The 57671-nt window shown below is 41.4% G+C and carries 48 protein-coding genes (1 of these 48 running past the window's edge); 18 read left to right on the forward strand and 30 right to left on the reverse strand.

Annotation, left to right across the window (positions count from 1 at the left end; translation table 11 throughout):
- Window positions 1–572: 572 nt before the first annotated feature.
- The 6 genes from FY557_RS14055 to FY557_RS14080 all read right to left on the reverse strand — a co-directional run bounded on the left by FY557_RS14055 (window position 573) and on the right by FY557_RS14080 (window position 8160).
- On the reverse strand, window positions 573–1115 hold the full coding sequence (locus FY557_RS14055; protein ID WP_149247873.1) for a hypothetical protein: 543 nt from the start codon (window positions 1113–1115) through the stop codon (window positions 573–575).
- Window positions 1116–1133: 18 nt separating this feature from the next.
- Window positions 1134–3650, reverse strand: a complete 2517-nt coding sequence (locus FY557_RS14060; protein WP_149247874.1) for a beta strand repeat-containing protein — start codon at window positions 3648–3650, stop codon at window positions 1134–1136.
- 342 nt (window positions 3651–3992) lie between these two features.
- Window positions 3993–5300, reverse strand: a complete 1308-nt coding sequence (gene sufD, locus FY557_RS14065) for a Fe-S cluster assembly protein SufD (protein ID WP_149247875.1) — start codon at window positions 5298–5300, stop codon at window positions 3993–3995.
- Window positions 5301–5403: 103 nt separating this feature from the next.
- Window positions 5404–6147 (reverse strand): Fe-S cluster assembly ATPase SufC, encoded by a 744-nt coding sequence (gene sufC, locus FY557_RS14070; protein WP_149247876.1) that lies wholly within the window; start codon window positions 6145–6147, stop codon window positions 5404–5406.
- A 165-nt stretch (window positions 6148–6312) separates the two neighbouring features.
- Window positions 6313–7761 (reverse strand): Fe-S cluster assembly protein SufB, encoded by a 1449-nt coding sequence (gene sufB, locus FY557_RS14075; protein ID WP_149247877.1) that lies wholly within the window; start codon window positions 7759–7761, stop codon window positions 6313–6315.
- Window positions 7762–7830: 69 nt separating this feature from the next.
- Window positions 7831–8160, reverse strand: a complete 330-nt coding sequence (locus FY557_RS14080) for a HesB/IscA family protein (protein ID WP_149247878.1) — start codon at window positions 8158–8160, stop codon at window positions 7831–7833.
- Between the two features lie 144 nt (window positions 8161–8304).
- Between FY557_RS14080 and FY557_RS14085 the strand changes: the two genes are divergently transcribed.
- On the forward strand, window positions 8305–9138 hold the full coding sequence (locus FY557_RS14085) for a GLPGLI family protein (RefSeq protein WP_149247879.1): 834 nt from the start codon (window positions 8305–8307) through the stop codon (window positions 9136–9138).
- Between the two features lie 53 nt (window positions 9139–9191).
- Here the strand turns inward: FY557_RS14085 and FY557_RS14090 are convergent, their stop codons facing one another.
- A complete protein-coding gene (locus tag FY557_RS14090; protein WP_149247880.1) occupies window positions 9192–10037 on the reverse strand; it encodes a neutral zinc metallopeptidase in 846 nt (281 codons plus the stop codon).
- Window positions 10038–10140: 103 nt separating this feature from the next.
- Here FY557_RS14090 and FY557_RS14095 point away from each other — a divergent pair, with 103 nt between their 5' ends.
- From FY557_RS14095 to FY557_RS14105, 3 genes are read left to right on the forward strand one after another with little or no spacing between them, the layout of a single operon-like run.
- The gene (locus FY557_RS14095) at window positions 10141–10440 is read left to right on the forward strand and encodes a hypothetical protein (RefSeq protein WP_149247881.1); all 300 of its coding nucleotides are present in this window, start codon (window positions 10141–10143) and stop codon (window positions 10438–10440) included.
- Window positions 10440–10772, forward strand: coding sequence for a hypothetical protein (locus tag FY557_RS14100; RefSeq protein ID WP_149247882.1), 333 nt, complete (start codon window positions 10440–10442; stop codon window positions 10770–10772). Before FY557_RS14095 ends, FY557_RS14100 begins: the two co-directional genes overlap by 1 nt.
- 2 nt (window positions 10773–10774) lie before the next feature.
- Complete coding sequence (locus FY557_RS14105; RefSeq protein ID WP_149247883.1) at window positions 10775–11905, forward strand: glutathionylspermidine synthase family protein; 1131 nt, start codon at window positions 10775–10777, stop codon at window positions 11903–11905.
- Here FY557_RS14105 and FY557_RS14110 read toward each other — a convergent pair.
- The 15 genes from FY557_RS14110 to FY557_RS14180 all read right to left on the reverse strand — a co-directional run bounded on the left by FY557_RS14110 (window position 11895) and on the right by FY557_RS14180 (window position 30179).
- Window positions 11895–13979, reverse strand: coding sequence for an LTA synthase family protein (locus tag FY557_RS14110; protein ID WP_149247884.1), 2085 nt, complete (start codon window positions 13977–13979; stop codon window positions 11895–11897). The two genes, FY557_RS14105 and FY557_RS14110, sit on opposite strands and share 11 nt — an antisense overlap.
- A gap of 222 nt (window positions 13980–14201) precedes the next feature.
- Window positions 14202–14720 (reverse strand): 6,7-dimethyl-8-ribityllumazine synthase, encoded by a 519-nt coding sequence (gene ribH, locus FY557_RS14115; RefSeq protein ID WP_149247885.1) that lies wholly within the window; start codon window positions 14718–14720, stop codon window positions 14202–14204.
- 3 nt (window positions 14721–14723) lie between these two features.
- Window positions 14724–15419: a tetratricopeptide repeat protein gene (locus FY557_RS14120; protein WP_149247886.1), complete on the reverse strand. Its 696-nt coding sequence runs from the start codon at window positions 15417–15419 to the stop codon at window positions 14724–14726.
- A 181-nt stretch (window positions 15420–15600) separates the two neighbouring features.
- Window positions 15601–16137 carry an adenine phosphoribosyltransferase gene (locus FY557_RS14125; RefSeq protein ID WP_149247887.1) on the reverse strand — a complete coding sequence of 179 codons (537 nt, stop codon included), beginning with the start codon at window positions 16135–16137 and terminating at the stop codon, window positions 15601–15603.
- A gap of 7 nt (window positions 16138–16144) precedes the next feature.
- A complete protein-coding gene (locus FY557_RS14130; protein WP_149247888.1) occupies window positions 16145–17350 on the reverse strand; it encodes a hypothetical protein in 1206 nt (401 codons plus the stop codon).
- A 62-nt stretch (window positions 17351–17412) separates the two neighbouring features.
- On the reverse strand, window positions 17413–18270 hold the full coding sequence (locus tag FY557_RS14135; RefSeq protein ID WP_185151736.1) for a GLPGLI family protein: 858 nt from the start codon (window positions 18268–18270) through the stop codon (window positions 17413–17415).
- Between the two features lie 25 nt (window positions 18271–18295).
- Window positions 18296–19117, reverse strand: a complete 822-nt coding sequence (locus FY557_RS14140) for a hypothetical protein (RefSeq protein ID WP_149247890.1) — start codon at window positions 19115–19117, stop codon at window positions 18296–18298.
- A gap of 219 nt (window positions 19118–19336) precedes the next feature.
- Window positions 19337–20347: a hypothetical protein gene (locus tag FY557_RS14145; protein WP_149247891.1), complete on the reverse strand. Its 1011-nt coding sequence runs from the start codon at window positions 20345–20347 to the stop codon at window positions 19337–19339.
- Window positions 20348–20562: 215 nt separating this feature from the next.
- Window positions 20563–21564, reverse strand: a complete 1002-nt coding sequence (locus tag FY557_RS14150; RefSeq protein WP_149247892.1) for a hypothetical protein — start codon at window positions 21562–21564, stop codon at window positions 20563–20565.
- Window positions 21565–21721: 157 nt separating this feature from the next.
- On the reverse strand, window positions 21722–23053 hold the full coding sequence (locus tag FY557_RS14155; protein ID WP_149247893.1) for a quinol:cytochrome C oxidoreductase: 1332 nt from the start codon (window positions 23051–23053) through the stop codon (window positions 21722–21724).
- A gap of 8 nt (window positions 23054–23061) precedes the next feature.
- Entirely contained in the window at window positions 23062–23802 is a 741-nt protein-coding gene (locus FY557_RS14160) for a c-type cytochrome (RefSeq protein ID WP_149247894.1), read from the reverse strand.
- On the reverse strand, window positions 23795–24316 hold the full coding sequence (locus FY557_RS14165) for a DUF3341 domain-containing protein (protein WP_034691794.1): 522 nt from the start codon (window positions 24314–24316) through the stop codon (window positions 23795–23797). The genes FY557_RS14160 and FY557_RS14165 overlap by 8 nt, the downstream gene beginning before the upstream one ends.
- Window positions 24303–25700: an NrfD/PsrC family molybdoenzyme membrane anchor subunit gene (gene nrfD, locus FY557_RS14170; protein ID WP_149247895.1), complete on the reverse strand. Its 1398-nt coding sequence runs from the start codon at window positions 25698–25700 to the stop codon at window positions 24303–24305. Before nrfD ends, FY557_RS14165 begins: the two co-directional genes overlap by 14 nt.
- A 25-nt stretch (window positions 25701–25725) precedes the next feature.
- Window positions 25726–28788: a TAT-variant-translocated molybdopterin oxidoreductase gene (locus tag FY557_RS14175; protein ID WP_149247896.1), complete on the reverse strand. Its 3063-nt coding sequence runs from the start codon at window positions 28786–28788 to the stop codon at window positions 25726–25728.
- Between the two features lie 23 nt (window positions 28789–28811).
- A complete protein-coding gene (locus FY557_RS14180) occupies window positions 28812–30179 on the reverse strand; it encodes a c-type cytochrome (RefSeq protein ID WP_149247897.1) in 1368 nt (455 codons plus the stop codon).
- Between the two features lie 184 nt (window positions 30180–30363).
- Between FY557_RS14180 and FY557_RS14185 the strand changes: the two genes are divergently transcribed.
- Window positions 30364–30903 carry an SPOR domain-containing protein gene (locus FY557_RS14185; RefSeq protein ID WP_149247898.1) on the forward strand — a complete coding sequence of 180 codons (540 nt, stop codon included), beginning with the start codon at window positions 30364–30366 and terminating at the stop codon, window positions 30901–30903.
- Between the two features lie 83 nt (window positions 30904–30986).
- On the opposite strand, the gene FY557_RS14190 is transcribed toward FY557_RS14185, so the two are convergent.
- From FY557_RS14190 to FY557_RS14215, 6 genes are all read right to left on the reverse strand, one after another.
- Complete coding sequence (locus tag FY557_RS14190; RefSeq protein WP_228451794.1) at window positions 30987–32261, reverse strand: DUF6080 domain-containing protein; 1275 nt, start codon at window positions 32259–32261, stop codon at window positions 30987–30989.
- A 133-nt stretch (window positions 32262–32394) separates the two neighbouring features.
- A complete protein-coding gene (locus FY557_RS14195; protein WP_149247899.1) occupies window positions 32395–33456 on the reverse strand; it encodes a hypothetical protein in 1062 nt (353 codons plus the stop codon).
- A 394-nt stretch (window positions 33457–33850) separates the two neighbouring features.
- Window positions 33851–35392 carry a protein adenylyltransferase SelO gene (locus FY557_RS14200; protein ID WP_149247900.1) on the reverse strand — a complete coding sequence of 514 codons (1542 nt, stop codon included), beginning with the start codon at window positions 35390–35392 and terminating at the stop codon, window positions 33851–33853.
- Between the two features lie 74 nt (window positions 35393–35466).
- Window positions 35467–37845 (reverse strand): penicillin-binding protein 1A, encoded by a 2379-nt coding sequence (locus FY557_RS14205; RefSeq protein ID WP_149247901.1) that lies wholly within the window; start codon window positions 37843–37845, stop codon window positions 35467–35469.
- A gap of 6 nt (window positions 37846–37851) precedes the next feature.
- On the reverse strand, window positions 37852–38316 hold the full coding sequence (locus tag FY557_RS14210) for a gliding motility lipoprotein GldH (RefSeq protein WP_149247902.1): 465 nt from the start codon (window positions 38314–38316) through the stop codon (window positions 37852–37854).
- Window positions 38309–39754, reverse strand: coding sequence for a stage 0 sporulation family protein (locus tag FY557_RS14215; protein ID WP_149247903.1), 1446 nt, complete (start codon window positions 39752–39754; stop codon window positions 38309–38311). Before FY557_RS14215 ends, FY557_RS14210 begins: the two co-directional genes overlap by 8 nt.
- Before the next feature lie 271 nt (window positions 39755–40025).
- On the opposite strand from FY557_RS14215, the gene FY557_RS14220 reads away from it, so the two are divergent.
- The 8 genes from FY557_RS14220 (at window position 40026) to FY557_RS14255 (ending at window position 48614) form a co-directional block, all read left to right on the forward strand.
- Complete coding sequence (locus FY557_RS14220) at window positions 40026–41258, forward strand: OmpP1/FadL family transporter (protein ID WP_149247904.1); 1233 nt, start codon at window positions 40026–40028, stop codon at window positions 41256–41258.
- Window positions 41259–41267: 9 nt separating this feature from the next.
- On the forward strand, window positions 41268–42830 hold the full coding sequence (locus FY557_RS14225) for a G-D-S-L family lipolytic protein (RefSeq protein WP_149247905.1): 1563 nt from the start codon (window positions 41268–41270) through the stop codon (window positions 42828–42830).
- Between the two features lie 84 nt (window positions 42831–42914).
- Window positions 42915–43853 (forward strand): ribose-phosphate pyrophosphokinase, encoded by a 939-nt coding sequence (locus FY557_RS14230; protein WP_149247906.1) that lies wholly within the window; start codon window positions 42915–42917, stop codon window positions 43851–43853.
- A 57-nt stretch (window positions 43854–43910) separates the two neighbouring features.
- Window positions 43911–44558 carry a 50S ribosomal protein L25/general stress protein Ctc gene (locus FY557_RS14235; RefSeq protein WP_149247907.1) on the forward strand — a complete coding sequence of 216 codons (648 nt, stop codon included), beginning with the start codon at window positions 43911–43913 and terminating at the stop codon, window positions 44556–44558.
- 395 nt (window positions 44559–44953) lie between these two features.
- Window positions 44954–46174 carry a cysteine desulfurase gene (locus tag FY557_RS14240; RefSeq protein ID WP_149247908.1) on the forward strand — a complete coding sequence of 407 codons (1221 nt, stop codon included), beginning with the start codon at window positions 44954–44956 and terminating at the stop codon, window positions 46172–46174.
- Between the two features lie 192 nt (window positions 46175–46366).
- Window positions 46367–46927: an RNA polymerase sigma factor gene (locus FY557_RS14245; protein ID WP_149247909.1), complete on the forward strand. Its 561-nt coding sequence runs from the start codon at window positions 46367–46369 to the stop codon at window positions 46925–46927.
- Window positions 46914–47543, forward strand: a complete 630-nt coding sequence (locus FY557_RS14250; protein ID WP_149247910.1) for a hypothetical protein — start codon at window positions 46914–46916, stop codon at window positions 47541–47543. Before FY557_RS14245 ends, FY557_RS14250 begins: the two co-directional genes overlap by 14 nt.
- Window positions 47544–47576: 33 nt before the next feature.
- On the forward strand, window positions 47577–48614 hold the full coding sequence (locus tag FY557_RS14255) for an outer membrane beta-barrel protein (RefSeq protein ID WP_149247911.1): 1038 nt from the start codon (window positions 47577–47579) through the stop codon (window positions 48612–48614).
- A 90-nt stretch (window positions 48615–48704) separates the two neighbouring features.
- Here the strand turns inward: FY557_RS14255 and fumC are convergent, their stop codons facing one another.
- On the reverse strand, window positions 48705–50099 hold the full coding sequence (fumC, locus tag FY557_RS14260; protein ID WP_149247912.1) for a class II fumarate hydratase: 1395 nt from the start codon (window positions 50097–50099) through the stop codon (window positions 48705–48707).
- Window positions 50100–50308: 209 nt separating this feature from the next.
- On the opposite strand from fumC, the gene FY557_RS14265 reads away from it, so the two are divergent.
- Together FY557_RS14265 and FY557_RS14270 are read left to right on the forward strand one after the other, a co-directional pair.
- On the forward strand, window positions 50309–51916 hold the full coding sequence (locus FY557_RS14265) for a fumarate hydratase (RefSeq protein ID WP_149247913.1): 1608 nt from the start codon (window positions 50309–50311) through the stop codon (window positions 51914–51916).
- A gap of 94 nt (window positions 51917–52010) precedes the next feature.
- Window positions 52011–52313, forward strand: coding sequence for a hypothetical protein (locus FY557_RS14270; protein ID WP_185151737.1), 303 nt, complete (start codon window positions 52011–52013; stop codon window positions 52311–52313).
- 92 nt (window positions 52314–52405) lie between these two features.
- Here FY557_RS14270 and FY557_RS14275 read toward each other — a convergent pair whose 3' ends face one another.
- The gene (locus FY557_RS14275; RefSeq protein WP_149247914.1) at window positions 52406–53284 is read right to left on the reverse strand and encodes a helix-turn-helix transcriptional regulator; all 879 of its coding nucleotides are present in this window, start codon (window positions 53282–53284) and stop codon (window positions 52406–52408) included.
- A 141-nt stretch (window positions 53285–53425) separates the two neighbouring features.
- Here FY557_RS14275 and FY557_RS14280 point away from each other — a divergent pair, with 141 nt between their 5' ends.
- From FY557_RS14280 to FY557_RS14290, 3 genes are all read left to right on the forward strand, one after another.
- Window positions 53426–54457: a T9SS type A sorting domain-containing protein gene (locus tag FY557_RS14280; protein ID WP_149247915.1), complete on the forward strand. Its 1032-nt coding sequence runs from the start codon at window positions 53426–53428 to the stop codon at window positions 54455–54457.
- Between the two features lie 10 nt (window positions 54458–54467).
- Window positions 54468–56540, forward strand: coding sequence for a T9SS type A sorting domain-containing protein (locus FY557_RS14285; protein ID WP_149247916.1), 2073 nt, complete (start codon window positions 54468–54470; stop codon window positions 56538–56540).
- Between the two features lie 280 nt (window positions 56541–56820).
- Window positions 56821–57671 carry the start of an alpha-amylase family glycosyl hydrolase gene (locus FY557_RS14290; RefSeq protein WP_149247917.1) on the forward strand. The gene runs 1987 nt beyond the window's last position, so only the first 851 of its 2838 coding nucleotides appear in the window; its start codon is at window positions 56821–56823; its stop codon lies off the right edge, out of view.

The raw sequence follows: 57671 nt of genomic DNA on the forward strand, positions 1-57671 counted from the left end.
AGATAAAATTTTTAATTATTTTATTGATGAATGAATAATTTTTAAAACATAGAATTTAAAAGAAAGTAATGATTTTCTAAAATTAAATTTTATTGATTCTTTTCAATTCAGTATATTATATAAAATTAAGATGTTTCTCTTTATCATATTTTTCATCATAAGTTGTAGTTGAAAAACGTTTACATAAAATTATTTTCCGCTAATAAGAATTACGTGTACAGACTTTACTATTTTCTGCCTACTTCTCCAGAAATTAAGGCTGTAAATAAATAATAATTAAAGGTCGTTTTGCTATTAGTATAGACGACTTTTTCTTGATGGCAACAGCGACAATTAAATGTTTTTGTCGGAATTATAAATTTAATTTATAAAAGATGGCAAAAAAAATGGATTACTTGGTAGCCTCAGAAACTAGGATTTAAAATATTAAACCGTCTTATCTTAGGATGGCTTTTTGAATTAATCACTATGAAAATTATTATTTCATGCCGGTATTGCTTCTTAATTTACAGAAACAAAAAAGACTGCTTCAATAATGGAAACAGTCTTTGGCTTTATTTTATAATAAACTTTTACTGCGGTGCCCAGAACGACCACCTTTCGCCATTATAAACGGCCAGCCGCTTGGCTCCGGTTTTATTGACGTAGACCATCATTCCGGGAGAGGGGCTCGGGATATTGTTGACATCGGTAACGATGGGCAGTACCATGGCTCGGTTTGCCGATTCCAGCACTACGGCCCCGTTGGCGGAGGAGGCAGTTGCTCCGATGATTACTTTTTCATTAACCGATTCTGCAGCAGAAGGCTGCGTGGCCATAATAGAAGCAATATTTCCGTTTTGTCCGCTCATATCGATCCATGAGCTGCCGTTGTAATACCTCATCCGGGCCTGGGTGGCATTCACGGCGTCCAGCAATATTGTTCCCTGGGTAGGAGAGGCTGGAAGTGTTCTTACATAAGGCACAATAATTCCTTTATTATTGGTGTTTGCGAATTCCAAAAGCACGCTGCTTTTGTTGGTGGCTGTACCGGTGGCATCTCCCATAATGACCTGTGAAAATGCAGATGCTGAAAATCCGGTGAAAGCGATTATAAAAATTTTTACTGTTTTCATTGTTCTGGAATTTTTAGATTAAGGGCATGATGGAACGGAGAAACATCTCCAGGCGCCATCCGAATAGATTTTTAAACATTTTACCGTGGTATCGAAGACCATCATTCCTTCCTGTGGAGTGGTGATGTTTGATAAAGCTGCCGTTTCCATTCGGGTAACCACAAGCCCCTGGCTGTTGGATTCTATAGCCACATGGGCCGACTTGCGGGTAAATGGCCAGTTGCCGTTTCCGACATTAGGATTTTTTTGTAACGTTATTCCGACGCGGGTATCTATTCCCGCCGCAGTGTTGGTAACAGGGTTATAACACACAGACTGTACGTTGGTATCAGTTGCCGTATTGTTAGCCGTATTCGGATCTGTGCTGTTGGCAGGAGAAGTAACATTCACCGTAGTGGTTAAATTTCCTGTATAGGCCACCGGAATATTTACAGTAATGGTGTAAGTAACGGTGCCGTTTAAAGGTAAATTCACAACGTCATTCACCGCCCCGGTTTGTGTTCCGGTTACTGAGCTGGTAGCACCGCCTGCGCCCACAGCTGTATAGGTAATATTCGCTGCAGGAATTCCTGTTGGAAGCGGTACGGTAACCGTTGCTCCCTGTACTCCGAAAGGCCCGTTGTTTCCGACAACCACGGTATAAGTTACCGGGCTTCCGGGCGAATAAGTGGTAGCGCCGTCCGTAACGGTTGCATAAAGATCCGCGCTGAAGGCAATCGGAGCCGTTACACAGTGCGCCCCGTCGTTGGAGTTGCTGGCAGGTGATGATGAGATCAGTGTTCTCTGTCCGTTGGTAAGGTTGAACTGGTAAAAGCCTCCGGTATTAAGAGAGCCATAAACTTCGCCGGTCGAAGAAGCGAACATTGCCCCGAAAGGTATTAACGAGCTATTTGCTCCGATGAAAGTAACGGTTGCCGGAGAAGTGGAAAGGTTGATTGACAGAAGCCTTCCATCGGTATCCGAAGAGACGGAATAAAGCCTTCCGTCAGCCGTTCTGTAAGCAAAATCCGAAATATTTATAGCTTGGGAAAGCGTGAGTGCCGTAGCGCTCATAGTTGCGATATTCACACGGTACAATGTTGCATTCGAACCTGACTGTTTTACATAATAATTTCCGGTAGCATCAAATTCCCCGGCGTTGAAAGTAACACCGGTCGGTAGACCTGATACAGCTCCCATCAGGGTAAAAGTTCCGGAAGCATTGATTCTGACAATCGTGTTGCTGTTATCCACAGTACCATACATCAGTCCGTCCACCGGATTAATCCCGATTGAATTGATATTTCCGGTATAAGACCCTACCGCTGGAAAAGTGAAAGGATTGGAAGTGGTATTCACATTATAAACCGTAGTGTTCTGTGAAATATACATACTGGAGTTACATCCGAATGAAGCTTCGGCCGTTGCAGTTACTGAGCATACCGTTGAGGAATTTCCCAGCCTGATGGTTGCTGTTTTCTGTCCTGCGGCGCCGGTACCGTTATAGGTAACGGGTATATCAATAAAGGTACTTCCCGCTGCAATGGTAACATTCTGGGAAGTAGTAGCGAAATCAGTACCGGATACATTAATGGTGTAAGTGCCTGGCCCATATACATTGGAAATCGGAATTCTTACCGTTCTGGTAGAGGGATAGCCTGTGGAAAAAGTTGAGTTTCCCTGGAAGGCGGCACCATTACAGGTAAAAGTGAAAGGTACGTAATAAGGCACCGACGCCAGGTCAAGATTTCCAAAATTGCTTCCGATGTTAATGGTAGCAACTGCTGTTGAAACACCTGTAGAAATATTAATGCTATTGATCTGAATGGTATTTGCCGTCCCGCCCTGGGTTCCGGTAAGGGTCGCGGTATACACAAGGCCGTTCAGGTAAGCCATTCCCCGTATGCCGGCCACTGTTGCAACAGGCCCTGTAAGCTGTACTGCTTTGGTAGCAACTCCTGTGGCAATGGCTATTTTGTATAAATATCTTGCTGTATTGGCAGAATTATTCAGAAACGTATAAATATTGTTTTCATAATCGAAGAAGGTATCGGTTCCGAATGTCGTGCCGGCATTCCAGTCGGTGTCACCGGCAGCGGCGGTAATCGGAAGGGTCGCTCCTGAGGGATAAATGGGATAAAGGATTTTGGTATTGGACTGGAAGCCATACACCCGTCCGAAATAAGTTCCAGGGACGTTATTAGTTCCAATTCCTCCGATCTGTGCATTTGGTCCCGTAACAGGAGGGTTCATCTGTACGCCGTTTTTGTAAATAGGAGCATTGGCTGTAATATCAGAATTGATAAACACTATGGAATTGGGATTTCCTCCTGGATTATCATAGCCTACAGCAAGATTACTGGCTTCAGCGGCAGTAGTAGGTACTGGTGAAGCCAATGGAGTAGGCAATGAAACCGTTCCGCTGATTCCGGTGATATCATAAACTCTTCCCGTAGCGGCAAAAGATAAATACAGGCGGTCGGATTGTTGCCCATAAAATGAATGAGGCTTATAAAAAAGCGCAATAAGCAGCAGTAGAACATTGAATTTTTTCATATAAAAGATTTGGATGTACAAATATATGTAAATTCATAATAGAACATATTGATTATTTGTTAATTTATATCATGTAAATGTGCTTAAAATTAAGATTAATACAAAAGTATAGCTGTTTTATTATTTTTAATTTAAACAAACTGAGTATGGTGCTTAAGATGGGAATAGCTGATTTGCCTATTTTATATAGCTTTTCCCAGGAAGACAGATAGCAGGATAGGATCTTTATTTATGAACAGGCTAAAGAAGGGATAGAAAATAACTGTAAAAGCATGCTTTGCAAAAGCATAAAAAAGACCGTTTCATAAGAAACGGCCGTGTGTATTTATCAACTATATAGGATTAAAATTCTATATCAACTTCTAATTTCTCTGCCAGAAGCTTAGAAATCTTTTCTTTTAAAGGCTCAATATCGATATTCTGCATCGCGTCATTGGCAAAAGCATACAACAACAGGGCCTGTGCTTCTTTCTTAGAGATCCCTCTCGCCCGAAGGTAGAACAGGGCATCTTCATTCAGCTGGCCTACGGTACAGCCGTGAGAGCATTTTACATCATCTGCAAAAATCTCAAGCTGAGGTTTTGTATCGATTGCCGCACCTTCGCTCAGCAATACATTGTTGTTTTGCTGATAGGCATTTGTTTTCTGGGCAATTTTATCTACAAATACTTTACCGTTGAATACCCCGTGGGATTTCCCGTTGAAAATCCCTTTGTAGTTCTGGTAACTTTCACAGTTCGGAAAATTATGGTGAACTGCCGTGTGATGGTCAACCAGCTGGTCTTTTCCGATAATCGTAATGCCGTTCATGAATGAATTGATGTTTGATCCATTCTGAATGAAGTCCAGGTTGTTTCTTACCAATTTCCCTCCAAAAGAGAACGTATTCACCGTTGTTAAGCTGTCCTTTTCCTGTCTGGCAAAAGTATTGTCGATCAGATAAGAGGTATCGTTATCATTCTGCAGCTTATGCCAGTCGGCTTTAGCATTCGGGTAAGTAAAAATTTCCGTTACCGAATTGGTCAGTACATATGTACTGTCAAAATTGTGGTGGCTTTCAATAATTTCCACTTTGGCGCCTTCGTCTACAATTAATAGATTTCTTGTATTATAGAAGGTATTCTCTTCCTGATTCTGAGAAATGTAAAAAATATGGATCGGCTTTTCGATCACTACATTTTTAGGAACTTTCAGGAAAAAGCCATATTTGCAGTATGCCTGATTCAGATTGGTAAAGGCGGATTTGTCAGAAGCAATCGTATTGAAATACCGGTCGAAAACATCCCTGTGCTTCTCATCATTCAGAGCATAGTTAAAGGAAAGGAATTCAACGTTTTCAATAGAAACTTTTGATAATTCCTTACGAAGCTTACCGTTTACGAAAGTAATCCAGTCGAAATTTTCTTCACCCAGGTGCAGCTGATCCAGTTGCTCTTTGGTGATATTGTGGTTTTCTTTCGGGAAAAAGTTATAAGCTTTCTCCGTAATCTCCTTTAAGTTGGTATATTTATATTCTTCGTCTTTCTTTGTTGGAAAACCAATGCTTTCAAATCTTTGCAGAGCTGCTTTTCGGTCTTCATCCAAAAATCTATGACGAAGACTTTCAAGAAACTCGTGATGGTTTTCTGTAATCTGTTCTTTTAATGCCATTACTGGTATATCTGTGGTTTGCACCATTTTTTCTTGTTTGTTTTGGCTGAATTGTTAAACCGGGAGATCAAATATTAAATCTCCGAATTTTTTAATCTTTTAATTAATTTAAAAGCCAGTCGTATCCTTTTTCTTCAAGCTCCAAAGCAAGGGATTTGTCACCGGTCTTGATGATTTTTCCATTAGCTAAAACGTGAACGAAATCAGGTTGGATATAATTAAGCAATCTCTGATAGTGGGTAATCAGAAGGACTGCATTTCCTTCGTTTTTGAAAGCGTTGACTCCGTCTGCAACGATTCTCAAGGCATCGATATCCAATCCGGAATCGGTTTCGTCAAGAATGGCCAGTTTCGGGTTGAGCATCATCATCTGGAAGATTTCATTTCTCTTCTTTTCACCTCCTGAAAATCCTTCGTTCAGTGATCTTGAAAGGAAATCCTTTTTGATTCCAAGCTTTTCGGATTTCTCACGGATTAAAGCAAGCATTTCTTTGGCAGGCATTTCTTCGAATCCGTTGGCTTTTCTGTTTTCATTCATCGCGGCTTTGATGAAGTTGGTTACAGAAACCCCCGGAATTTCTACCGGATACTGGAAAGAGAGGAAAATCCCTTTATGCGCTCTTTCCTCAGGAGCATCTTCAATAATGTTTTCGCCGCTGAAAATAATTTCGCCATCCGTTACTTCATAATCTTCCTTTCCTGCGATAACAGAGGAAAGTGTAGATTTACCGGCTCCGTTCGGTCCCATAATGGCGTGAACTTCACCCGGCTTTATTTCAAGATTAATTCCCTTTAAAATTTCTGCGCCGTCTTCAATTCTGGCGTGCAAGTTTTTTATCTCTAACATATATTCAAATTTATCGCAAGGTTAGACTTTGAGTATATCCTCTGTAACACTAAACCACCTTTACAAAGGCATTAACGCAAGCGAATGAAATACTATTTTTATTTTATTTTTAAACATTAAGAATTTTAAAGAATAAAACTTCATTTCTTAATGTTCGAAAGAAACTTATCCTACAGATCCTTCCAGAGATATCTCCAGCAGTTTCTGGGCTTCGATGGCAAATTCCATCGGCAGTTTATTCAGAACTTCTTTGCTGAAACCGTTCACGATCAGGGCGATTGCTCTTTCTGTATCAATTCCCCTTTGGTTACAGTAGAAAATCTGGTCTTCCCCGATTTTTGAAGTGGTTGCCTCATGCTCCAGCTGGGCAGAAGGGTCCTTGATTTCTATATAAGGAAAGGTATGGGCGCCACATTCGTTGCCCATCAACAGGGAATCACACTGGGAGAAGTTTCTTGCCCCTTTTGCAGAAGGCATCACTTTTACCAATCCTCTGTAGGAATTCTGAGATTTCCCGGCAGAAATCCCTTTTGAAATAATCGTTGACTTTGTATTTTTTCCGATATGGATCATCTTCGTTCCGGTATCTGCATACTGGTGATTGTTGGTTACGGCAATAGAGTAGAACTCACCAATTGATCCGTCTCCCTTTAAGATACACGAAGGATATTTCCAGGTTACGGCAGAACCGGTTTCCACCTGCGTCCAGGAAATTTTCGCGTTTCTCTCGCAAAGCCCTCTTTTCGTTACAAAATTGAAAACCCCGCCTTTTCCTTCTTCATTTCCGGGGTACCAGTTCTGAACGGTTGAATATTTAATTTCAGCATCATCCATTGCAATCAGTTCCACGACTGCGGCGTGAAGCTGGTTTTCGTCTCTTGACGGTGCCGTACAGCCCTCAAGATAAGAAACGTAACTTCCTTCATCAGCAATTACCAGTGTTCTTTCAAACTGTCCGGTACCCGCCTGGTTGATACGGAAATACGTAGACAGTTCCATCGGGCATCTTACGCCTTTCGGAATATAGCAGAAACTTCCGTCGGAGAATACCGCAGAGTTTAGGGCTGCGTAGAAATTATCGCCTCTCGGAACTACTTTCCCCAGATATTTTCTTACCAGATCAGGGTGGTTCTTAATGGCTTCGGAAATAGAGCAGAAGATAATTCCTTTCTCCATCAGGGTATCCTGGAAGGTCGTCTTTACCGAAACCGAGTCCATAACGATATCCACCGCCACTCCGGAAAGTCTTTTCTGTTCTTCGATGTTGATTCCCAATTTGGCAAAGGTGGCCAGTAATTCAGGATCCACTTCATCCAGGCTTTCAAGCTCCGGCTTTACTTTTGGGGCAGCATAATATCTGATGGCCTGGAAATCCGGCTTCTCATACTTAATGTTGGCCCAGTCGGGTTCCGTCATTTTCAGCCAGATCCTGAAAGATTCCAGACGCCATTCCGTCATCCATTCCGGCTCTTCTTTTTTGGCAGAGATGGCACGGACGATATCTTCATTTAAACCGGTTGGAAACTCTTCGTAATCAATTTTGGTTTCCCACCCGAATTCATATTTTTTATTTTCTAGATCGACTCTTAGATCGTCTTCAGTATATTTATTCATTATTTTTTTTTAAAGATTTCAGAAGTCAAGCTTCAAATGTAATACGCTGCGTAACTTCTAATGTCTTTTCTATAAAGAAAAACTTTCACCGCACCCGCAAGTTCTGGATGCATTAGGATTGTTAAAAACAAATCCTTTTCCGTTTAATCCTCCCGAATATTCAAGAGTTGTTCCTGCCAGATAGAGGATGGATTTTTTATCTACAACAATTTTGATGTTGTTATCTTCAAAAATTTGATCAGTGTCTGTTTTTTGGTTGTCAAACTTTAAAACATATTCTAAACCAGAACATCCTCCGCTTTTTACCCCCACTCTTACAAAATCTTCGGCAGGGTTAAAGCCTTCTTCCGTCATCAGCTGAATCGCTTTTGCCTTCGCTTGGTCTGATACTTTTATCATTGTATTTATTTAGAATGATTTAATGATGCAAAAATACGAACAATAATTAGTATATAAAAATTAGCGATTTTATTTTATCGATTTTTATTATTGATCCTTTAACTTTGATAATATTTTAAAATCAAAACATAAATTCCTCATACAATGAAAAAACTAGGATTGATTGCTTTTGTTTTACTGATGCAGACTTCTTTCGCACAGGTAAACCGGTTTGTATACCAGGTTACGATGAAGCCGGATGCTTCCGATAAAAACGATACCAAAACCGAAAACGCCTATCTGGATATTTCTCCGGAAAAATCGTTGTTCTATTCCGAAAACAGGATCAAGCGGGATTCTGTGATGAAGGCAACGTTCCAGAGCGGTGGTGCACGAAGCTTTAACCGCGAGCAGATGCAAGGATTGCGTTCGAACATCAATTACTCCATTGAAAAAGATAAAAAAAGCCAGAAAATAACTTTTAAAGACCGGATCGGAAGGGATGTTTATACCTATGAAGAAGATCGTCCGCTCAACTGGAAAATACTGTCGGAAACTACCAAAATCGGAGATTATAAAGTTCAGAAAGCTGAAACGGATTTCGGTGGTAGAAAATGGACGGCGTGGTTCACGACAGATCTGCCTTATCAGGACGGTCCGTACAAATTCGGCGGACTTCCGGGGCTGATTGTAAAAGCAGAAGATGATAAAGGCGACTATTCTTTCGATTTAATGAAAAATTATAAAATTGATGATTTTCCTGCCATGAACCAGTTTGGAAATACCATTAAAGTAAAGAGAGGAGATTACGTAAAACAGCAGAAAAAATTCATGGAAGATCCCATGTTCTTTATGACACAAGGCGGTCAGATCAGAATTGGAGGTGAAGGCGGACCCCGTGGTGGTGGAGGTAATCCTCCGGCTGATTTCAGAAAAAGAATGGAGGAAAGGGTAAAAGATGAAGCGAAGAAAAACAGCAATCCGATCGAATTGCAATAACATAAAAAAACCTGAAGTAATCAAACTTCAGGTTTTTATTTTGGTAAAACAGGCTATTTCAAAAGCTGGTTGAAAGTATCTCCCTGTCTGATATCGCCGGTATTGTAGCCTTTCATAAACCATTCTTTACGTTGTGCAGAAGATCCATGGGTGAAGCTTTCCTGGTTGACATACCCCTGAGACCTTCTCTGGATATTATCGTCACCGACTGCTTCTGCCGCCTCAATCGCTGACTGGATGTCTCCCGGCTCAAGAATATGTTTGTCGGCATCGGTTCTTTTAGCCCATACGCCGGCATAGAAATCTGCCTGCAGCTCTGTGGCTACGGAAACCCTGTTCATTTCAGCTTCGGAATATCTGCCGCTTCTTCTCAGTTCATCCACTTTCTGGGTGGTTCCCAAAAGCGTCTGCACATGATGCCCTACTTCATGGGCCAATACATAGGCAACAGTAAATTCCGTAACCTTTGCACCGAATTTCTGTTGTAACTCATTGAAGAAACTCATGTCCATATAAACGGACTGATCTGCCGGGCAATAAAAAGGGCCCATAGCAGATTGCGCCATTCCGCAGCCCGATTGGGTAGCTTCTGAAAAAAGAATAATTTTTGGTGGGGTATAGGTCATTCCATTTTCCTGAAACACCTGATCCCAGGTTACAATGTTCCATTTTCCCATCATATCCACCATTTCTCCGACTTTTTTATCCTCTGCAGTAAGTTCTCTCTGCTCAGTTCTTGGAGATCCGGAACCGGAAGAAAGGATTGAAGAAGGATCCCCTCCGAGAAAAAATATAATCGCAGCGATAATCAGTGTTCCAAGCCCTCCGCCTACCATCGCTCCACCGCCCAGCCCGCGCCGGTCTTCCACGTTACCGCCTCTGTCGTCAGTCCATCTCATAGTTTAATTTTTTTATAGGTTAAATTTAAAATTATTATCTTACTAAATAATTACTTTTGTGAAAAATTATGCCAAAGTGAGAAGAATTAAACAAATCTCTTTCATGATCCTTTTAGCAGGTGTTTTTTCCTGTAATGAGAAAGAATATAAGGAAGACGAAGTCAACAGTGTAGACAGAAAAGCGTCGATAGAAACGGAACTTTCAGTAGAGCATATCGATACGGCGGATGTGCTGGTAACCCGGCACAAAATCTGGAAGGATAAAAAGCTCTTTAAAGAAATTATAAAGAGAGATACGATCCCAAGTCTTGGCGATACACTGATGGAATCTGAAGATAAGGACGGGGTTGTTCACAAGGATAATAGCAAAAAAGATTACGAATTTTATATTACGGTACAATAATGAAAAAGTCGGGTTCTGTAAAATTGCTTTTCGTAACGGGAATCCTTGCGGCCTGTTCGCAGGAGAAGCCTAAAGATGAATGGAAGAATGAGAAAAGGGTCTATATGAGATCTGATACTACGGCTTCCTATTCAAGAACGCATGGCTTTATGCCGGGATTTTTCTGGTATCACGCATTCCGGCCTTACGGCGCTTACAGCAACGGAGGTTATCACCGGACCGGCTACTACAGTGATGCCATCAGTTCGAAATCCAACATCGGGAGAAGTTCTTATAAAGGGAGTGTAATCAGGGGCGGCCTTGGAAGAAGCGGCTTCAGGGCATCATCATAAACATGAAGAGAACAGCATCACAATTCCGTAAAAACTGGGAAGAAAAACTCGAAGGTCTGGGCTTCGGCTATCATTCCCTGGAAGAGCTTTACTGGGATGAAAGCCATTATTACGAATTCTCCATGCAGGAGGTCGGTATAATTGAAAAGGCAACGGCCGAATTGTGGCAGATGTGCCTGGAAGCGGTAGACTACATTATTGAGAAAAACCTCTGGAACCGTTTCAGTATTCCCGAATGGTTCAGGAATTATATCGTCACCAGCTGGGAAGAAGACCATCCTTCAGTGTACGGGAGATTCGATTTCGGTTTTGACGGGACCAACCTGAAGCTGCTGGAGTTCAATGCGGATACACCGACTTCGCTGTATGAAGCTTCCGTAATCCAATGGTACTGGCTGCAGGAAATGTTTCCGGAAAGGGATCAGTTCAATTCCATCCATGAAAAGCTGGTGGATTACTGGAAATACCTCACGCAATATATGAACCCGCATTATATTTATTTCGCTTCATTAACGAATATCGAGGATGTTACGAATGTAGAATACCTGCGCGACTGTGCAACACAGGCGGGCTTCGAGACCGAGTTCATCCCGATTCAGGACATCGGCTGGGCAGAAGAAATTAAGGAATTTATTGCCGGAGACGGTTCCGTGATGGATTATATTTTCAAGCTGTATCCTTACGAATGGATTATTGAAGACGGCTTTGGTGAAAAACTGGTTGAAAACGGGTTCCGTTCCCAATGGATCGAGCCGGCCTGGAAGGTTCTGCTTTCTTCAAAAGCAATCCTGCCTATCCTTTGGGAAATGTATCCGGATCATCCTTATCTGCTGCCTGCTTATTTCGAACAGAAAAGCCTGAAAGATTTCGTTAAAAAACCGGTCTATTCCAGGGAAGGCGCCAATATTATTTTATACAAAAACGGGATTCCTGTAGAAGAGAATTCCGGAGCTTACGGAAAAGAAGGTTTCATTTACCAGCAATCATTCGACATTCCTGATTTTAATGGCAATTATCCTGTAATCGGAAGCTGGGTGATCGGTCAGGAACCTGCCGGCATCGGCATCAGGGAAAGTGTTCGACTGATCACCAATAACCAAAGCCGGTTTGTTCCGCATCTGATCAGCGGTTAAGCCTGTTTTTTTTCAGCCAGTATGAAGTCGACTGATAAGCAGAGATGATCGTGTTCACCAAAGCTTTATTCTGATCTTTTTCTTTTAACGGATTTTCATCAAAATAAATATTGAATTCAGGGGAAAGTTTATTCTTCTGCTGAATCAATGCATACTGCTTGACTTTCCGTACCGGGGAAATAATCGTTAAATGGTTGTCTTTGATGAGCCCTAAATCTTCGTAGGTCGCTACATAGGCCTTTGGCTTAAATTCTTTGGTCAAAACATCCTGGCCTAAAAATTTCGACTGATACCTGAAGTTCAGCAGGCCGAAAAGGGTAGGCATTACATCGATCTGCGACATGGTTTGGGTAAACTTATGAGGTTTAATAAATCCTTCCGAGAAGATTAGGGCCGGAATCCTGTACTTGTCCATTGGGAGTTCCATATCTCCTGCGCTGGAAGCACAGTGGTCGGCAATGATAACGAATACGGTATTTTTATACCAGCTCTGTTTCTGGGCCATTTCAAAGAATTTCCTTAGGGAATAATCGGTATATTTTACCCCGCCTTCACGGGATTTCACATCGCCCGAAATATCAATTTTTCCGTTCGGATAAGTGAAAGGGCGGTGGTTGGAAACCGTCATCCAGTGGTTAAAAAACGGCTTTCCCGATTTCGCTTCCGTGTTCATGGTGCTGATGGCTTTTCGGGCCATATCTTCATCTGCGACACCCCAGACATTAGCAAAGGTAATTTCTTCCGGGGTAAAATTATTACGGTCTACGATGTCATAGCCGTTCCCCTTGTAGAAATCTTCCATATTGTCAAAATAACTGTAGCCACCGTATAAAAATTTCACATTATAGCCTTTTGATTTAAAAACGCTGCCCGTGGTAAATTTATTTTTATTGTTTTCCCTTTTAATAATACTTTCTCCAGCTGTCGGCGGAATGCAGAGCGTCAATGCTTCAAGGCCGCGCACCGTTCGGTTTCCTGTCGCATACAGATTGGTGAACATCAGTGACCGGTCCGCCAGGCTATCCAGAAACGGGGTAATCTTCTGCGTATTTCCGTAATGGGCCAAAAAATCAGCGGATAAGCTTTCAATCGAAATCAGAACGACATTCTTCTTCACTTCAGGCGCTACCGGAATGATATTTCTCTGCAATACTGGCGGAGCAAACTGGCTTAAAAAGTTCTTTTCTGCCTGCTGTTGGTTGATTTCAGGATAAAACTGGAAATAGTCAAGTTCATTGTGGGTGAATGCCCAATAGAATTTCGGCAGTCCGTTGGCTTGGATTTCTTCTCCGAAAAGATTAGTGCTTTTAATTTTCGTGGTGAAGTTCAATCCGAATATACTGATCCCGCATAAAACCAGATAGGAACCCATCAAAATGGTTTTTTGTTTTAAGTTAGGAAGTTCTGAAAGTTCATTTTTCGTTTTTCTGTAAATGAAAACCGCAATGGCTAACGTTACCGAAGCAATGGCCAGGAATAAAGGAATCACCGGATAACTTTCCATAATGTTTCCAATTACTTCATTGGTATAGATGAGGTAATCGACGGCAATGAAATTATATCTTAACCCGAATTCATTATAAAAGAAATATTCGCTTACGGCATTGAAGACAATGAGTAAGACATAAAGAGAAATGGTAATGAAATACAGGCTGTTCCGTATCTGAAGACGCCTTTCCGGAAGGAAGAACATCAGGGCAAAGAATACGATCTTCAGGCCTATAAATGCGAGTGCGATTTCCGCAATCGATCCTCCGTACTGTTTAAAGATATTATCCGGGATAAGGAGAATATACAGAAACAGCAGGATAAGCATACCTAAGATGATCTGTCCGTAGGGTTTCTGGTATTTTGAATTGGATAAAAACAAAAAGTACAGGGCCAGGAAAGGACAGGTTAATATAAAAACCAGGACATCATTCAGCACGCCCGTCAGCAGGATCTTCAGGATTTCAAAAATACCGAAACTTGCCGTAGTGATCGGGTGAAATAAAAAAACGATTCTTGTGATAAGGGAAATGGTGAGGTATAAAGCCCCTAAATAGACAAAGGGCCTGATTTTGTGAGCAAACATCTGTGTAAACTGAATATTAATTCCACAAAATTAATAATTAGGTATTATTTTTTGACAGATATTCTTAAAATCTCATAAAAATTAGAAACTTTATAAATGTTTAAAAAAAGATTAAAAAATTAATATTCAAATAGTATAATTTAAGCTCTTTTTTGCGATGTATATAAATAAAAAAGGACTATTTTACATAGTCCTTATATTTAAATAATAAAAAGTGTTAAATTAAGAATGGCCGAAACCGATGTTTCCTTTTTTGCCGGAAAGATTTTTCCTGAAGTCGATCATTCTCAGGGCAGTAACGGCTGCTTCAACCCCTTTGTTTCCAAGATCACCACCGCTTCTTGCTATCGACTGTTCTTTGGTGTCATCCGTTAAAACGCAGAAAATAGTCGGGGTATCGGTTAAGATATTGCAATCTTTGATTCCCTGGGCTACTGCCGAGCAAACGTAATCGAAGTGGGGAGTCTCGCCACGGATCACACATCCGATGGAAATTACCGCGTCGAATTTACGTTCCTTGCACAGCTGCATGCTTGCATAGTTCAGTTCAAAAGCACCCGGAACCGGAAAAAGTCTGATGTTTTCAGGTTTTACGCCTTCCTTATGAAGGATTTCCAGTGCGGCATCACGAAGATTGTAGGTTACAAAATCATTCCACTCAGAAAAAACAATGCCGATAGAAAACTCATCGGCATTGGTTATATGAAGTGGCTTGTAATCTGAAAGATTAACTGTTGCCATTATTTAGTAATATTTAGTCATTTCGATATAAGAATCCGACATTCCGTTGTCGTAATCCTGATATTTTTCATCTATGTTTGCAAAATACTTTTTCGCTTCTGCATTTTTCTTTAATCCCAAGGCTACAATCCCTGCTTTTCTTGTGAAATAATAGGTAGTATAAGGATCGTCTGAAGCGGAAGCTGCTTTGTCTAATAACTGCAATGCTTCGTCATTTTTATTAAGTCCTGATTTTGCATCAGCCATAGCACCGTATTTCATCGCCATCAGCGTTTTGTTGTCAGACGAAAATTTATCAAGAAGATCATAAGCTTCCTGAAATTTCCCTTCTTTAAACTTCAATAAACCGGCATTATAAGCAGAAAGTTCGCCAACTGCTGTCCCGGAATATTCATTGTATGTTCCCAGGAACCCCGGATTTGCAGCAGATTTACCGCCCAACGCTTCTTTATCTTTTCCGTCAGCAAGATTTTTCTGAGCTGCCAGGAAACCTTTTACAGCTTCCACGTTTTTAGGGGCTACTACAAATTGTTTGTAACCGAAGAAACCCAGAACGCCCAGCACAAGTATTCCGAAAACAACCGCCAAAGGCTTCGAATATTTTTCAATGAATCTTTCCGTGTTTAAAGCTTCTCTGTCAAGATCTTTAAAAAACTCAACCGTTTCTTTACCCTCTTGCTCGTTTGTAAGTTTTGCCATAAATTATTAAAAATTGAAATGCAAATTTAATTGTTTCTGAATGATTTACAAAATACTTTCTGCGTATTATTGACGAAATGTTGTGAATTATAAATTATCCGCCGCCGAATGATGCTGTTTTACCATAAAAAATGCTTCATGAGCGGTTTCATAAAGCATTTTATATAGATTCCGGGAATGTTTAATATTCCAGGATATGATAGACTTCTGCATTGAACTTTTTCAGTTTTTCTTCCCCTTTCAGGCTAGTAAGCCCGATCAGAAAGCTGAACTGCGCTACGGCAGCACCCTGTTTTTCCACCAGTTTAGCTGCCGCTTCGGTAGTTCCGCCGGTAGCCAGCAGGTCGTCGTGGATCAGGATTCTCTGTCCGGGTTTAATCTGTCCTTCGCGGGTCTCGATCACTGCGCTTCCGTATTCCAGATCATACTTTTCCGAGATCACCGGCGGTGGCAGTTTTCCTGCTTTCCGGATCAGGATGAAAGGAACTTCAAGGGCAACTGCGATAGCAATCCCGAAGAGATAACCCCGGCTTTCGATTCCGCATACGGCATCTACCTTTCCTCTGCTTACTGCAGCCAGATCTGCAATGACTTCTTCATATAATTTTGAATCCAGAAAAACAGGAGAGATATCCTTGAACTGAATTCCCGGAATCGGAAAATCAGGGATGTTTTCGATGGTTTCTTCTAGTTTCCGGATTAATTCGTGTGATGCCATGTTTATTTTATGGATTAATTCTGTAGCTGGAAATTTTCCAGTCTCCGTTTACATTTTTAAGCCCGAAGGTTACTTTCAGGGCTGTCGTTTTCCCACTTTTGTCCGTTACGTCATACGTTGCATTTACGCTGGCTGAACTGGCGTTGGACGCATTGGTGGTAATATTTTTTACACTTACATTCTTTACCGAACCGAATCCTGAGGTAGGGTTGGCAAAAGATTCGTAGCTTCCCCAACTTGGGTTGCTTGCGGCATTGTAAGCCGCTTTCAGGTTCTGTGCGCTTACATTGTTCAGAAAGCCGGTTACCGTGGTTTTAGGATCTGCTGCCGGTTGTTTCGGGGCAGCCGGTGTTGTAGCAGGAGCAGTAGCATTCGGATCGGTACCGGTTGCCGGGATCGTAGCATTCGGATTGTTCGGATCGATTACGGCAGGATCTTCCGGTACTGCCAAAGAATCTACTACCGGTGCTGCCGGAACTTTCAGGAGGTCAGGATTCACATCCAATCCGACTTTCGTCATTTTGAATGTTTTCGCCGTGGTCTTTACGGAAACCGTGATGTCGATTTTATTATCCATTACCTTAGCTGCCGGAATGGAGGAGAATTTTAAATTGAATCCTTTGAATTTATTATCCTGCATTAAGTTTTTCGCCGTTAACAGCTTTACGCCGTTGCTGAACACTTCAAGGGTCGCTTCAAGGCCGGCTCCGGTAAAGGATACAGGATTCCCTGCATTGTCTACCAGTCTCGGTACGATCTGGAGAGCTGTCGGTGCACCCAGTCCGTCATCGCCGGTGGGTCTGGCCGTAATGCTTAATGAATTTGCTTTTACATCATTCGGATCGGTTTCTTTTGCCGTTTCATTACCGAAAATATTCATTTCTCCTAAGGAAGGCGGAGCGGTACTGGCCCATTCGATGCCGTTTTTCTGAGCTACCTGGTCTGCCATCGTCATAATTTCAGGAACCTTTTTCCCATCGATCAGCTGGCCGAGCGCCTTCAGTTCGGCAACATCGCCGTCTGCTTCCACCCCGAAAGTTTTCAGGATATAGAGCGCTTCATTGAATTTAATCTGCTGAATCGTCGGAAGACTGGCCGTCATATCATTGATACTCGACTGTAAAGTTTTGGTATTGGTAGCATCTACATGATCTTTCTTGCATGCTGTAAAAAGCAACAGGCTGAAGATGAGTAGAAAGGACAATTTTTTCATTTTTTTCCGTTTGCCACAAATTTAGTAAAAACCCTTTAGGTGTAAGTGTTTTTATTTTCTTTTTATTTATTTCTACCGGTAAGCTCGATGCTGTTGTTGTTTTGTGCAATGTGTTCTTTCATTTGTTTTTCTGCATCTCTCATCTCTTTCGTCAATGAGAAGTCATCGGATATTTTTACATCTGAAGGAATCTGCTCCATCATCTGTCTGATCCCTGCAAGAGGATCTTTTTTATATTGGTCGTATTTTTCCGTAAACTTTTCTTTTGTGATTAATAGCCCGGTCTGGTTCATTAAGCCTTCTACCGCTGAAGCTTCCGCGATATGATCTATTTTTCTGTTGCCTTTCAGTTCCCATGAATAGTTGCCTGCTTCATCACTGACTTTTACAATTAATCCCGGCAGTCCGTAAAATTTATAAGGCCCGTCCGGGAAAGGAATGTCTGTGGTAAACCAGGCGATCCATTTTCTTCCGCCAAAATCGACGGTTGCTTTTTGGGCATTGTAAGTTCTGATCTTCTGTTTCTCATCTGAAATTTTCCAAATTAGGCTTGGATCTTCGCGGTAGGAATAATAATCTATGGCAATGCGATCCTTATACAGAACCTCGCGGATCGGGTAGCTTTTAGAAATCTGATGCGTAAACCGGGCACGTCTATTGCCCATTCTCTTGAAATCCGGAAAGCCCGTATTTGAAGCTTCTTTTATCACGACATTTGCTATTGAATCTATCTGAATGTTTTCGTAAGATTGATAAAGGGATTTGCTCTGATCAATATCCAGTACCATCATTTCTTTTTCAAGTTTTGCAGAATCCTTGTTGGGTTTGTAGGTCAGCTCATAGAAAAACCGGTTTGCCGAATTCTGTGCATTCAATAAAGCCACTGTCGTAATCAGAATGACTTGTAAAACTTTTTTCATAGGAGAAGTTTTTAGAAGGTTATAGTTAATTTTTTGTATAGAGTGCATTGATATTCTGTTTTTCTTGCAGGTCTTCTTTTAAGAAGGAATCAAGAGCATTCTGCATATCCGGAAAAGAAGGGTTCTCCCAATAGTTTGAGGTATAATAACTTGTGCCGAGATCAAATCTTATTTTATCATTGTTTTTAGTATTACCGAAATCCAATGCGGTAGGATAGAAATTAGTATAAATGTTAACGACGTTGTACGTCGGTTCTTTTTTGTATTTCAGCTTCATGGTCGAACTTTCGCTGTATTGTAGAAGATCTTCCGGTTGTTTCCGGGAGTTCCGGGTGTAGGCGATACGGGTACTGTATTTTACATCAGAAAAGTGAAATCCAAGTAAGGTCAATTCCTTTTCCTGAAGGCGTTCTTCTTTTATTTCGATTTCATCTCTTTGGCTGCCTTCCGTCTTATGGAAAACCATGTTTTTGTTTTTTTTATATGGATTGGTACCTTCAATTCGTTTCATCTGTGGGAGATGCATATATATGCTGTAATCCCAGGAAGAAAATTTCTGTGAATCCCATTCTGCTCTAGGCATTCTAAAAATCCGGTACTGCTCGATGCAGGTACTTTTCAGTTTTTTGGTTTTACGGTCAAAAATATAGGTTACAATTCCGTCAGCATATCCGTTGATGGTATTGTTAAGGGTTGCATAAGTATTGAAGTTGCCTTTTACATAAAGGTACTTTGCAGAATCCTCCGTTCGGGGCTTATCCGTTTTTTCAGATGTTGAATTGTTATTCTGCGCATTGATCAGGCTGTACAGTGTCATCATTAAGAATAGCAGCGTACTTTTTTTCATAGGATATTATTTATAATTGAATGTATATTTATAAGGACAACTTTAAAAGCGAAAAGGTTTCAAAAAATAAATATTTTATTGTTAATAAAAAAGACTGATGAGCATCAGTCTTTTTCGGTTATTTTCCAATGTATTCTATGAAAAAATTCTATAACTTTAAAATGATGGAAAACGTTTGCAGAAGGTATTTTAAGACTTAAATGCTGAGAGGCAAATGCGTTATTTTGCATTGGGCTTTTCTTTTAAATCTTCTTTGAAAAAGCTGCTGAAAACAGGCTGCATATTCGGGAAAGCAGGGTTTTCCCAATATTTCGAGGTATATTGGCTGCTGTTGATGTCAAACTGCATTTTCTCCATTTTCTCATTACCGAAGTCTATATCTATAGGATAAAAATTGTTGTAAATGGCAATGTCATTATATTGAGGCTCACTTTTATGTTTTAATTTGATAAATCTGATAAGGTTATATTCCAAAAGGTCTCTGAGTTCCTTTCGGGAATTTGGAACATATGAAATATTGAGAATATTTTTAGCATCAGAAATACGATATCCCAAAAATCCCATCTCTTCATCATTGGTGATTTCCGTAAGCTCGATCTGGTCTTTCTTATCGCTTTTCAGTTCTTTGAAAATAATGTCTTTCTTGGTTCTGTACCCATCAATATTTTCGATGTTTTTTAGTCTCGGGACTTTTAAAAACATTCCGTAATCCCAGGAAGAAAGTTTTTTACGGTCCATTTCTGCATTTTCCAGCCTGAAGATCCGGTACTGTTCGACCTGCATGCTTTTCAGTTTTTTAGTCTTGTTATCAAAAATGTAAGTTACAATTCCGTCTGCGTAGGAATTCAATTTGTTGTTCAGGGTAACATAGGTATTGAAGTTTCCCTTTACAAAGAGATATTTTGCCGGTTTCTCCTTTTTAATAACAACGGTCTCGATGTCTTTAATCCGATCATTAATTTTAATCACCTCCTGATTAAAATCCGAGTAGGCTAATGTGGCGACTGGGATATTATCACATACCAGCTGAAATTTCTCCTGCTTCGGTTTTAAGGATTGCTTGTTTATTTTACCATCAATATCCGAGAATGCTACAATGCTCCCGTCTTTTGCGAAAACCGAAACTTTGGGCAAAGGCTTATTGGTTTTTTCAGAAATAAAGGTAATGGTTTGCGCATGAAATAGATTTAATATGAATGCCAAAAATAATAGGATTAGACTTTTTCTCATAGCTTTATGAATTTAAATTGTAGTATTTATAATATCAGAAATTAACAAAAGGTTTCAGGCTAATATTTTTATTGCAAACAAAAAAGGCAGATGGCCGCCACTCTTTATTAGTTACTGCACAAAAATATTCTATGAAAAGTGCCTGTGAATTTACTTTTTCCAGAGAAGTCCTCGACAGCATATTTCTCTGGTTAAAAAAGTATGTGGAAACCACTTTATTTTTCATTTGGTTTTTCCTTTAAATCATTTTTGAAAAACGAGCTGAAGACCTTCTGCATATTAGGAAAGGAAGGATCTTCCCAGTAAGAGGTCTGGTAACTACTGTTGCTCTTGTTGAATCTTACTTTTTTAATATCATTATCATTACCAAAACTATATTCTGTCACATAAAAATTATTGTATAAAGCTAATTGAGTAGGTTCTGGTTTTTCTTTATATTTAATTTTTGAGTAGCGTACCTCACTATATTCCAGAAAATCTCTAAGCGTTTTTCCTGATTCTTTTTCAAAAGATAGGTTTATAATTTTTTTAAAATCATAAAGGGTTATTCCGAAAGACGTAGATCCTTTTTCCGAGCCGATTCTATCTATGATTTCAATTTGATCATTTTTGTCGCCCTTTAGTTCTTTAATATTCTTTTTTCCGGTTTTGTATTCTTCTGGGTTTCCTACGTATTTAAGTCTTGGGATTTCTAATCCTGCTGTGTAAGATGAGAAAGCCCCATTTGGTTCAGTCTGCAATGAAAAGATTCTGTATTGTTCTACATTCGTACTTTTCAGTTTTTTTGTTTTATTGTCGAAAATATAGGTTATGATTCCGTCGGCATAAGATTTGAGTTGATTGTTGACGATTACGTAGGTATTGAAATTTCCTTTGATAAGAATATACTTTGCCGGCTTTTCGTTCTTAATCACAACGGGTTCAATGTCCTTGATTTTATCATCAAGTTTTATAATATCTTTATTTATTTCTGAAAAAGTAAGCTGTGCTAAAATAACATTGTCATACACCAGCTGAAATTTTTCCTGATCTTGTGTTATTAAATTTTTATCAATCTTACCATCAATATCCGAATATGCAACAATGCTCCCGTCTTTCGCGAAAACCGAAACTTTGGGCAAAGGCTTATTGGTTTTTTCAGAAATAAAGGTAATGGTTTGCGCATGGGCGACCTGGAATAATAAGACGAAAAAAAGTAAAAAGAAAATCTTCTTCATGGTGTTGGGTTTAATATTTGAATTAAAATCAGTTCTTAATACTAAGACAGCTAAAAATTGAAAAAGGTTGCACGATGCTTTAAATTTTTTTCATTATGACACAAAAAAAGACTGATCATATCGATCAGTCTTTCTATTTTATCTTATTATAAATTCCTTAAAAAGGATACTCATAAATTTCAGATTCGTGTAGGTAAGGATTTCCTGTAGGGATAAGCTTAAGTTTAGATAATGCAGAAAGCACGGTAAACATAAATAATCCAACTACGAAAAGAATCGCTCCTAGAATCAGGATAAATACTTCAGGGGTTTTCCAGTATGGTCCTACCGTTCCAGGCATTACCATGTTGAAGTAATCCAGGATGTGACCGCAGATCACTACGATCGCCATGATGGTAACCACTTTGTAGTTTCTCTTGATACTGCTGCTCACCAATACCAATAACGGTAATAAGAAGTTTACAATAAGCATTGGTAAGAAAGTAGGGGAGTAGTGCTGGAATCTTCCGAAGAAGTAGTTTACCTCTTCCGGAATGTTCGCATACCAGTAAAGCATAAACTGTGCAAACCAGGTATACGTCCAAAGCATACTTGTAGCAAATAAAAATACACCCAGATCATGCAAGTGGTTATCATTGAATTGCGGAAGGTATCCGTTTTTCTTTAAATAAACACTTAACAGGATGATTACTGCAATACCACTTGAAAGGCAGCTCACCATAGAATACCAGATATACATGGTAGAATACCAGTGAGGATCGATAGACATCAACCAGTCCCAAGCCCAGGCTGCAGAGGCAAATCCGAAGAATGCGATATATCCTACTGCCCATCTGTAAAGCATCTGGTATTCGGTTCTGGATTTTGTTTCGTCAACTTTTTTAGACTGAGCCTTCAGCTTCCATGCGAAGAAAGAAGCACCCAATACATAGATGAAAGTTCTTACGGCATAGAAAGGAATATTTAAGAAGATTCTCTTTTCAAACAGGATCACGTCAAAATGAGGTGAGTTTGGATCCGTAAGTTCCGGATCCATCCAGTGGAAAAGATGTCCCTGGTGGGTAATATTCAATAACATCAGGATGATCAGGATCGCACCTCCATAAGGAATATAAGAAGCAATCGCTTCCATTACACGGGTAATGATGATCGGCCATCCTGCATGGGCAGCGTGCTGAATAGAGTAGAAGAATAATACGCAGCAGCTTACGCCGAAGAAAAATACAGCTACAAAATGTATGGCCGCTAAAGGCTGGTTGTGTACCTGAAGTTCAGCATGCTCAAGGTGAGCCGCATGATCCTGAGGACCTACCATTTCACTTGAGTGCGTAGGAGCGTCATGACCTGAAGCATGAAGCGCTTCCATCATGTGTTCTATTCTTTCTGTAGAAATTCCTTTATTTAAAAAGAAACCGATACCAAACAGAACTAAACCTACAACAAGAAGGATTATAGAAGTTGATTTTAATTTTGGTGAAAAACTATACATTTCTTTTCTTATTTTTTAGTTTCGGTAGTCGTTTCTGGTTTCGCCTCAGCTGTAGCCGGGGCTGCGGTTGCAGATGCTGTAGTGGCTGTAGCCGTGGCGGTTGCAGCAGCAGGTGCGGCAGCTCCTTTTTTGAAGGCATTCATCACATACATGGCTACTCTCCATCGGTCTCCTGCATTCAGCTGGCCAGCATACGATCCCATCGCATTTCTACCGTTTGTTATTACATAATGAACAGACCCTACAGTAATTTCCCTGTCAGCATAGTTCGGCACACCGGAGAAAGCTCCGGATTGTACGATTGGCCCCTGTCCGTCACCGCCTACACCGTGACAAGCGCCACAAGTTTTCTCGAAAAGGTTTTTCCCTCTTTCAAGATCCTTTGCTGCATTGGCAGGATTCAAAGGAGAGGCGGTTACTGTTTTGGAAGCGTCATAACCTGCATTATACTGATCCGGTGTTGTAGGAAGCAAAGCTTCTTCAAAAATACCGTCTTTGTTCTGTGGAACAGATCCTTCTACCGGGGTAAGCCCTGTAGCTCCGTTGTTTCTTACAAAAGCAGGGATTTCATTTTCATGATCTGAATAGGCATCCTGAGCTTTCATTAATGGATCATAAGCTACCGGGAAATACATATCCGGGAAATAAACCAGCGGTGTATTGTCTTTCGGTCCGCAAGAGTTAAGTAAAACGGCTGTTAAACCTAAAACTGCTGTAATTCTTAATACATTCTTTTTCATTTTAAGCATCTTTAACCGTTATTTCTTCAACTCCCGTTTCAATAAGCAACTGCTTTACAGATTCTACATCCTCAGTTACAAATTCCATCATGAATTTATCATCCGTTGTTCTCGGATCCGGGTTTTGTGCCGGTGCTCCGGGATACATTTTGTTTCTTACCAGAAATGTCAATGACATCATGTGAGCGGCACAGAATACCATAAGCTCGAACATCGGTACGACGAATGCAGGCATATTGTGTCCCCAGTCGAAAGCCGGTTTACCACCGATATTCTGCGGCCAGTCGTGATTCATCACATACCAGGTTAAAGTAGCTCCGATCGTCACCCCGTAAAGAGCGTAAAGAAAGGCGGCATCAGAAATTCTTGTTTTCTTTAAACCTAAAGCTTTGTCTAGCCCGTGAACCGGAAACGGAGTATATACTTCGTTGATTGCGATTCCTTTATCGTTGAATGCCTTAACGCCGTTCATCAAATCGTCGTCGTCGGCATAAAGTCCGTATACAATTTTAGTGGTGCTCATCTCCTTCTTTTGCTTTATAAGTTTCACCTGAGATTTTCAAAATCGATTTTAATTCGGCCTGTGCGATTACAGGGAATGTTCTTGCGTATAATAAGAATAATACAGAGAAGAACCCAATTGTTCCTAAGTATACACCCACATCAATGATCGTTGGCTTAAACATCGTCCAAGATCCAGGTAAGTAATCTCTTGAAAGGTTGATAACGATAATGTCAAAACGTTCAAACCACATACCGATGTTGATGATCAGTGCAATAATGAAAGTTGCAATAATGTTGGTTCTCACTTTCTTGAACCAGAAGAATGCAGGGATAATCAAGTTACAAGTAATCAGCGCCCAGAATGCCCACCAGTAAGGTCCTACGGCAGCACCCGGAGAAAGATATGTAAAGTCTTCGAATCTTGATCCTGAATACCATCCGATGAAATATTCTGTAGCATAAGCTACCGTTACCATACCACCGGTTAAGATGATAACGATGTTCATAATTTCGATATGGTACATCGTGATGTAATCTTCAAGGTGACATACTTTTCTCGCGATCAACAACAGCGTCTGTACCATGGCAAATCCTGAGAAGATCGCACCGGCAACGAAGTAAGGAGGATAGATCGTAGAGTGCCATCCTTTAATTACCGACGTGGCGAAGTCAAAAGATACCGTGGTGTGTACCGAGAATACAAGCGGTGTAGCCAAACCTGCAAGAACCAAAGAAAGCTCTTCGAATCTCTGCCAGTGTTTTGCCTTACCACCCCAACCGAAGGCAAGGAATGTATAAATCTTTTTAGTCCACGGTGTTTTGGCTCTGTCTCTGATCATTGCAAAGTCAGGAATCAATCCCATGAACCAGAATACGGTAGATACCGAGAAATATGTTGAAATTGCAAACACGTCCCAAAGTAGAGGAGAGTTGAAGTTCCCCCAAAGAGACCCGAACTGGTTCGGTAAAGGGAATACCCAATATCCTACCCAAACTCTACCCATGTGGATTACCGGGAAGATGGCTGCCTGTACTACCGCGAAGATCGTCATCGCTTCCGCAGATCTGTTTACAGACATTCTCCATCGCTGTCTAAATAATAATAATACCGCTGAGATTAGTGTTCCGGCGTGACCGATACCTACCCACCATACAAAGTTAGTGATATCCCAACCCCAGTTAATAGTTCTGTTAAGTCCCCATGCTCCAATACCTGTTCCGATGGTATACGCGATACACCCGAATCCATAGATGAATAGAACCAGGGCTGCATATAGTGAAATCCACCATAGTTTGCCTGCTCTTTCTTCGATAGGTCGTGCGATATCTTCCGTAATATCGTGATAAGTTTTGTGACCAATAATTAGAGGTTCCCTTATCGGAGCTTCGTAATGTCCTGACATTTTTTACCTATTTATTATTTAAACTTTATTTTTCTACTCTGTTTCTTACTTTCGTATGATAGAACACGTTTGGCTTGGTTCCGATCTCTTCAAGTAAATAGTATCTTCTGTTATCAGCATATAATTTTCTGATTTCAGATTCTTTGTCATTCATATCTCCGAACTGGATAGATCCTGTAGTACAAGCTTTTGAACATGCTGTCTGGAACTCTCCGTCTTTTACGATTCTACCTTCTTTTTTAGCTTCAAGAATAGTAGTCTGAGTCATCTGGATACATAGTGAACATTTCTCCATTACCCCTCTTGTTCTTACCACAACATCCGGATTCAGTACCATTCTTCCAAGATCGTTATTCATGTTGAAATCGAACTTGTCGTTCAGGTTATACGTAAACCAGTTGAAACGTCTTACTTTATAAGGACAGTTGTTTGCACAATATCTTGTACCGATACATCTGTTGTAAGCCATGTGGTTCTGCCCCTGCTTACCGTGTGAAGTTGCCGCTACCGGACATACTGTTTCACAAGGTGCATGGTTACAGTGCTGACACATTACCGGCTGGAAGATCACATCTGGATTATCCGCAGGGTGGTTCAATGCACCGCCTTCTTTGCTAAATGCTGTTCCGTACAATTCAGGAACGGCCATTCCTTCTTTTAATCCTTCATATACTTCTACTTTCTGTCTTGCAGAATAGTAACGGTCGATTCTTAACCAGTACATATCTCTGGACATTCTGATCTCCTCTTTACCTACAACAGGAACGTTGTTCTCTGCCTGGCAGGCAATGATACAAGATCCGCAGCCGGTACATGAGTTCAGGTCAATTGACATATTGAAGTGAGGTCCGTCCGTATCATCAAAAGCATCCCAAAGATCGATTTTTCTTGCAGGAAGTGCTCCGCTGATGGTATGGTATTCCAAAGGTCTGTTCCATCCTTTATGCTCATCATCGAATGCTACGTTTAAGAAATCAGCCAAAGGAACTTCCTTCGCAATTTCGTAACGTCCCATCAGGGTATTCTGTAGCTGGATCCCGGCAAACTCGTGGTCTTCACCTGTTTTTTCGATTTTAACATTGGAAACCGCTAAGTTGGAACCGTCGAATAAAGGATAAGCATTTACCCCTGTATCCGCTGTTGCTCCTGAATTTTTCTTACCGTAACCAAGCGCAAGACCTACCGATCCTTCTGCCTGTCCCGGCTGAACAAATACAGGAACATCTTTGATCGTAACTCCGTTTACCGTAAGGTTAACAATAGAGCCGTCAAGCTGCATTCTTGCGTTAAGATCATTGTCGATTCCTAATCTTTCGGCATCTTTCGGAGACATCGTCAGGTAGTTATCCCAGGACATTCTCGTGAGTGGATCCGGTAATTCCTGCAACCAAGGATTGTTGGCCTGTGTACCGTCTCCCATCGCCGTTTTCGTGTACAATACCAATTCCAGGTCGGAAGGTTTGAAACCGCTTACTTCGGCAACAGCCTGAGCTCCGTTTCCTCCTGCATAAGCCAACGTCGTAGCATTTGAAGAAGTATTGATCCCGTTATATAAAGCTTTGTTGAAAGAAGTTCCTCCTAAAATAGAAGAAGCACTTGCTTTCAGGTAATCATAATAATTGTTGGCAGCATTGTTTTTACCATTTTTCCAAACCAATAGAGATTCTTCGATCTGTCTTGATTTGTAGATTTTCTGGATGGTAGGCTGCATTAATGAATATACACCGCTCTGAGGCTCGATATCTCCCCATGATTCAAGCCAGTTGGCTACAGGGATTACCGCTTTCGCCGCTTTGTACATTTCATTTTTCTTATCGGCAACTGCGATTACATAAGGAACTTTAGCTAAAGATTTTTTGAAATCTTCTCCTTTATAATAAGAATAAATCGGGTCTACGTTGTTTGCGATCAATACACCAACCTGACCTGCATTTACCCATCCCAGGAATTCCTGGAATCTTGCCTTATCGAAATTTTTAAGGAAGTTCGCCTTTCCAGTAAAAGCTACCGATCCTAATTTCTGGTTGATTAAGTGGGCTAAAACCTGCGCTCCTTTGGAGCCGTCAGCAAAAACAACTGCTTTGCTTCCTTTTGTCTGAAGTTCTTTTGCAATTTCATTAGCCGTTTTATCGGAAGAACCGCCGCCAACAACAGCGTTGTATACTTCAACCAATGTTTTGTTTACCTGGCTCGGCTTTAGTCTGATTCTTTCATCGGAATTAGCACCTGTAAGAGACATGTTGGATTCCACCTGAATGTGTCTCAACATATTTGCCCCCGGCTTTCTTGCTGCCGCGTAAGAAGATTCAAGGCTACCTCCGTTATAATCTCCTAAGAAATCTGCCTGGAAAGCAACAACCAATTCAGTTCCCTTAAGATCGTAAACAGGCAATGCTCTTGTTCCGAAAACTTCCTGAGCTGCGTCCAGACCTGCCGCGTAAGGATACGCATCATAGGTTACTAATTCTGCAGTAGGATATTTTGCTTTAAATTCAGCGAATAGTTTTTTGAAAGTAGGGGAAGCAAAAGAATGCGATAACAATACGATTCTTTTACCGGCTGCATTAGCCTCTTCCAATCCTTTGATTACAAAACTGTCTACTTTATCGAAAGTTTCGTCTTTCCCTTCTAATTTAGGCTGTTTTACTTTATCATTGTCATAAAGAGACAGTACGCTGGCCTGAGCTCTTGCGTTGGTTTTCCCTAAATCACCCGCTGCCGGGTTCGGTTCTATTTTGATAGGTCTTCCTTCTCTTGTTTTTACCAGAACACTTGCAAAATCGAATCCGTCGAAATAGGTTGAAGCGTAATAGTTGGGAATGCCCGGAATGATGTCATGCGGCTTTACCACATAAGGGATCGTCTTGATTACCGGAGCTTCACAGGCAGCCAGGGTCACGGCTGCTGTAGAGAATCCTAATAGTTTTAAGAAATCTCTTCTTGAAGTACCGGAACCGTTATTTTCCGCGTCTTCAAGGAAATCTTCTACAGGAATTTCTTCCTGGAACTCTTTTTGAGCCAGCTTATTGTTTAAAGCCGGATTTTTAAGTTCATGAATACTTCTAAATTGTATTTTGTTTGAAGCCATTTGATACTTCTAATTTTTAGTTATTAATAATGACATTTACCACACTCAATACCTCCAATTGCATCTACTGTAATCTTACCACCATCTTTAGGGTACTGCTTTTTCAGCTTGTCGTGTAGATTCTTGAAGTATTCTTTATTATAACCGTTGTTCATGTCAACTTCTGTTGTTCTGTGGCATTCGATACACCATCCCATTGTAAAGTCGTTCGCCATCTGTACAACGTTCATGGTGTCGATTTTTCCGTGGCAGGCTTTACATACCACATCGATTTTGTTGTTAGGATTCTTTTTGTTGAAAGAATTGATGATTGCCTGTTCTCCTGCTACAACGTGTTGTGCGTGGTTGAAGTATACGAAGTCCGGCATGTTGTGGATTCTTGTCCATTCAACCGGCTGTGTTTTTCCTGTATACTGTTGTTTTGCAGGATCCCAGCCTGTAGCTGCATAGATTTTCTGGATTTCTCCGTCGTAGAATGCTTTGTCTTTTCCTGGCTCCATATAGTGCTCGGCATTGTATTCGGAAATGGTCCGGTGACAGTTCATACAAACGTTCATTGAAGGAATTTCAGATACTTTTCCGTATTTGGCACTGGAGTGACAAAGCTGACAGTCGATTTTCTGTTCACCAGCGTGGATCTTGTGTGAGAAATAGATCGGTTGTTCCGGCTTGTACCCTTTGTAAACCCCGATCCACATCAGCCAGTTCCATACCCCGTAAGCCGCTAAAATGGCAAGGATTGCGATAAGGCCCTTGCCGATATAGTGGTATTTCTCGTAGATTTCGCTGAAAGATTTTACCCTGGATTCGTTAAGTCCTGCAAGATCCTCAGACTGGCCTAGTTTTACCAATTGTCTCAGTTTAACCAAGATCCAAACAAGAAGACCTGCAATTGCTAAAAGGGAAATGATCACTACGTTGGTTGTTGTAGAGCTTTGTGGTGCTGCATTTGCCGTTCCGGCAGCTGTTGTGTCTTTCGCAGCATCTGTTGCTGCCGGCTCCGGTGCCGGTGGATTAGTGGTGTAAGCTAAGATGTCGTCAATATCCTTATCGGTAAGATTTGGAAAGACCTGCATCTCTGTCTTGTTGTACTTTTCGAAAATTTCATTGGCGTACTTGTCTCCGGAAGCCCTAAGCTCCTTGTTGTTTTTGATCCACTTGTGAAGCCAGTCCTTGTCTACGCCACCTTCTGTCTTTACCCGTTCTACAACACCCTTGAGGGGTGGTCCTACAACTTGTTTGTCTAGTGCGTGACATGCAGTACAATTCGCTTTGAAAAGCTTTTCACCATTCTTAGGATCGCCGTCCTGCCCGTAAATTGAAGCACTGGTTGATAGCAATAAGCCTATTGCGATCAACGTTTGTCTATAATGCTTTCTCCAACTAATCATTTAAATTATCTTATGTTAGTAAATATTGAACATTCAATCAATCCCGCAAAAATAATATTTTTAACAGGAATTTAACGGTATATAGAAAGGGGAAAATGTCATTTCCGTTTAATTTGTAATTATTCTAAATAACTCTATTTGGTATAATTTTTTAATTTGTCTAAATTTGCGGAAACAACTTTAAATGAAAAATTTGATTAAAATATTTTCGTTCCTGTTTTTGGCTTCATTTTACAGCATTGATGCACAACAGGTTGTAAAAAAGGATACTTTGGCCGGTACGGAACTTACGATGACGATGGATTCCAGGGTAAATGCAGCGTTGGAAAGCATAGAAGATAAATGTGCAAAAACTTCTGCATCAATTGTTTCCAGAGACAGTGGTGGTGATTATGTCTCTTCAAAACCCTCCAGAATCTATATTCCGAGCCGGGAACTCACCAACGCGGAAATCTGCAGGAAAAATCCCAGGATTTTAGGGTATAAAATCCAGATTACGATTGTAAAAAGCAATGAAGAAGCCAATGAAGTAAAAGCTTATTTCAGAAAGCGTTTCCCTAATCTTAAAGTAGAGACGGATGCTTCTTTAAGACCGAATTACAAGATCCTTGCAGGAAGCTATTTCACGAAGCAAAGCGCCGCCGCCGATCTCTCCAAAGTAAGGGAATATTTTAAATCTGCAGTAGCCGTTCAGTACAGAATTTTCTGCGCCGAAGCAAAATAACTACTATAAAATTAAATAACAAAAGCTGGGAATTTTCCCAGCTTTTTTTGTTTGGATTCCGGCTAAGTTTTTAACGTAGAAACTTAATAATACGTCTTCAGAAACCAGAAAAATTCAGTTGTTCTTAAATAATTATTGGTCATCAGATAAACGAATAAAATACAGCATGCAGCCGTTATAAAAGACAGGATTCCAGGGGATTGCCGGTAACTGTAGAACAGCCAGCCCAAAAGCAGGGGATACACAAAAACAAAATGGCCGCCATAAATAAAAGAGGTATGAAGCCCGAATCTCATTACGCAGTGGATGATGATGTCTGCCACGAAAGAAATCATCAGAACCTGGACCGGCTTGTTCCTGAAATTTTTCAAATAACTCCATAAAATCAAAACCCATAATACGGCAATGAAAATGTAAGGAATCCATGAAGTATAAACATCCATGATAATGCCTTTGTAATGATAGCCGTTCATGTTATGTTTATCACGGATAATAAAATTTGAAAACAGAATATTCCCTCCGAAGAAGTAAGAGAGAATCATATCCCATGTTGGTGTTGCATTGACATTTGAAAACTTTTCGTACTGTTCATTGGTCTTGCTGAGTATGTTTCCATATTTAAAATCGATCCGGTTCAGATATAACAGGATGAAGCATACACAGGTGAAGCCCACTCTGAAAGCAGCATTTCCAAATTTTTTCCAGCTTTTAAAAAGACCTTTTTCAAAGGCAACCGGAATAAAGACCTTTACGATATTTGTGACCGTTAATCCACCGATGGTAATTCCCGAAAATGCCAGGGCTAATGCAGGAATTCTTTCTTCTTTTTTAAGTTTTATGGCTGCATAGTGATGAAATAAAGTCAGAAGAAAAAGGGTATAAGTGAAGTTTTCAGGAGTAAAGGATAATAAGATCGTGGTTGAAAACCCTCCGAAAAACAGAATCAGTGGAATACTAAAAAATAACGGCAGCCCAATGATGTTTTTCAGATATTTAAAAACCTGAAGAACACTCAGACTTACAGCCAAATTGCTGAACCAGGCAAGCACAAAACGAAAATTGCCATCCATTTTCCCGTCTGAAAACAGCAGGGCCAGTTCACGGATCCAGTTGAAAAAATAATAGGACAGGGGGTGTCTTTCAAAGCTGCCGCCCGTCATTACGATCGACTTGTTATCAAAGCTGAAATAGGCGTCCCAGGGAATCCTGGCATCAAAAATAATTTTATGGTGAATTGCAATATAGGATCCTAAATATCCGTACACTACCAGAAAAAACAGGAAAACGATCAGTTCAATCCCCGTTGACGGAAAAATCAGTTTAAAAAAATGGATGGATTTTGTTTTTAACTTTAACACGTGCGGAAGTTTTTGCAAAAATAAAGATAAAACCCATCAGAAATGACGGGTTTTTATAATATCAAGCAGATTCAGTATAATTACTGGAAAATACTTTTAACGCTAATCATAATTAAACGTTTGGTTGTATGCATTAATTTACTGGAATTGCATACAGTTGGTTTTCGGCCCACGAAGATCCTCCAAATTGATCAATGGTGCCGGTATAGCCATTCACATCTACACTGCCGACCCAGTAATAGTAAGTTTTGGCACTGGAAGAAGTATTGTTCAGAATAATTGCACCGGAAAGAAGCCCGAATTTGGTAGAAGGACCCCAGCTGCCACTCATTAAGTTCGAACCTACAATGTCGGGACTGAAAGTAAAGGAAGTGGAGCTGTCTGAAAAGCTGCTTCGTACCCAGATGGACTGGTTGGTTGGCATCAGAGTAAAATTAGTAATAAGCTGAGTGGTACTCACAATATATTTGCTGTTGGCCGGAATGGTGATGGAGGTACCGGTATAGTTATAATTGACCCAGTTCCCGGAATTAAGATTTACGCCATTCGTAGAAAAGCTGGCTTGTATTACCGGTGCAGAAGCTGTGGGTAGTGCCTGTTTGCGGATAACACCGTTATTATCGGCAGTCAGCATCACGGTACCGCCGGCAGAAGGAATCGTGCGGAGGCGGGCTGTGCCGTTCACGTCAAGAAGCTGTGAAGGAGAAGCAACTCCGATTCCCAGATTTCCCGCTGCATCAAAGGTAGTAGTGGAGGCGGATCCCATAATGTTTAAAGCATTTCCATTGCTGGCAATAGTCGTGGCCTGGGAAAGTGATCCTCCAAGACGTACATCGCTTCCTGCTAGAGAAATGCCGTTGCCTGCAGTATAGATTCTTCCCAATTTTTGCCATGCACTCCCGTCAAAATAGTAATATCCCGGAGCATTGATGTTTGTTGTTTTCGGGCTGGTTGCGGTTACAGCGGCAGTTGCATAAATAACGGCACCGGTCTGTTCGGTTCCGTATTGAAGATCGGCAGATTGGATCTGGTTTCCGGTAAGCCGTGGCGGGATAAAGCCTTCGGGAGTGGTTCCGTTACTGCTTCCTGCTGCTACTTCCAGGGTAGCCTTGGGAATCTGGGTGTTGATCCCAACCTGGGAATAAATGAGGTTGGAAAGGAAGAGACCAACTGCAACAAATACTTGCTTTTTCATGTTTAAATTTTATAAGGTATATTTATTATTTGAAATAGGAAAATACGTTCAATGAATTCTATTCAATCTGGCGCATAATCAAATTATTGATCATCTAATAAATTGATGAGTTGGTAAGGCAAATATAATAATTACTTTTATTTTGATTTCATTTATAATAATGTTTTTAATTTGGTTAATAAATGCTTAATTAAAATATGTCAAAGAATCAATTTATTAATTGATTGCATATTTAAAGTTTATAAAAATTATTTACTCAAATAAGTATGATCAAGCGATCAAGCATCTATTTACTTTTTATTAAAAAAAATCCTTTCGGAAGCTGAAAGGATTGTGATGATCGACTGGCAATCTGTAAGGTCATGACAATAATGCCTGATGTTATTAATAAGTTTTACGAACTGCACGAAAGCGTTGAACACCCTGAAATATCATCATAGCCGGAAGGCCTTTTGACGGAAAATTCAGGGTAAAGTTCATGATATGGATTTTCCAGTGCCTGGGTAAGCATATCCAGCATTTCCGTTTTTCCGTTATTGATCTCTTCGATACACTGGTAAAGAAGGTAATTTCTCAGGATAAATTTCGGATTGGTCTTGCTCATCAGTTCCAGAGATTTCTCCCGGGAGATGATGTTCTTTTCCTGTCTATGCCGATAGCTGTCCATAAAATCCTGAAGCCTGGCAATATCCTCAGCATTCAGAAAAATGTAAGAAGCATTTTCAAACTGGTTTTTAAGATCTGTAGTTTCATCATAATTTTCAAGGCAGCTAAAAAATAGGGTATAATCGAACTGAAGATCCTGCATCAGGCCCTGCCATGAGGTGAAAAACTTTTCATCACTTGTCAGCAGTTGATCAAAACCGAATTTCCGACACAGCATCCGGTCATGGCTTTCCCAGAAATAACTTCCATAGTCATTCAGGATTTCTTCCAGGAACTTTTCATCCTTAATCAGCGGGTGAAGTGCATTAGCCAGCTGCCAGAGGTTCCACTGCGAAACCTGTCCTTGTTTTCCGAAGGCATATCTCCGTCCCGGGAGATCAGTGGTATTCGGAGTAAAGTTCAGATTATATTCATCCATCATGGAATACGGTCCGTAATCGATCGTCAGGCCTAGAACCGACATATTATCTGTATTCATCACGCCATGGACAAATCCTACACGATACCATTCCACCATCAGATCAGCAGTTCTCCGGCATATATTTTCAAAAAAATCTCTGTATTTCTGTTCACCTTCCGAGGTGATTTCCTTAAAATAATTTTCAATGGTAAAATCGGCGAGTTCCTGCAGTGTCTTATATTCCTGTTGGGCAGATATCAGCTCAAAATGTCCAAAACGCAGAAAACTTTCGGCGGTCCTGATAACCACCGCGCCTTTTTCCAGTTCAGGATTGCCGTTATACATCATGTCCCTCAGCACCTCTTCTCCGGTAAAAGCCAGGCTTAATGCCCGGGTAGTCGGTACTCCCAGGTGAAACATGGCTTCACTCATCAGGTATTCCCTGACAGAGGATCGTAAGACGGCTCTTCCATCGGCGTGTCTGGAATAGGGTGTTGCGCCGGCACCTTTCCACTGGATTTCATTTCTTTCTCCCGAATTGTTGGCAATTTCTCCGGCCAGGATTGCCCGCCCGTCCCCCAGCTGCCCGGCCCAGTTTCCGAACTGATGCCCTGCATAAGCGGTAGCATAGGTCTTTACGTTTTCCGGAAGCTGATTACCTACCAAAAAGTTCACATCTTTTTCTTCAAACGTTCCAAGCCCGATTTCTTCCGATAGTTTCTCATTAAAAGCAATAAGTTTCGGATGATCAAAACCGGCAGGAGTAATAGTGGAAAAGAGAACTTTCGGCGTATTCCGCTGCATGGGGTTTCCCGAAAAATCTCCCGGGAATTTCTTTATAAAGGGTTGTATAATGTTTTTAATATTCATCTTTCAAAGATATTAATTAAAAAGAAAAGACCTTCCAAATGATTGAAAGGTCTTGTGTATTTCTAAAAGAGAATTTATTTATTGTTAAAGTCAATATCTTCTCCGGTGTTCAGATTTTCATTGACGTTTTCCTCTTTTTTCCCCGGACTTTTCGGTCCGCCCGGGTCTGCCGGTTTCGGATTCTTGATTTCGTCGAGTGTCTGCAGACTGCCATCATCTCCGTATCCTGACCTAAGTCCGTTAAGGTTGGAGCATCCGTCTTTCCATTCTGAAGGTTTCACGAATTTATCATCCGGAGAAATTTTCAGGCTTTTATCCGCCCATACTTTTTTCATATAGATTGCCCAGATCGGCAATGCCATTTTCGCACCCTGGCCTTCTCCCGTTCCGTAGAAGTGGGTTGCCCGGTCTTCCCATCCTACCCAGGCTCCTGTTGCCAGCTTAGGAACGATTCCCATAAACCATCCGTCGGAGTTATTCTGCGTGGTTCCGGTTTTACCGGCAATTTCAATATCTTTAGAAATTCCTTTTCTGCCCAGTTCCCCTGAAGCGGTTCCGTATTGCGCTACCCCTTTCATCAACTCGATCATGGTGTAAGCATACAATGGATTCATGACCTCTTTCGGCTCTACGTTTACTTCTTTAATTACCCTGCTGTTGGCATCTTCAATTCTCCAGATCATTTCCGGCTTATTGTAGTTTCCGTAATTGGCAAAAGTACTGTAAGCACCTACCATTTCGTAGATCGTAATATCGGATGCTCCCAAAGCCATCGGTAGACTGGTGGAAATCTCTTCGGTTACCCCAAGATCCCGTGCCGTCTGGATTACGCTCTGGGTACCCGTCATTTCAGCCAAACGAAGGGCTACCGGGTTTTGTGAATGCGCCAATGCATCTTTTAAAGTCAGCATGCCGCCTCTTCCCGGAACATGATAGGTTCCTTTGTTGAAGCTTGCATTGGATATGGTAGAACAAGGCGTAAGGCCTAATTTCATAATTGCCGTTGCATATACAAAAGGCTTGAAGGTAGAACCTACCTGTCTTTTCCCTTGTTTGATGTGATCGTACTGGAAGTGCTGCCAGTCGATACCGCCAACCCAGGCTTTAATTTCCCCGGTTCCCGGAACCATCGACATCAGACCTGCCTGTGCTACTTTCTTATGCCATCTGATGGAATCCCACGGTGACATTTCAACTTCTTCTTCTCCCGCCCAGGTAAATCTTGACGTTTTAATTGGTTTTTTGAATTCCATTAAAATAGAATCTTCCGAGACGCCTGCGGCTTTTAACTGCTTATAACGCCCGGTTCTTTTCATTGCCTGTGTCATCAGGTCATTCGCCTGCTTATCGTTCAGGAAATAGAACGGCCAGTTTTTACGGCCTCTCTGCTCGGCGTCAAATCTTTTCTGAAGGTCAGTTAAATGTTCTCTGATCGCGTCTTCTGCATATTTCTGCATTCTGGAATCCAGCGTGACGAATATCTTAAGCCCGTCTTTGTAAAGATTCAGTTTCTTTCCGGTATCCTTTTCGTAATCGTCAAGATATTTGTCAATTTCTTTTTTCAGATAAAACTTATAGTAAGCCGAGTAATCATCATTAATATTTTTAATCGGATGATAATCCACTTTTACAGGCGTTGCGACGGCTTTATCGAAAGTAGCCTGATCCAGATACCCTGTCTTCAGCATTTGATCCAGTACAACATCCCTTCTCATTTTTGCCCGTTCAGGATTTCTCATCGGGTTGTTTTTTACCGGATTCTCAAGCATCGCTACAAACATCGCTGCTTCAGGTAAAGTGAGTTCTGCGGTTTTTTTATTGAAATAGATCTTTGAGGCCATTTCAATTCCGTTGGCATTGTAAAGGAAATCAAACTTGTTGAAATACAGCGTGATGATCTCTTCTTTAGTGTATCTTTTTTCGAGACTTACCGCTACAACCCATTCTTTCAATTTTTGGAAGACTGCTTTAATCTTATTATCAGCTCTTTTACCTGTAAAAAGTAATTTTGCCAACTGCTGGGTAATGGTAGAACCACCACCACGGCCTCCTCTAAAAGCAACAGCTCTTGCAACGGATTGTAAATCAATTCCCGAATGCTCTTTAAAACGCTCATCTTCTTTTGCCTGTAAGGCATAAATAAGATAAGGCGGAAGGTCTTTATAAATAATAGGCTGCGTCTTTTCTTTCTCAAATTTACCCAGCAGTACTCCGTCTGAGGAATAGATCTGTGAGGCCACATAAATATCCGGGTTTTCAAGCTCCTTTACATCCGGCATTTCCCCGATGAAACCTTGGGAAACTGCGAAAAAAAGCCCTGAAATACCTAAAACTACAGCAAAAAATCCGATCCAGATAAATTTCACCCACCTTTTCCAGGCGGTATTTCTCTTTTTAGGAGGAAGAGGGAAGGTTTTCCCTTTGTTTCCTGTATTCTGTTTGTTCACTTCCATTGATGATTACGGTTTAGCCGTTTCTATTTTTACTCCAATATCTTCAATTCCCGGAAGGTTATCGTTTCTCATTGCCTGAGTGAGGCCGATTTCATATTTTCCTCTGGCCGGAAATTTATAATTCAGTTTATACTGAAACAACGTTTCCTTGGTATCGCCGAATCCCGTACCGAGCCATTCACCGTTAGGTTTCGCCAACACATAATTTAACGTATCGGTTTGCTTTTTCTTGCTCTGAAGGTCGGTGAAATTCACGATAAACCTGATGTTGCTGTAAGGATAATCGTTGTTGTTTCTTACAACAAATATAATATTTTTAGGATTTTGCGGATCTGAAATTTCAAGATTAAATTTTTGTTCACTTTTCTTATTCCACTTATTGTCAACGGAATTCATAAAGACGTCTCCTTCCGAAGAAGAATGGCAGCTGACGAAAAGAATAAGGGTACATAATCCTAAAATGTTACGCATTATTGTCTTTTTTTGGAGGAAACTTCTTTTTAAATTTCTTTTTATTCGGATTGGTTTTCTTTTCTGCTTCAGAACCGGTGGCTGCTTCTGCTTTTTCCATCTGGGGCCTTGGTTGCTGAGACTGCTGAGGTTTCTGCTGTCTTGGCTGGCTGTTGGAATTGCCTTTTGGATTTTGGTTCTGTTGCGGTCTTTCCTGCTTCTGAGGCCGTTCTGACCTTTCATTTCTGTCAGATCTTTCAGGACGTTCCTGCCTTTCAGGGCGGTTGTTGTTTCTCTTCTGGCCTTGCAGATTCTGATTGTTCTGATTATTATTCGATCTATTCTGATTCTTGTTGCGGTTGTTCCTGTTTTTCTTTTCGAAACGGTCAACATTGTTTTCCTGAATCAGATCAATACTTGCCAAAGGGATGTCCGGCTGTTTCAGTTCTTCCAGGGGAAGTATTTTCTCGCCGCGTTTATTTTGGGAAATCAATTTTTTCACCAAATCAATATCAAAGTCATACCAGGCAATAGCATGATCTACGTAGGCAAACCACATTTTCTTTTTGAAAACATCAATTTTAATGCAGAAAGCCCTGCCTTTTTCTGTATCCAGTGTTGTTGAAGAAGACGGGAAATTGCTTAACGCATCCAGGTAGCTGTCCAGTTCATAATTAAGACAGCACTTCAGCTTACCGCATTGTCCGGCAAGCTTTTGAGGATTAATGCTTAATTGCTGATACCTGGCCACATTGGTGTTTACCGATCTGAAATCCGTAAGCCATGTCGAGCAGCAAAGTTCTCTTCCGCAAGATCCGATACCGCCTACTTTTGCTGCTTCCTGCCGGAAACCGATCTGTTTCATATCGATTTTCGTACGGAAGGCTCCTGCATATTCCTTAATCAGCTGCCTGAAATCCACCCGGCTTTCTGCCGTATAATAGAACGTAACCTTGGAAGCGTCTCCCTGATACTCCACATCGGTAATCTTCATTTCAAGACCCAGACGGTGAGCGATTTTCCGCGCTTCTATTTTGATATTGTCTTCTTTCTTTCTAGCCTCCTGCCAAACTTCCAGGTCCTTCTGGTTGGCCTGTCTGTATATTTTTAGTGCAGATTCTTCAGAACACTTTTTCTTCTTCATCTGAATCTTTACTAGTTCTCCGGTGAGACTTATCACACCTACATCGTGTCCGGGACTCGATTCTACTGTTACTACGCTACCTATATGTAAAGGGATATTATTTACATTTTTATAAAACGATTTTCTGTCATTTTTAAATCTAACTTCTACAAAATCGCATCGGTTCGGTGCGGGATTGCTGATGTTAGAAAGCCAGTCGAAAACACTTAATTTATAACTATTACCACAGGTATTTACATTTTCACAGCCATTCGCGGTCTTCTTGGGTCCGCAAGAATGTGCAGAATCGCCGGATGTTTTACATCCACAACTCATATAATGATATATTTAATTTGCAAATTTATGATTTTTATCTTAATGAGGTCTAAAATAATCAAATATTCGGGAACACGATGTTTAATGTTAAACGAATTAGTGGCCGGAGATTCCGGTTTTAATTAAGTGTTTAGTACTGATTGTTTTAGGTATAGATAAATTCGGTTGTTATTTTAAACATAATTTTCTTTTAAGATAACGTTTAAAATTTTATGATTTATTAACAGGTGTAACCAAAATAATTTTATATTTGGGTATATAATAATAGTCTATGAAAAAAATATTAGTATCAACTGCATTACTGGCAGGCGTTCTATCTTACGCAGGAGGCTTCAGGGTTTCTTTGCAGGGGGTGAAGCAATTGGCCATGGCACATACTAGTGCCCATGCTGAAGATGCGAGTGTAACGTTCTTCAACCCTGCGGGGATGTCGTTCATTCCTTCAAAACTGAGCATTGTGGCCGGGGGATTCGGAGCAGGAAATAAAGTTACGTTCCAGAATACCAATACGCTGCAGAGTACGGAAACGGATAATCCGATGGGTACTCCTATTTATGCAGCAATCGCTTACAAACCGATTGAAAAGTTATCCGTAGGTTTCAGCTTTTCAACACCTTTCGGAAGCACCATTGAGTGGCCGAGTGACTGGGAAGGAAAAGAAATGGTTCAGCGACTTGAACTGAAAAGCTTCTACTTCCAGCCGATGGTTTCCTATAAATTCAATGACTGGCTGGCTTTTGGGGCAAGCTATATCTATGCAAGAGGAAGCGTAAACTGGGACAGGGGCGTAACGCAGTTCGGCGGACAGCTTAACCTGGACAGTAAAGCGAGCGGGCACGGATACGGATTCGGATTTTATTTCAGACCGGACCCTAAACTAGATGTGAGTGTGGCGTACCGTTCGCCGGTTGACATGAAGGCTAAAGACGGAACGGCTACCTTTAAATTCCCTTCTACTTCCATTTATCCCTTGTTAGGATTGGATGCATCCGGAAAAGACAGCTTTACAGCAACTTTACCTTTGGTCGAAGAATATACGGTCGGTCTTACCTATAAAGTAACTCCTAAATGGTTGGTATCCGCAGATTTTAACTATCACGGATGGTCCAGATATACGCAGCTGACCCTGGATTTTGCCAGTGCGCCGGTTGGAAACCAGGCAGATCCTACCATTTCTGTATCTCCCAAGAATTTCAGGAATTCCAAAACCTTCAGGCTGGGAACCCAATACGCATTTACCGATATGATTTACGGGCGTTTGGGAGCTTATTATGATGAATCGCCTTACTCCGATGATCATTTTATCCCGGAAACACCTTCTTTCAATACTTATGTTGTAACGGGAGGGGTTGGATTCAAGCTGAAACAGTTCGGTGTGGATGTAGCCGGAGGATACGCTATGCCGCAGGCAAGAAGTGTAAACAACAAAACACTGGGCTTTTACGGACAGGCTAAAGCAACCGCGTTCTATTTAGGTCTTGGTTTATCTTACAATCCATTTTAATTGAAGACTATGAAAAAAATTATAATTTCTACACTCGCTATTTCCGCACTGTTTTTTACAACGAGCTGCGAAGATGAATTTGATAACGATGTAAACGATATGGTGGTAACTTCCGGAGAAGCGAATTTTAAGACTTATATCGCTTTAGGGAATTCCTTAACTTCAGGATATAGAGACGGTGCACTTTATCAGGATGGACAGAATGAATCATATCCTTCTATGATTGCCGCACAGATGAAGCTTGCGGGAGGCGGAGATTTCAAACAGCCTTTAATGCCAAACAATACCGGTGGTTTTACAGGCCTTTCCGGATTTGGAGGTAAACTTACCCTTCAGTTGGTTAACGGAAGCTTAACGCCGGTTCCAAGCGCTGCTGGAGGATCTTTAGATAACGTATCTTCAGGAAGGCCTTATCAAAATATGGGAGTACCCGGAGCTAAATCATATCATTTGGTAGCACCGGGATATGGCAGCCTTGCAGGTCTTGCTGCCGGAACAGCCAATCCTTACTTTGTAAGGTTTGCCTCATCTTCCACTACATCGGTCTTGGCAGACGCAATGGCTCAGGCCCCAACCTTCTTTTCACTTTGGATAGGAAGCAATGATGTTCTGTTTTATGCAATCAACGGTGGAACAAATTCCCAGACTGGGGGAGGGGTAACCACTTATACGGCAGCTACGGTACAGACCGGAACAGGAGCAAGCCCGGCAGCATATAGGTCTAATGATATCTCAGATCCGAATGTTGTGGCAGGTTCTATTAAGGCTGTTTTAGACGGACTTAAAAGTGTAGGAGCAACAAAAGGCGTAATTGCCAACGTACCGTATGTAACTTCAATTCCGTATTTTACTACGGTTCCTTATAATCCTCTTACTCCTGCGGTGTTAGGATCAAATATAAACACGCTGAATACCAGTTTGTACGGCCCCTTAAAGCAGGCACTTACGGCTTTCGGAGCTGGAAACAGAATCAATCTTCTATCTTCTACCTCTGCAAATCCTGTCCTGATTAAAGACAACTCTTTAACCGATCTTTCATCTCAGCTGACTCTTGCTTTAACACCTTCTTTAGGCGTTGCTACAGCAACTGTATTCGGACAGATCTACGGACAGGCAAGGCAGGCTACGGCGGAAGATTATCTTCTTCTTACCACAAGTTCTGTTATCGGAACTACAGCCCCTGGGTTACCATCTCCTGTAAATGTTTACGGAATATCTTATCCGCTGCAGAATCAGCATGTTCTGACAAAAACTGAAGCCGGTTATGTAAAAACGGCAACAGATGCTTATAATACTTCGATCAGGGCATTTGCCGATACATATGGTCTGGCATTTATGGACTCTAATGCAAAGATGGTAGAACTTAACGGACAATCAGGAATCACTTTTGACGGTGTGAAATATACTGCTAAATTTGTAAGTGGAGGAGCTTTCTCTCTGGATGGTATCCATCTTACCGGTAGGGGATATGCTATTATCGCTAACGAATTCATTAAGTCGATCAATACAAAATATAAGTCTACTTTACCACAGGTAAATCCTAACAGTTATTCAGGGGTAAAGTTCCCTTAATAATAAGTAAAATAAAAACTTAGAAACCACAGGAGTAATTCTTGTGGTTTTTTTTTAAATTTGCAAAATCTTTAAAAAGTAAAAATGGCCGATCAGTTAAGTTATCTATTTTGCACAAGGACCAGCAGGGACCTGGCAGAAAAAATTGCCCAATATTATGGGAAGGAACTTGGAAAAATCAACTTTCAGACGTTCAGCGACGGAGAATTCGAGCCGGTTCTGGATGAATCCGTAAGAGGAGGAAGGGTTTTCCTTATTGCATCTACCTTCCCGCCGGCAGACAATTTATTGGAGCTTCTTCTAATTATTGATGCCGCGAAAAGAGCTTCTGCCAAAAGCATTACCGTAGTGCTTCCTTATTTCGGACTGGCAAGACAGGATAGAAAAGACAAGCCAAGAGCGCCGATCGGTGCCAAATTGGTTGCCAATCTTCTTACCGCCGCAGGCGCAACAAGAATCATGACCATGGATCTTCACGCAGACCAGATTCAGGGATTCTTCGAAATTCCGGTAGATCATTTATATGCATCCACTATTTTTGTAGATTACATCAGAAACCTGAACCTGGAAAACCTTACCATCGCTTCTCCGGACATGGGTGGGGCTAAAAGAGCGAAAAACTATGCCGGCCACCTGGGTGCAGATGTAGTAATTGCTTATAAGGAAAGAAAAAAAGCGAATGTGGTGGAGGAAATGTTCCTGATCGGAGACGTAGTAGGAAAAAATGTAATCCTTATCGATGACATGATTGATACGGCAGGAACACTTTGCAAAGCGGCTGACATCCTGATGGAAAAAGGAGCGAAATCCGTGAGAGCCATGGCAACACACGGCGTACTTTCAGGTAAAGCGTATGATAATATCGAAAACTCCAAATTGTTGGAAGTGATTGTAACTGACTCAATTCCTGTGAAAAATAATTTGTCATCTAAAATAAAAGTGCTATCTTGCGCCCCATTATTTGCAGACGTTATGAAGATGGTTCATGAGCACCAATCCATTAGCAGTAAATTTATTATCTAATTGATAATTAAATATTTGCAAATTAAATTTTTGAAACAATTTTTTAAATTTTTATAAATGAAATCTATTACAATTCAAGGTACAAAAAGAGAAAGCGTGGGCAAAAAGTCTACAAAAGCTTTACGTGATGCTGAATTAGTTCCTTGTGTTGTTTACGGAGGTGGAGCTCCTTTGAACTTCTCTGCTACAGAGAAATCTTTCAAAGGTTTGGTATACACTCCTGAAGCACACACGGTATCTATTGAGGTTGATGGTCAGACAATCCCGGCTGTTCTTCAGGATATTCAGTTTCACCCGATTACAGACAAAATCCTTCACGCGGATTTCTACCAGTTAGCGGAAGACAAACCGGTAGTTATGGAAGTTCCTGTAAGAATTACAGGTCGTTCAAAAGGTGTTGTTGCAGGTGGTGTTCTTCGTCAGTCTTTCAGAAAACTGAAGGTAAAAGCGATTCCTGCTAACTTACCTGACGAAATCGTTGTGGACGTTACGCCGTTAAGAATCGGTAACAAACTTTATGTAGGAGGTATCAAAGCGGAAGGATATTCTTTCATGCACCCTGACAACGCGGTAGTAGTTGCTGTGAAGATGTCTAGAAATGCAATGAAAGGAGGCGCTGCAGCAATGGATGATGAGGATGAAGAAGAAGTTACAGCAGAAGAAGGAGCAGCCCCGGCAGCTGAAGAAACAACTGCAGCAGAATAAGAATTTCTTATCTAAAAATATGGGAACCTGTCAATTCATTGGCAGGTTTTTTTATGTTAAAAAAACTAGAGAATAATTTAACGATTCATATTAATTTAAAAAAATCTTTATGTCCTTATAAGTGGAATGTTTATGCTGTAGACCTAATCATATCATGCAATCAAAAAAGCTCAGCATTCTCCGTGTTCCAATTAAGTTTAATAATATTACCAGGAAAAAACTTCCAACCTCCAGCATCCTCTTCCAGCCTTTAGGGTTAAAGGATTTACATCTAATCCATTGAATCTTTCTATTGATTTACAATCCATTGCTAACAACCGTCAGTTTCCTTTTGGAAAAAAAGCCGTAAATTTGAAGAGTTCTAAATAAGAACGTTTTAATTTAAAATTTAATAAATGTTTGACATTCAGGAAATCAGGAGTCAGTTTTCTATATTAGACCGGAAGGTGAACGGTAAGCCGTTGGTTTACCTGGACAATGCAGCAACCTCCCAGAAACCGGATTCGGTGCTGAAGGTTTGGGATACCTATTACCGGGAGCTTAATGCAAACGTACACCGGGGAATCCATACCTTAAGCCAGCTGGCTACGGAAGAGATGGAACTTTCCAGACGGAAGATCCAGAAATTCATCAATGCAAAGTACGATTTTGAAGTCATCTTTACCAAAGGAACGACCGAAGGATTGAACTTGATCTCTTATATTTTAACCCAGAAATTAAAAAAAGACGACGAGATCATCATTTCTTATCTGGAGCATCACTCCAATATTGTTCCCTGGCAATTGCTCTGCGAAAGAACAGGAGCCAAATTGAAAGTAATCCCGATGGATGAAAACGGGATTCTTCAGATGGAGATTTTCGATACTTTGTTGAATGAAAGAACGAAGATTGTTTCCATGAACCAGGTTTCCAATGCATTAGGGGTGATCAATCCGGTGGAAGAAATCATTGCAAGAACGCGGAAGAATACGGACGCTTACATCGTAATCGATGGGGCTCAGTCGGTACCGCATTTTACCATTGATGTTCAGGCGATGGATTGTGACTTTTTTGTATTTTCAGGCCATAAAATGTATGCGCCGATGGGAACGGGAATTTTATACGGGAAACAGGAAATCCTTGAAGAGCTGCCGCCATTCCACGGAGGTGGGGAAATGATTGCCACCTGCTCGTTTGAAGAAACAAGCTATGCCGGACTTCCGTTCAAATATGAAGCAGGAACCCCGAATGTAGGTGGAAATATTGCGTTGGGTGCCGCTGTGGACTTTATCTTGGAAACAGGGCATGAAAACATCAGAACCCATGAAAATGCTTTGCTGGAATATGCTCAGAGACACCTTCTGGAACTCGAAGGATTAAAAGTATACGGTGAAAAAGCAAACCGGACAGGGGTGGTTTCTTTCAATCTGGAAGGCATCGGGATTGCTTCGGATGTAGGAATGATCCTCGATAAACTGGGGATTGCAGTACGGACGGGCCATCACTGTACACAGCCGATCATGAGCTTCTTTAATATTGCAGGAACCGTACGCGCAAGTTTTGCCGTGTATAATACCTTCAACGAAATTGATATTCTCGTGGAAGGAGTGAAAAAAGCACAAAAAATGCTTCGATAATCATAACATCAAATATCATAGGAACGGTCAGGAATTTTTTCTGGCCGTTTTGTTTTAATAATTGATATTGAAATATTAATGTATAGCCGATGAATGTATTTGGTGTTTTTAAGAAATATAATCTTTAATAAAAAAATAAATCCTGTAACCTTTTCGGTTTTTCGCTGTCTTACTAATAGAAACAAAATAATTATGAAGCTTCTGTTTGGAAATAAAAAAGATGATTTGCTAAGCCGCCTGAAAAGACAGGAGCCGGCGGCACAGAAAATTTTTTATGATCAGAATGTTAAAAAGTTCCTGAGCATCAGCAGGAGTTATATTACGGATCTGTACCAGGCGGAAGACTGCGTCATCAAAGCGTTCTGCAAAATCTTTAAAAATATAGAAAGCTTCAGAAACGATGGAAGTTTCGACGGATGGGCGAGAAGAGTTGTGGTTAACGAGTGCCTCAATTTTATCAAGAGCCACAAAACGGTTTTTTATCTGGACGATATCAATCCGGCTTATCTCGAAGAAGCGTACGAAGAAGATCTGGTTTTTAATTTCAATGCCCAGGAGCTGCTGGACCAGCTTCCGGATGCCTACCGGATGGTTTTCAACCTCTACGTTTTTGAAGATTATTCGCACCAGGAAATTGCCGATGCCTTACAGATCTCCACAGCCGTAAGCAAGACGCAGTTGTTCAGGGCTAAAGAAAAGATGAGAAAAATTTATTTCCAACAACAAAAAGCGTTACAAAATGAAAACTATTAAAAGCAATATAGAACAACAGATCAAAAAACAGATCGAAGAGAGGGAAATCACTCCTTCAAGGGACTTGTGGTCTGAAATTGAAAGCCAGGCGGTGGCAAAGACCTCAAAACCATCCTTCAATTGGCTTCTGATAGCAGCCTGCTTTATTTTAACTTTTAGTTTAGGGGCTGTGCTTTTTTTTAACCGGGAAAATAAACCCTACGGATCATCGGAAACGATTGTTCATACCATTACAGAACCTGCTATTCAGAACCCTTTAGGGCACATTGCGCAGGAGCAAGATGCAGAGCCAGCAGCTAAAAATCACGAGGAGAAAACGGTTGCAGAAAATATTTCAGCAGGAATAAAAACTGAAGAGCGGAACCGGGAGCCGCAAGCCTTTGCCCAACAGGAAGAAATGCCGGTTATCATAAGGAATTCAGTACAGATCATATCAGAACTTTCACCCATTCAACCGGGAAAAACCATTGCCCAGACAGACTCTGCCAAGGTACCGGTAAAGAAGAAACGGTATGTGGATCCTTCCACGCTGCTTTTTTCAGTGGAACACAAAGATGTCATTGAGAAGACCAAAGGAAAAAGCAATGTCGCCACGATCGATCTGAACAAAAACTAACCCTTTATTTTTTTAACCATTAAAACATAGTATATGATCAGGAAATTTATCATGATGGGCTTCGTATGCCTTTTGTCAACAGCAGGATATGCACAGAGAAAACCGGTACTGAACCTTCAGCCGAAAGAGGAAACCGGGGTAAGCCCGATCGTAAAAGAAAAAGTGGATGATTATGCCAAAAAGATCGATACCATCATCCAGGAAGAGAAAAAAATGATGGAAGCGGAATTGCTGGAGCTTCAGGCCAAAAACCTGGACAAGGCAGAATTCGATAAGCAGAAAGCCCTGGTGGCCGAGCAGTATTCCGAAAAGATCGATCAGCGTATCGAAGCACTGGGATTCGACATGGATGCCGTGATCCAGAAGCAGGTACGCTTTTCCCTGCTGAATTCGGATGTAACCTCAAATGAAGAACTGAAAGAGAGGCTTCTGAAAAAATTCAGGCCTACAAAAGACCTTTCTCCCTATATTTCTTACGGAATCATGAATCTTACGAATGATAAGCCGGATAATACGCTTGATAATAATCTGCGCTATGCCGGAAACTTTGAATTCGGTTTAAAATTCAATTATCAGTTTGGCAGGACAAGCCCGTGGGGGTTGATCTCAGGAGTCAGTTTTTCATGGCGAACACTGAGTATCGATAACAATATGTTTGTCGCAAAAGATGCCAATTCCAACGTTTATCTGGCAAACTATGATAAAGGATTGAGCAAAAGCAAGCTGAGAACAGGTTATATTATCGTTCCGGTAGGAATACAGTACAATTTTTCCAGGCTGAAAAATGCCGGGATGGATGTTCAATACTTGGATTATTCCGAGGGTTTCAGAATAGGGGCTAATATGTACGGAGGGGTAAAGATGTCAACGAACAACATCATTAAAGGCGATGGGGTCAGCAACCGGGACCGAAGCGATTATCAGGTAAGCCCATTCATTTATGGAGGACAGTTCACGGTTTCCTATAACGATTTCAGTATTTTCGTAAAAAAGGACTTTGGAAATTTCTTTAAAAACGGAACTTTTGAAAATGACAAGGCATTGATTTTTGGAGTTGCGCTCTGGTGGTAAGAGACACCTGATTATTCATATTTAAATGATAAACGCCGATGAAGAATTTCCCGGCGTTTTTCGTGCAATATAATTATTTAAATCTGATTTCTATTTCAGGCTTCCCACCATATCCTCAGGCTTCACCCATTCGTCGAACTGTTCGGCCGTTAAAAGACCTAAATTCACCGCTTCTTCTTTTAAAGTGGTTCCGTTCTTGTGAGCAGTTTTCGCAATTTTAGCGGCATTTTCATAACCGATATGGGTATTCAGGGCGGTTACCAGCATCAGGGATTTATCCACCAGTTCTTTAATTCTTTCATGGTTCGGTTCGATGCCTACGGCGCAGTGATCATTAAAAGAGATACAGGCATCGGCAATCAGCTGGGCCGACTGCAGGAAGTTATAGGCCATCACCGGCTTGAAAACATTCAGCTCATAATTCCCCTGGGTTCCGGCGAATGAAATGGTTGTATCATTTCCTAATACCTGGGCGCAGACCATCGTCATTGCTTCATTCTGCGTAGGATTCACTTTCCCCGGCATAATGGAAGACCCCGGCTCGTTTTCCGGGATATGGATTTCTCCGATTCCGGAACGGGGACCAGAAGCCAGCAAACGAATATCCTGAGCAATTTTGAATAAGGAAACGGCCAGCTGCTTTAAAGCCCCGTGGGATTCCACAATAGCATCATGGGCTGCCAGTGCCTCGAATTTATTTTCCGCCGTTACAAAAGGGAGACCGGTAAATTTAGAAATGTATTCCGCTACTTTCACGTCATACCCCTGTGGGGTATTTAAACCTGTACCTACGGCCGTTCCGCCCAATGCCAGCTCGGAAAGGTGAGGCAACGTATTTTTTAATGCCTTAATCCCGTAGTTCAGTTGGGCTACATATCCTGAAAATTCCTGTCCCAGAGTCAGCGGCGTGGCATCCATTAAGTGGGTTCTTCCGATTTTAACGATGTCTTTAAAAGCTTCTGATTTCTGAGCCAGCGTATCCCGTAATTTTTCAACCGCAGGAACCGTTATTTCCACTACTTTCTTATAAGCGGCGATGTGCATCGCGGTAGGATAAGTGTCATTGGAGGACTGGGATTTATTGACGTCGTCATTCGGATGGACTTCTGCTTTTTCTCCTAATATACCGCCGTTGTTTACATGCGACCGATTGGAAATCACTTCATTCACGTTCATATTCGACTGGGTTCCTGAACCGGTTTGCCAGATTACCAGAGGGAACTGGTCATTCAGTTTCCCTTCCAGAATCTCATCGCATACTTTGGCGATCAGATCCCTTTTCTCTGCCGGCAGAACACCAAGATCCGCATTGGTAAAAGCAGCAGCTTTCTTTAGATAAGCAAAAGCTTCGATGATTTCATGCGGCATGGAGCCTTCGGGTCCGATTTTGAAATTGTTTCTGGAACGTTCGGTCTGTGCGCCCCAGAATTTGTCGGCAGGAACCTGCACTTCACCCATGGTGTCTTTTTCTATTCTGTAATTCATTGTGATGGAATTTTTTGTTAAATTCAGGTTGAGGTTAAAGTTTAGAGTAAGAAAATCTCGGTTCGTATCTTTGACTTCACCTGATTGTATAAAATTACTTATAAATAAAAAACCTCGCAATTTATAATCATTATAAATATCATTCTAAGCCGCTGATTTTGCTCATGCTTTTTTTACGATGTTTTATTTTTGCAGCCAAAGAAAAGAGAATGGAATTTAGATATCAGGATCCGTACCCGATTCAGAAAGATGATACGGTATACAAGAAACTTACCTCAGAATATGTAAGCGTTGAAAAATTAGGAGAACGCGAGATTTTAACCGTCGATCCGAAAGGGCTGGAACTACTGGCGGAAGAGGCAATGGCAGACGTTTCCTTTATGCTCCGTTCTTCCCATCTGGAAAGCCTTAGAAGAATTATTGATGATCCTGAAGCAACGGATAACGACCGGTTTGTGGCCTACAATCTATTGCAGAACGCTGCGGTGGCGGCAGAGGGGGCTTTGCCTTCCTGTCAGGATACCGGAACGGCGATCGTAATGGGTAAAAAAGGAGAGAATGTGTACACCGGAGTGGACGACGGAGAATATCTGAGCAAAGGAATCTACAATACCTATCAGAAAAGAAATTTAAGGTATTCCCAGGTGGTGCCTTTAACCATGTTCGATGAAAAGAATTCCGGTTCCAACCTTCCGGCACAGATTGATATTTATGCGAAGAAAGGAGATTATTACGATTTCCTGTTTTTAACGAAAGGAGGAGGTTCTGCCAATAAGACGTTCCTGTACCAAAAAACAAAATCATTACTGAACGAAAAGTCGCTGGAAGAATTCATCAAAGAAAAAATTTCGGACCTTGGAACTGCGGCCTGCCCGCCTTACCACCTGGCTTTAGTGATCGGAGGGACTTCCGCTGAAGCGAACCTGGCTGCCGTAAAAAAAGCATCCGCAAAATATTACGATAACCTTCCGACGGAAGGAAACGAAGCGGGACAGGCGTTCAGAGACCTGGAATGGGAGGCGAAAGTGCAGAAGATCTGCCAGGAAAGTGCTATCGGGGCACAGTTCGGAGGAAAATACCTGACGCATGATGTCCGGGTCATCAGGCTTCCGCGCCACGCAGCATCCTGCCCGGTAGGAATGGGGGTTTCCTGTTCAGCAGACCGGAACATCAAAGGAAAAATTACCAGAGACGGAATTTTCCTGGAACAGCTGGAAGTCGATCCGAAGAGATTCCTGCCTGCAACACCACCACATCTGGAAGAAGCGGTCGAAATTGATCTGAACAAGCCGATGCCGGAAATCTTAGCTGAACTTTCCAAGTACCCGATCAAGACAAGATTGAAATTGAACGGAACACTGATCGTGGCGAGAGATATTGCGCACGCAAAGATCAAAGAGATCATTGACAGCGGACAGCCAATGCCGGAATATTTTAAAAACCATCCGATTTATTACGCCGGACCGGCAAAAACGCCGGACGGAATGGCTTCAGGAAGCTTCGGGCCGACCACTGCGGGAAGAATGGATGTCTATGTTGACGAATTCCAGAGCCACGGCGGAAGTATGATTATGCTGGCTAAAGGAAATAGGAGCAAGGACGTAACCAATGCCTGCGGAAAATACGGAGGGTTCTATTTGGGCTCGATCGGAGGGCCGGCAGCCATCCTGGCGAAAGACAATATCCTTTCGGTTGAAGTCGTGGATTTCCCTGAGCTGGGGATGGAAGCGGTACGGAAGATCGAAGTGAAGGATTTCCCGGCATTCATAATTACGGATGATAAAGGGAACGATTTCTTTGCAAACCTGGCGCATTAATTAGTTTAAAATCAAAATAAATAATAAAATAGGATGTGTATATTTTGTGTAAAAAAATAAAAAGTCCTATTTTTGCCTAAAATCTTTAAGAAAAATGATAACGATTTTATCCGCATTTTGGCCGTTTTATCAGTTCCTTTGGACCGTATTTTTCATCATTATGTTCCTTGTAGGGTTCTGGTGTATTTTCATGTTCTTCGGATTTGTTATCCCGTTATGGTTAACGGAAGGTCTGAAAGAATACTTCGGAAAAGTAAAGCCTTTTAATCCTGAAGATATCAGAAGCAAAATGGTGTATGAGCAGGAAGGTGTAGAGGTTATTTACAACGAGCCTAAAGGTCATGGTCCGTTTCTTCACGATCATGGACATGACAGCCACGGAAAAGGACATCATTAATTGATTGTCATTGCTTTTTCACTTGAATTCTGAAAAAGCAATATCAAAGCAAAACAACATATATTAAACCACTTAATTTTTAAGTGGTTTTTTTAGTTGAACGATTCCATTCTCAGCTTTTCGGGTGAAATCCCGAATTTTTTCTTGAAAGCCCGGGTGAAATTCTGCACATATTCATACCCGCATTCTATTGCGATTTCTTTGATCATGATCTCTCTATCCGTGATCAGCTTTTTGGCCTTCAGCATTCTCAGTTCTGCCATATAATCGCTTACTGTCCGGTGGTAATGTGCTTTAAATTCTTTCCGGATCTTGTTCTGGTTGATGCCGATCAGTTTCCCGATATCCTCTGCTTTTATATTTCTGTGATAATTTTCATCGATAAACTTTTTAATTGTTAAAGGGGTTTTCGGCATTTTTTCCAGCGTATTTCTTTCATTGAACTGTTCGAAAATCAGGAGCAGCAGCTTGATTATTTTTGCTTCAACAAATAATTTCTGGAGAATTCCTTTTTTGGAATAGCTGATGATTTCCTTTAAAATAATTTGCATTTCCACGGTCATAGAAGGAGGTGTCTGCTTATGCAGGAAAATATAATGATTACGGATCATGCCTTCCAGAATATCCGCATTTTCTTTATTGGATTCCGGATTGATGAGGTTTGAGATATAATCGTAATTCATCTGGATCTGTAAGTATTTGAGCATTTCTTTATTTTCCGTCCATAATTCGGCTGTGCTTTCTTCGCGAGAATAATGCAGGATATACTGGTTTCTTTTAAATAAAAATTTCGTTCCGCAGTCTTCAGCATTAAGATGAATATTTTCACTTAGAAAAAAAAGGAGGTTGAAGCTGGTCCTGCCCTCTATTATATCAGATTTGGAAAACCTACCTGTATACAACTCTTCCTTCAGAAAAATTTTGATGTTTTCGGAACTGAATAATAATCCCTGGCCAGATTGATTCTTCATATGTGTAATTTATAAATAGTACCATTGATAAGAGGGGGATCGATAACAAAAAGTTCGTTAATGATAACCCGATGTTAGATAAGTCAGATACTTTTGCGTAAAATTAATTATAATTTAGAATAAATAAAAATAATATTTAAGATGAATAAATTATTTAATAGTTTTTGCATGTCGGGTGCTATGCTCTTACTGCTAACAAACAATACGAAGGCACAGGCCTGCAGCAATGCGGATCCAGGAAATACGCCCGGTGATCTGGGATGTGTTTCATTTATTTATCAGGGTCAGCCGGTAACCTACACGACGGTAAGGAGTGCGGATGGAGAAATCTGGCTTCAGCAAAATATGGGAAGCAGCAAAGTAGCTGCCTCAATAAATGATACAGAAGCTTACGGAGACCTTTTCCAGTGGGGAAGATGGGATGACGGGCATCAGTTACGCAATTCGGCGATCGTAGCCACAGCTCCCGCGGTAAACGACCCCTCAGGACTGAATGGCGGTAATTCCGGATTTTATTCTGCGGGATCTAATTCATTTTCCAACTGGTGGTCGGAAGGGGCGCCAAATGATCAGTGGACGGCAGCAAACCCGTCCTCTGCTACGGCAACAAATGGTGCCGACCCTTGTAAAGCGATGGGTGCCGGCTGGAGGCTTCCGTTGGGCAGCGAGATCGAGACGGTTCTGGCGGCAGAAAATATTTCGGATACCGGGTCTGCATTTTCCAGCCATCTGAAAATGGTTCCTGCCGGAATGAAAGATTATAACGGGATCTTCTCTCCGGGAGCAAGGCTTTATTTGTGGTCTTCCTCTTCTTCGCCTTATACGGGTTCCGGCCAGCATCTGTATATCAGCATGTACTCAGCCCTTACCAACAGCAGCGGCCGTGACGGCGGAATGTCTGTTCGCTGCATGAAAGAGATCTCTTCACTGTCCGTATCCGACCTCAAAAAAAAGGCCATAGGTATTTACCCGAATCCTACTTCAGGAATCCTTTACCTTAACACGGATGCGGCAGTGGAAAATATTTACCTCATCGCTATAACGGGACAGATTGTAAAGGTTCAGGCTGCTGAAGGGAAAATAGATATCAGCAATGTACCGGCGGGAGTCTATACTGCCGAAGTTGTTTTAAAGAACGGGGAAAAGATCATCAGGAAAGTTATTAAAAATTAAATCTTTGGTTATGTTTAAAAATATACATTTTTCAGCACGTAAAACAGTCGCTGCATTTGGTGTGGCGACTCTTACAGCAGGGTATCTGCCTGCCCAGCAATGGGAAACGGTAGGGATGGCGGAAACTATTTCTGCCGGCGGAACGGCTTTTAATAATTTACTCGTCAGCAACGGAAAATATTATGTTTCATATTATGATACTGCTGCGGGCAAAGGTTCGGCACAGGTATTCGATGGAACCTCATGGTCTTATTTGGGCGGTACCGCAGGAATTACCACGGGTACGGCTACCTACAGTTCTTTGTCTGCGGATGGCCTGGGTAATCTGTATTATACCAATCAGATCGGGTGGCCCGGTGCCGGGATGGAAGTCCGTAAGTTTAACGGAACCTCCTGGAGCCAGCTTCCGGATGCTGTAAATACTTCCGTTAACTATCACGCTTCTGCCGTTTCTCCATCAAATACCTTATTTACTTTTTCCGGACAGAATTTCGGAACCGTTCAGCGGTATATAAACGGCGCATGGGAGCAGGTAGGAAATTCCGGTTTTTCCGGCGGGGTTACCTTTGCAGAAATGGTAATCGGCAGTAATAGTAAAGTCTACACCTGCAGTGTATCCGGTAGCGTAAATGTGTACGAAAATATGACAACTGCCACTGCTTCAGATAACTGGACCTTGGTAGGCGGGAGTATTGTGGACGCCGCTTCCGCCAGTGAACAGTACAATTCGGATATTGCAATCGATGCGGATAATAACCTCTACGTGGCCTATGTCTCGAACTCAGCTAACGGACGAAAGCTAAACGTTAAAAAGTTCAACGGTACAGGTTGGGTACAGGTTGGAAATGCCGACTTTTCCACTGGCAAGGCCCAGCATGTGGCTATTGCCGTTACACCTTCAGGAACACCTTATGTCGTAGCCAGCCGTTGGGAAAACGACGACTTTTCAAGAAATACAGTTTACAAACTTGATGTTGCCACCCAGACTTGGAGCGCATTCGGAGGGAACTTCATTTCTGATGGGAAGGCAGTTTATAATGATCTTGCCTATGATAAAACGAATAATTACCTGGTGTTGGCCTATTCCCAGGACGGGACAAAAGTAAAAAGGATTTCCCTTAGTCCGGCTTGTAATAATACCGATCCGGGAAGCAGTACGGGAGACTTGGGCTGTGTGAAATTCAACTACAGGGGGCAGACGGTAAATTATACTACGGTAAGGGCTGCAGATGGAAACGTCTGGCTTCAGCAGAATCTGGGGAGCCATCAGGTAGCAACCTCTCTCAGCGATGCCAATTCTTACGGAGATCTTTTCCAGTGGGGAAGATGGGACGACGGCCATCAGCTGAGAAGCTCCGGAACGGCAGCAGCACCTTCAGCAAATTCACCGGACGGCCTGGCAGGAACAAATGCTTTCGTTACCGGATCGGGATCGGGTTCCTGGTGGGCAACCAATGCAACCAGTGACCGATGGAATGAGGAGTCTTCATCTTCAGTAACACCTACAAACGGGGCGGATCCCTGTAAAGCGGTAGGCCAGGGGTGGAGGCTTCCAACCTCAGCAGAATGGGTAACCCTGGTTGGAGCGGAAGGAATCAGTAATCCGGCAACAGCTTATTCCAGTTATCTTAAATTGCCGGCAGGAGGATACCGGAGCAATACAACCGGAGCCTTCACATTCGTTGGGCAGCGAGGGTATTTCTGGAGTTCTGAAACCGCCAACACGGGAGGTCGGTATCTATATATCGGATCAGCAATCGTAACGCCGGCTTCCGGAGGTCCGAGAGGACAAGGAGAATCAGTAAGATGTGTAAAAGATTTTTCCGCATTGGCCACTTCCGATGTAGCCCTAGCCATAAAACCGGTGCAGGTATATCCGAACCCGACTAACGGAATTTTATACATCAAATCCGATTCATCCGTTGAGACTGTACATATTACAAATATTGAAGGCCGGAAAATCCCGGCAGATCTTTCAGGAAACCAGCTGAATTTAGCAGGGTTCCCGAAAGGAATATATATGGTCGAAATCAAGTTAAGAGGACAGGAGCAGCCGATTTCCAAAAAAGTAATTAAAAATTAAATTTTTCGTCCATAATAGTTGATTGATAGAAGGCTTTTTGAAAAAGTCTTCTGTTTTTTTGTTCTGGTCTATATGGAAATACTCCTTCTTCACGCATTGCGACTGAACTTTACAGCTGGTTAGTGTTTTTTTTAGTTTTAATTTTTTTTCATTCTCTTGGAATTTGTAATTCAAAGCATAGGGTTTCAGCCGGTTAAATTTATTTTTTCAATATGAAAATTAAAACATGGTGAAAATAAATTATCTTTATTAAACTGTACTTAAAAAAATTAGAAACGATATGAGAAAGTTTTATTCAGGTCTTTTATTGATGATGGTGGCCTTTGCATTCGGCCAGATCAGCTATACCATTACACCGAACCCGTTCAATGAAACGAGTGCTATTACTTTAACCGTTCCGGGAGCACAGATTGATGAAGCAGCCTGGGGGGTATCGAACAACGCCATTTACATCTGGTCGTGGTCTCTTGATACCAATTACCAGAACAGCCAGGACTGTCCTACCAACGGAAGCTGGAATAATTCCAACGAGCTGAACCGGCTCAGTTACAATGCAGCTACCGATACGTATTCCTTATCTTTTATCCCAGCTGCCTTTTACGGGAGAACGGGAATTGGCAGATTCGGGTTTTTATTAAAAGATAAAACAGGGAGCCACCAAACATCTGACAATTTCGTCAATGTCGGGGTTTTAAACCTGACCATGACCAATCCTGTGGCCAACAGCCTGACCTCAGTTCCTACAGGAAATTCAATCAACGTTACGGCAACAACCAATGTAAGTGCTACTTTTCAGCTGAAAGCTAATGGAGCAGTGGTGAATTCCACATCAACGCCTTCCACTTCTTACGTATACAGCTACACCGTAAGCCAGGATGCCAATATGGAACTGGTCGCAACCGATGCCAATTCAACGGTCAAAAATGCAACATTTATGTTGCAGGTTCCCCGGAATGTGGTTTCGCAGGCCATTCCAAGCTGGATCAGACAGGGGATCAACTACAATCCGATCGATAATACAAAAGTCGGACTCGCATTATATGCCCCGTTTAAAAATTTCGTTCACGTGATCGGAAGCTTTAACAACTGGACAGTAAATGATGCTTATTTAATGAAGAGGGATACTGCCAA

Origin of the sequence: Chryseobacterium sp. SN22, from assembly GCF_008329705.1 — a bacterium.
Taxonomy (GTDB): domain Bacteria; phylum Bacteroidota; class Bacteroidia; order Flavobacteriales; family Weeksellaceae; genus Chryseobacterium.

Bases quoted from the DNA above. Each gene is read 5' to 3' on its own strand.
- FY557_RS14055 (WP_149247873.1), bottom strand. From the start codon at position 1,115: ATGAAAACAGTAAAAATTTTTATAATCGCTTTCACCGGATTTTCAGCA.
- FY557_RS14060 (WP_149247874.1), bottom strand. From the start codon at position 3,650: ATGAAAAAATTCAATGTTCTACTGCTGCTTATTGCGCTTTTTTATAAG.
- sufD (WP_149247875.1), bottom strand. From the start codon at position 5,300: ATGGCATTAAAAGAACAGATTACAGAAAACCATCACGAGTTTCTTGAA.
- sufC (WP_149247876.1), bottom strand. From the start codon at position 6,147: ATGTTAGAGATAAAAAACTTGCACGCCAGAATTGAAGACGGCGCAGAA.
- sufB (WP_149247877.1), bottom strand. From the start codon at position 7,761: ATGAATAAATATACTGAAGACGATCTAAGAGTCGATCTAGAAAATAAA.
- FY557_RS14080 (WP_149247878.1), bottom strand. From the start codon at position 8,160: ATGATAAAAGTATCAGACCAAGCGAAGGCAAAAGCGATTCAGCTGATG.
- FY557_RS14085 (WP_149247879.1), top strand. From the start codon at position 8,305: ATGAAAAAACTAGGATTGATTGCTTTTGTTTTACTGATGCAGACTTCT.
- FY557_RS14090 (WP_149247880.1), bottom strand. From the start codon at position 10,037: ATGAGATGGACTGACGACAGAGGCGGTAACGTGGAAGACCGGCGCGGG.
- FY557_RS14095 (WP_149247881.1), top strand. From the start codon at position 10,141: ATGATCCTTTTAGCAGGTGTTTTTTCCTGTAATGAGAAAGAATATAAG.
- FY557_RS14100 (WP_149247882.1), top strand. From the start codon at position 10,440: ATGAAAAAGTCGGGTTCTGTAAAATTGCTTTTCGTAACGGGAATCCTT.
- FY557_RS14105 (WP_149247883.1), top strand. From the start codon at position 10,775: ATGAAGAGAACAGCATCACAATTCCGTAAAAACTGGGAAGAAAAACTC.
- FY557_RS14110 (WP_149247884.1), bottom strand. From the start codon at position 13,979: ATGTTTGCTCACAAAATCAGGCCCTTTGTCTATTTAGGGGCTTTATAC.
- ribH (WP_149247885.1), bottom strand. From the start codon at position 14,720: ATGGCAACAGTTAATCTTTCAGATTACAAGCCACTTCATATAACCAAT.
- FY557_RS14120 (WP_149247886.1), bottom strand. From the start codon at position 15,419: ATGGCAAAACTTACAAACGAGCAAGAGGGTAAAGAAACGGTTGAGTTT.
- FY557_RS14125 (WP_149247887.1), bottom strand. From the start codon at position 16,137: ATGGCATCACACGAATTAATCCGGAAACTAGAAGAAACCATCGAAAAC.
- FY557_RS14130 (WP_149247888.1), bottom strand. From the start codon at position 17,350: ATGAAAAAATTGTCCTTTCTACTCATCTTCAGCCTGTTGCTTTTTACA.
- FY557_RS14135 (WP_185151736.1), bottom strand. From the start codon at position 18,270: ATGAAAAAAGTTTTACAAGTCATTCTGATTACGACAGTGGCTTTATTG.
- FY557_RS14140 (WP_149247890.1), bottom strand. From the start codon at position 19,117: ATGAAAAAAAGTACGCTGCTATTCTTAATGATGACACTGTACAGCCTG.
- FY557_RS14145 (WP_149247891.1), bottom strand. From the start codon at position 20,347: ATGAGAAAAAGTCTAATCCTATTATTTTTGGCATTCATATTAAATCTA.
- FY557_RS14150 (WP_149247892.1), bottom strand. From the start codon at position 21,564: ATGAAGAAGATTTTCTTTTTACTTTTTTTCGTCTTATTATTCCAGGTC.
- FY557_RS14155 (WP_149247893.1), bottom strand. From the start codon at position 23,053: ATGTATAGTTTTTCACCAAAATTAAAATCAACTTCTATAATCCTTCTT.
- FY557_RS14160 (WP_149247894.1), bottom strand. From the start codon at position 23,802: ATGCTTAAAATGAAAAAGAATGTATTAAGAATTACAGCAGTTTTAGGT.
- FY557_RS14165 (WP_034691794.1), bottom strand. From the start codon at position 24,316: ATGAGCACCACTAAAATTGTATACGGACTTTATGCCGACGACGACGAT.
- nrfD (WP_149247895.1), bottom strand. From the start codon at position 25,700: ATGTCAGGACATTACGAAGCTCCGATAAGGGAACCTCTAATTATTGGT.
- FY557_RS14175 (WP_149247896.1), bottom strand. From the start codon at position 28,788: ATGGCTTCAAACAAAATACAATTTAGAAGTATTCATGAACTTAAAAAT.
- FY557_RS14180 (WP_149247897.1), bottom strand. From the start codon at position 30,179: ATGATTAGTTGGAGAAAGCATTATAGACAAACGTTGATCGCAATAGGC.
- FY557_RS14185 (WP_149247898.1), top strand. From the start codon at position 30,364: ATGAAAAATTTGATTAAAATATTTTCGTTCCTGTTTTTGGCTTCATTT.
- FY557_RS14195 (WP_149247899.1), bottom strand. From the start codon at position 33,456: ATGAAAAAGCAAGTATTTGTTGCAGTTGGTCTCTTCCTTTCCAACCTC.
- FY557_RS14200 (WP_149247900.1), bottom strand. From the start codon at position 35,392: ATGAATATTAAAAACATTATACAACCCTTTATAAAGAAATTCCCGGGA.
- FY557_RS14205 (WP_149247901.1), bottom strand. From the start codon at position 37,845: ATGGAAGTGAACAAACAGAATACAGGAAACAAAGGGAAAACCTTCCCT.
- FY557_RS14210 (WP_149247902.1), bottom strand. From the start codon at position 38,316: ATGCGTAACATTTTAGGATTATGTACCCTTATTCTTTTCGTCAGCTGC.
- FY557_RS14215 (WP_149247903.1), bottom strand. From the start codon at position 39,754: ATGAGTTGTGGATGTAAAACATCCGGCGATTCTGCACATTCTTGCGGA.
- FY557_RS14220 (WP_149247904.1), top strand. From the start codon at position 40,026: ATGAAAAAAATATTAGTATCAACTGCATTACTGGCAGGCGTTCTATCT.
- FY557_RS14225 (WP_149247905.1), top strand. From the start codon at position 41,268: ATGAAAAAAATTATAATTTCTACACTCGCTATTTCCGCACTGTTTTTT.
- FY557_RS14230 (WP_149247906.1), top strand. From the start codon at position 42,915: ATGGCCGATCAGTTAAGTTATCTATTTTGCACAAGGACCAGCAGGGAC.
- FY557_RS14235 (WP_149247907.1), top strand. From the start codon at position 43,911: ATGAAATCTATTACAATTCAAGGTACAAAAAGAGAAAGCGTGGGCAAA.
- FY557_RS14240 (WP_149247908.1), top strand. From the start codon at position 44,954: ATGTTTGACATTCAGGAAATCAGGAGTCAGTTTTCTATATTAGACCGG.
- FY557_RS14245 (WP_149247909.1), top strand. From the start codon at position 46,367: ATGAAGCTTCTGTTTGGAAATAAAAAAGATGATTTGCTAAGCCGCCTG.
- FY557_RS14250 (WP_149247910.1), top strand. From the start codon at position 46,914: ATGAAAACTATTAAAAGCAATATAGAACAACAGATCAAAAAACAGATC.
- FY557_RS14255 (WP_149247911.1), top strand. From the start codon at position 47,577: ATGATCAGGAAATTTATCATGATGGGCTTCGTATGCCTTTTGTCAACA.
- fumC (WP_149247912.1), bottom strand. From the start codon at position 50,099: ATGAATTACAGAATAGAAAAAGACACCATGGGTGAAGTGCAGGTTCCT.
- FY557_RS14265 (WP_149247913.1), top strand. From the start codon at position 50,309: ATGGAATTTAGATATCAGGATCCGTACCCGATTCAGAAAGATGATACG.
- FY557_RS14270 (WP_185151737.1), top strand. From the start codon at position 52,011: ATGATAACGATTTTATCCGCATTTTGGCCGTTTTATCAGTTCCTTTGG.
- FY557_RS14275 (WP_149247914.1), bottom strand. From the start codon at position 53,284: ATGAAGAATCAATCTGGCCAGGGATTATTATTCAGTTCCGAAAACATC.
- FY557_RS14280 (WP_149247915.1), top strand. From the start codon at position 53,426: ATGAATAAATTATTTAATAGTTTTTGCATGTCGGGTGCTATGCTCTTA.
- FY557_RS14285 (WP_149247916.1), top strand. From the start codon at position 54,468: ATGTTTAAAAATATACATTTTTCAGCACGTAAAACAGTCGCTGCATTT.